The organism is Anaerobiospirillum thomasii (assembly GCF_900445255.1).
In the GTDB taxonomy this organism is placed as follows: domain Bacteria; phylum Pseudomonadota; class Gammaproteobacteria; order Enterobacterales; family Succinivibrionaceae; genus Anaerobiospirillum_A; species Anaerobiospirillum_A thomasii.
Genome location: NZ_UAPU01000007.1, coordinates 402,497 through 445,000, shown reverse-complemented (window position 1 = coordinate 445,000; position 42,504 = coordinate 402,497). Strand labels below are relative to the sequence as shown.

Sequence of the window (42,504 nt, the reverse complement as noted above, 5' to 3'; positions counted from 1 at the left end):
TGCTGACGCAAGTAACGATAAAACGGGTGAAAAACCCGTTCGCCGGAAGACCAAGGGTTCCTGTCCAACGTTAATCGGGGCAGGGTGAGTCGGTGCCTAAGGCGAGGCTGAGAAGCGTAGTCGAAGGGAAACAGGTTAATATTCCTGTACCGCATATAGCTGCGATGGGGTGACGGAGAAGGTTAGGTTGGCAGAAGAACGGTAGTTTCTGTGAAAGGCTGTAGGGAGCATATGGGTTAAAAGACATATGTGAAAAACTGAGAGCTGAGACGAAGTATCTACGGATATGAAGCAACTGATACCAGGCTTCCAGGAAAAGCCTCTAAGCTTCAGGTTATATGTGGCCGTACCCCAAACCGACACAGGTGGTCGGGTAGAGGATACCAAGGCGCTTGGGAGAACCCGGGTGAAGGAACTAGGCAAAAATGTACCGTAACTTCGGGAGAAGGTACGCTGTGAGCGGTGCAATCTGCACAGATGAAGCTGCACACAGCCGCAGATAAATGGTGGCTGGGACTGTTTAACAAAAACACAGCACTCTGCGAACCTGAAAGGGGAAGTATAGGGTGTGACACCTGCCCGGTGCCGGAAGGTTAAATGATGGGGTCAGACGCAAGTTGAAGCCCTTGAGTGAAGCCCCGGTAAACGGCGGCCGTAACTATAACGGTCCTAAGGTAGCGAAATTCCTTGTCGGGCAAGTTCCGACCTGCACGAATGGTGTAACCATGGCCACGCTGTCTCCACCCGGGACCCAGTGAAACCGAAATCGCTGTGAAGATGCAGTGTACCCGCGGCTAGACGGAAAGACCCCGTGAACCTTTACTGCAGCTTGACACTGAACCTTGAACCTGTTTGTGCAGGATAGGCGGGAGACATTGAAGTAGAAGCGCCAGCTTTTATGGAGTCAACCTTGAAATACCGCCCTGACATGTTTGAGGTTCTAACTAAGTACAACACATACGAGGACAGTGTCTGGTAGGCAGTTTGACTGGGGCGGTCTCCTCCCAAAGGGTAACGGAGGAGCACGAAGGTCAGCTGATCACGGTCGGACATCGTGAGGTCAGTGCAATGGCATAAGCTGGCTTGACTGCGAGAGGCACATCTCGAGCAGGTGCGAAAGCAGGTCATAGTGATCCGGTGGTTCCACATGGACGGGCCATCGCTCAACGGATAAAAGGTACTCTGGGGATAACAGGCTGATACCGCCCAAGAGTTCATATCGACGGCGGTGTTTGGCACCTCGATGTCGGCTCATCACATCCTGGGGCTGAAGTTGGTCCCAAGGGTATGGCTGTTCGCCATTTAAAGTGGTACGCGAGCTGGGTTCAAAACGTCGTGAGACAGTTTGGTCCCTATCTACCGCGGGCGTTGGATGATTGAGGGGGATTGCTCCTAGTACGAGAGGACCGGAGTGAACGTGCCTCTGGTTTACGGGTTGTCATGCCAATGGCACGGCCCGGCAGCCAAGCGCGGAACTGATAACCGCTGAAAGCATCTAAGCGGGAAGCAGGCCCCAAGATGAGTCATCCCTGAGCATTAAGCTCCTAAAGGTTCGTTGCAGACTACGACGTTGATAGGCTGGATGTGGAAGCGCAGTGATGTGTGAAGCTTGCCAGTACTAATTAACCGTGAGGCTTGGCCATACAACCCCGGAGGGCATGGACATTTAAAGACCTCTTTATACTCAAGAGTTAAATCAGTTTGTTATAAGTTTTTTACAGAATTTGTCTGGCGACCATAGTGCTGTAGAACCACCTGTTCCCTTTCCGAACACAGAAGTGAAATGCAGTTACGCCGATGGTAGTGCAACGTACGATTGTGCGAGAGTAGGTCATCGCCAGGCTTACCCTATAATGCGGAGCGGTAGTTCAGCCGGTTAGAATGCCTGCCTGTCACGCAGGAGGTCGCGGGTTCGATTCCCGTCCGTTCCGCCACTTTTCCTAATGCTGATATGGCTCAGTTGGTAGAGCGCACCCTTGGTAAGGGTGAGGTCCCGAGTTCGATTCTCGGTATCAGCACCACTTCTTCACAAAAATCACTTAAATATCAACATATTAACTTTTCTATAATGTCATATCTACTATTAGTAACGCATTTTGCTACGCAAAATGTACGCAAAAAACACAAAATTTGCAGCTGTGTACCTCTATTCTTATACCTCTTATACCTTTAAGATCTGATAGCTATCTGTATATCTCATTGGGCTGTAAAACTATGCACAGACCATTAAATTTCAAGCTATAAACCATCTTACTCCTAAATTAGTACTCATAACAGTAACAATAACGTTCTCTCCATTCTGCGGTGTTTTTGGAGGAACAGCATCATATAGGAGAAAACACAATACCATGATGGCTTGATAAATGTATAATTGGATTAGCCCATGATTTTTATAAAAGCTCTTGAGCAAAGACATGGCCTCTAAAGGCTAATACACCTCGGGCAGATCTTCAAAGCTGGTAGTATAGCTTTTTGACATATGCTCCTTTAAATTGAATTTCTTTTCACTAAGCCTTGCACCCTGTGAAGCAAGATAAATTACATTGCTGTATTTTTCATTTAAGTTGTCCACAGCATTTAAGAGTCTGTCAGAGCGCTTTACATCATCTGTAATACTATAGTCATCAAAGAGGGATAACTGATGCTCACGGCTATCCTGCAGACCGCTTAGAATGACTCCTGCCTTCATATACAGATAGCCTTGCTTATATATAAGTTTTAAAAGAGCATGGCAGGCCTGCATCATAACGCGTGGGTCGTTGCTTGGATAGGTTAGCTTTACCGATCGGTCCGCTGCATATTTTTCAACCTTGCCATAATATGAGGTGCGTATATACACAGTAATAACAGTGGCATATTTATTCATCTCACGAAGCTTTTTTGCAGCCATGGCTGCATAGTTGCAAAGGGCCGTGTAGAGATCATCAAATTCACTTATTCTTTCTTTAAAGGTGCGCGACCACATAATCTGATGCTGATTGTCGCCATTGATGCTGTTGTCTATGCAGTCAATATTGTTAAGCTCCTGCACAGTACGCATGAGCACAATATTAAAGGTCTTCTTAATATAGTCCTCCTTGCACAGGGCCAGATCATAGGCATTTATAATATTAAGCTCTTTGAGCGCACTGTTAAGAGCCTTGCCTATACCCCAGATCTCAGATATGGGATTGTCTATAAGCAGTCGTTCGCGTCGGCCGTTATCTAAAATACTGTAGATTGACTGTGTGGTCTGTACATGCTTTTTGGCATAGTGATTGGCAAGCTTGGCCAGGGTCTTGGTGCAGGCAATGCCTGCAGCCACAGGCACACCTATATTGGTAGCTATGGTATTTTTAACCTTGAAGGCAAAGCTTACAGCCTCATCTTCTGTTACATTCTCTAATATTAAAAAGCACTCATCCACACTGTAGACATAGGTTTTCTCACACATGCTCTCAAGCGTAGTCATAATGCGCGTGGAAATATCAAGATAGAGCGAGAAGTTTGAGGAAAAGAGGGTGACATTATGTCTGTCAATAATGTCGCGTACCTTAAAGACAGGTACACCCATGGCAATTTTCAAAGCCTTGGCTTCATTTGATCTGGCAATAACACAGCCATCGTTATTGGACAGGACCACCACTGGCTTGTATCTAAGATCGGGTCTGAATATTCTCTCGCATGATACAAAGAAGTTATTGCAGTCTACAAGTATATAGACACGCTCATATCTTCTCTCATCGCTCATAAAAAATCAGATCCTTAAAAAAATGCCATCATTCTAGCACAGCGTTTTTAAAAACATAATGGCTAAGATAATGATGGCCAAAAGCACCTTATTTTTCAATGAGGCTGTCTATATTGGCAAGCACATGCTCTAGTATGCCAAGACCTTCGCAGATAACGCTCTTTTTAATATTAAGCGGTGGAGCAATACGCAAGGTATGATGACCTGCAATTAAAATAAACAGACCTTCTTTGGCACACTGCTGCACAATAGCTGAGGCATAAGGCTGATACTTTTCTTTAAGATCAACCCCAAGCAGCAGACCTTTGCCACGTATGTCATCAATCACTCCTGTATTTTTGGCTATGGCCTTTAAATATTTGACAAAGAATTTGTGCTTTTTTTCAACCTTGTGTAAAAACACAGGATTTGAGATGGTGTCAATAATATACGATCCTACAGCACAGGAGAGCGGCGAGCCGCCAAAGGTAGAGCCATGTGAGCCCTTTGAAAAATGCACGCCAATCTCATCAGTGGTAAGTACAGCACCTAATGGCAGACCTGCAGCTATGCCCTTGGCAGTTGTTAAAATATCGGGCTTTACACTGCTGTGCATATAGGCAAAGAGTTTGCCTGTTCTGCCTATACCTGTCTGCACCTCATCAAAAATTAGCAGGGCATTGTGCTTTGAGCACAAAGCTCGTACCTGCTCTAAAAACTCATCTGTTGCAGGAATAATGCCGCCTTCACCCTGCAGAGGCTCTACAATAACAGCGCAGGTCTTATCAGAGATCTGAGCCTTAAATGCCTCAATATCATTAAATGGCAGATGGGTAATGGATGCAGGTTTTGGTCCAAAGCCATCTGAGTATTTATCCTGACCGCCTACACATACAGAAAAGAAGGTACGGCCATGAAAGCTGTGATCAAAGGAGATAATCTCATCTTTTTGTGGCCCATACACTTCAAAGGCATAGCGTCTTGCAAGCTTGAGGGCAGCCTCATTGGCCTCGGCTCCTGAGTTTACAAAAAAGATCTTGGAAAAATCAGTTTTCTGTGTCAGCTTTAAAGCCAAAGTTAAAGTTTTGTCATTGGCAAAAAGATTGCTGACATGAATAAGCTTTTTGGACTGCTTTTTAATGATAGAGCGCACCTGTTTGTGATTGTGACCTAAGCAGTTGACAGCAATGCCAGAGGTGAAATCTATATATCTGTTATTCTCACTGTCAAAAAGATAGGAGCCTTTGCCCTTGGTGATAAGCATGCTGTGAGGGGCATAGACTGGCATCATTACATCATCAAAGGTTTGTCTGCTTACTTGTAGATTATGCATTTTTATTATCCTGATAGCTAAAGTTGAACTCATAGGCCACTTCATCACATCTGTCCTTTTTAGGACATTTGTCGCAGTCTTTTAAAATCTTTTCAGGCAGGGCCTCAATTACAGTTTTATCAAAGCCTACCTTGGCAAAAAAGGTGGCATTGCGGGTTAACACAAAGACCTTTTTAATCTCCATCTTCTGGGCTCTTTTTAATAAAAACTGCACAATGGCCCGGCCCTGACCCTGTCTTTGAATCATTGGGGAGACGCCAAGCGATCTGATCTCGGCAAGACCAGAGTCATAGACATATAAACAGGCACAGCCTACAACAACATTGTCTTTGACACAGACGGCAAATGAAAGAATATTGCGTATAAGATCATCACGGCTGCGCGGCAGATTCTCACCCTGTGCCGCCCAGTACTTGACCATGGCCTCAAGAGAGTCAATATCAGACAGACGGGCCTGACGCACCAGATAGTGCTGCGGATTTTTACTGTCAAGAGTAGAGGCAATCTCATTTAAGGATGAGGTAATAGAGTTAAACTCACCCTGTGATAAAAGATTCTGCTCAAGCAGTCTTTGTGCATTTGAATACAGATCGTCAATACTCACATGTCTTATGGCATCAAGAGTGTGCTCTGTAGCTGCAGATGTGGCCTGACCATTGGTATTTATAGACATTTGTCCTGTCTCCATAGAATTTTTTTTATACTTTAATGCTTATTTTTTAAATGTAGGTGTGCACGGGCACAGCTAAAACTTAGGCGTAAATGGATGTGCCTAATCGTCGGAGTGACTTGAGAGATGCTTTTAGTTCAGGATCGCTGTAGGAGGCAATAAATATCTTGGCGCCGGTAAGAGTTGAGGCTTTAAGTGCGGCTTTGACTTTAACAGCCATACCGTCTGTAATGATGCCCTGGGCAATAAGCTCACAGGCTTTTTTAGTATCAATACTTTCAATAAGGTTACCTGCAAGATCAAGTACACCTGCAACATCTGAAAGATAGACTAATGGGGCATGCAGCAGTGCAGCTACAGACAGTGCCACATCATCGGCATTTATGTTCAAAAGTGTGCCCTTGTCATCAATACCAATTGATGAGATGACAGGTATGATGTTCATGGCAAAAAGACTGTGTAAAAACTCATCAGAGCCTGCACTTACAGTACCTACACAGCCATATTTTTCATCAAGTACGCAGGCTTTGGTCGTATTGCCGTCGGTAGCTAAAAGACCTAAGGCCCTGTGCCCCTTGGCAATAAGCATAGACTGCAGCTCCTTGTTGCACATGCCGCACAAAGCTGCGCTTATATAAGGCATCTGCTCTTTAGGGCTTACTCTTAAACCGTCTAGGCGTGTGGTTTTAAAATCAAGAGCCTCAAGCAGGGCGTCAACCTCGACGCCTCCGCCATGGACAATGACTATATTTTTATCTAAGCTGTCAAAGGCCTCAAAGAGCGTACTAAGCTTATCTTTGTCCTTTAGAGCCTTGCCGCTAAGTTTAATGACAAGCGGTGTAGTCATGTGTACTCCTTATTTGTTGTACTATTCTCAGACAAGACCTAAGGTCTCGTCAAATCCATAGTGCAGATTCAATGCCTGCACTGCCTGCGCCGCAGCTCCCTTTAGCAGATTGTCTATAACAGAGCAGATAACAATATAACCCTTGTCATCAAGGGCAAAACCTATATCGCAAAAAGCACTGTCCACAACATCTGCAAGCTTTGGCAGATTATCTTTGATTCTGACAAGTGGTGAGTGTCTGTAGGCATCTTTGTAGATGGCCACTATCTCATCACGAGACAGTTTTTTATTAAGTTTTGCAGTAACTGTTGCATGTATGCCACGTTTAAACGGTCCAAGATGGGCATTGAAAATAACATCAGTGCCAAGATGGGTGGCAATTTCAGGCTGATGACGGTGCACAAAAAGATTGTAGGCATTAAGTGACACTTCACAGAATGAATTATTAAGTGTGGCCTTTCTGCCCGCTCCCGTCACACCGCTTATAGCATTTAATGATGGTATGTAGCTCTTATCAATAACATTAGCCTCAAGCAGCGGTTTTAAAGAGAGCTGACAGGCAGTAGGGTAACAGCCTGGCATTGATATCATGCGACCGTTTTGCAGATCAAGAATGTCTGTATACTCGCAAAGAGCATATACAGCCTTGTTCAAAAGCTCCCCATGCTCGTGTTCAAAGCCATAGTATTTTGTGTAAAAGTCAGGATCTTTTACTCTAAAGGCACCTGACAGATCAAAAACTACACAGTTATTTTCATAAAATACAGGAGCAAGATCATGACTGACCTTGTGATCTGTTGCCAGAAAAACCACATCTGCCTTCTGCGCAGCCTCAAGCACATCATCAAGAGGCTCAAGCGGCAGCGAGCAGATACCCTGCAGCTGTCCGTACAGACTGTCAATGTTTTTCATAGCATCGGAACTGCCTTTTGACACATAAAGTGCCTCAAGAGAGATCTCGCAATGTCTTTTTAGAATTCTTACAAGCTCCATGCCGGTATAGCCGCTGGCTCCGACAACAATTGCTCTTACTGTCATACCTATGTCCTGATTTATGTTATCTAATATAGTACAGCTAATTTATTAAAAATAAATATACAAAGCGCTTATGCTCATATTTGGTGAATTTCGCGCTAAATATATATTATAAGGGCTCTTTGATAAAAAAACTTAGCTTTAATGCACAATAATAAAGCAAAAAATAATGTTTTAGCTGTGAAAAAAACTGATTGTAACAAAATTACAGATCCTTATTACATTAATCTGCACAGCCACGATAGTGTTTTTATACACTCATGTATAAATTACTGCACTGCGTTATATTTAGGTGCACTTTAAAAAAACTCATTCCACGCTCTTTGTCATATGTGATATAAGTAAAAGATACAGATAATAAAAGCTTTAGTAATACAGGAAAGATAAAAAAGCGGCCTGTTATGCATTTATGAGGATAAGAATATGAGTTTTATGCAGTATTTTGATGAATATAAAAAGTATTTATCCGATCTTGTGGCCTTTAATACAGCAAGCTCTGATAACAAGGCTAAAGATAATTTTAATGCTCAGCTCATAGATTATCTTGAGGATTTTTTTAAAGATAGAAACTTTTACTGCCACAAATTCAAGGTTGCCGAGGGTAAATACAATTTATATATAACCTCGGCTAAAACCGATGGCGGTCTTATGCTCTGCGGCCATACCGATACAGTAGTTGCAAAAGAGGAACTCTGGGAGAGCTCGCCCTTTACACTAGTGCACAAGGATGATTATTTAACAGGACTTGGTGCTACAGATATGAAAGGCTATGTGGCACTTATTATGCTTTTTGCCTCCCATGGCTTTTCACTCAAGGCTGATAAGCCATTTTCTGCTCTTTTTACCTGCGATGAGGAAAGCTCCATGGCAGGTGCCATTGATTATAAGCAAAAGTACAGCTACAAACCTGATCTGATTTTAATTGGCGAGGCTACATCAAATCAGGCCGTTATTGCCCACAAGGGCTATATGGCCTTTAAGATGCAGGTGACTGGACGTGGCTGTCATTCATCAAATCCATCTCTTGGTATCAATGCCATTGAATGCTCCATGGCCTTTTTAAATGAGATTGCACAGCTAAAGGATAGTTTAAAAGATATTACTGACAGCCGTTTTGAAGTGGCCTCGCCTACATTAAATCTTGGTGTCATCTCAGGTGGCAACGGCGTCAATACAGTATGTCCTACAGTTGAGATTGACTTTGATCTAAGACCTATGAGTATTTACAATACACAACAGGCCTATGAGAGCTTGTCTGCCATAACAGATAAACTTAATACACAATATGGCAATATTTTTAAGCTGCAGCGCCTTTATGATGATATTGAGCCATTTGACTGCACTGATAAGAAGACACTTGATATTTTAAAGCAGGCTACAGGATCTGATCTTATGTGCGTCAACTACTGCACTGAAGCTTCATTTTTAGGCACCATTGCCCCATGTGCCGTTTTAGGTCCTGGCACTATAAAACATGCCCACAGCGTCAATGAAAAAATAGCTATAGCCCAGCTTGATGAGGCCTATACACAGCTTTTAACTATATATAAACAGATCTGTATGTAAGACAAAGGCGGCAGGGTAAAAACTCTGCCGCCTTTAAATAATCTTAATTTTTAAAGTTAAAAAAGCCTAAAAGAGCTCTTTATTCTACTTACTTAGAGCAGAATCTATGCTCTTATCTGCTGTGATATCGAGCATCTTATCCTTGCTATTGTCTTTAATACTCTCTTTTACACTGCCATTGTTTAAAGAGCCCTGATTTTTACCGCCATCTTTTTTATCTGCATGTCTGTTAAGTGAGGTTATATCAAGGGAGAGATTATCTGTACCTATAATATACTGTCTTGCAAACATATCAGTTAGCAGCAAAAACATGGCAACAAGCAGCGGTCCGAAAATAATTCCCATAAAGCCAAAGATAGGCAGACCAGCTATAACACCAAAAATGGTGATAAGAGGGTGGGTGTCAGCCATCTTCTTTTGTAAAAACATACGCAGCACATTGTCACACTGTGAGATGACAATGATGCAGTAGGCAGCAAGGCCTAATGTCTGATAGATATCGCCCTCAAAGTACTGACCTATACACAAAGGTATCCACACAAGCATGGTGCCTACAAGTGGAATGATGGAGGCAAAGCCTGTAAGTACACCAAAGGTCAGAGCATTTGACACATCAAAAATATAATAGCCAATGGCAGCTACAACACCCTGAATCAGAGCTAAAAGCGGAATACCTATGGCATTGGATTTTACAATGGTATTGATTTTATTGATGATGATTTTTTTGTTCTGCTCTTTAAACGGCAAAATGCGTGATATATAACGCTCCATATACATGCCGCCTGAGAGCATGAAAAATAAAATAAGCAGGGCTGTAAAGATATTTACAGCAAAGTTGTTGATGCCGCCTAAAAGCATATTGGCCACAGCTGTAATCTTGGCTGTAATAAAGGTCATGGACTTTTCAGAGATTAGATCTATGCCTGTCTTTTGCTCAAGAGCATTGGCAGTTTTGACCAGACGTTCAATAATGACATTAAAATCTAAATTGAAGTTTTGAATAAGATCGACAACATACCATAAAGCAGCCGAGGTAGGGGCCATAATAAGCAACGCTGTGGCTAAGGTTATAATCCACGGGGCCTTTTTGCGTCCGTAGCGGCGCATAATATAAAAATTGGTGCGGCGCAGCATAATATACAAAGTGATTGCACCTAGTATGCCGTTGATAAATGGCAGAGACTGCATGACAAGGGCATAGCCCATGATGATAATTAATATTAATAATGTATATTCTAAATACTTTTCTTGAAATTTATGAGCCATATGTCCCCAAAAGATTTGTATTTCCTTTATGATGATAATATGAGTGAAAATTTCTCAATCATACTAAAATACAGCTGAACGTAAAGACATATAGCACATATTTGTTTTTAAAGAATGGCTATTTTTATCACAAAAGAACAATACATACAGGAAAAGCTTTTTATGAAAAGACATGACATGCTGATGCATCAGTATCTTGAACTGTTATCCAATGACTACCCAAGCCGTAATGCAGCTTTTAATGAAATCATCAATCTGCAGGCTATTTTAAATCTGCCAAAGGGAACAGAGCATTTTATGTCTGACATTCATGGCGAGTATGAGGCTTTCTGTCATATTCTCAACAACTGCTCTGGCGTTATACGTGACAAGGTGGACTATATTTTCACCTCTATGTCAGAACATGAAAAGAAGGAGCTGTGTACCCTGGTCTATTATCCTGTACAGAAAATGCAGCTTTTAAAAGAGCACAATCTTTTTGATGATCAGTGGTGCAACAACGCGCTGCAGAATCTTATTGTGCTGTGCAGCTTTATGTCAGGCAAGTATACAAGATCAAAGGTAAGACGCCTTATAGGCCCTGACTATACCTATATTATCGATGAGCTGCTGCATGCCAAATCTGAAGAGACCCACTCACGACAGAGATATCATGGCTGTATTGTCAACTCCATTATTGAAAACAACTGCACCGAGGATTTTATTATTGCTCTTTGCGAGCTGGCCAAACGTCTTGCCGTTGATCATCTGCATATTGTAGGTGATATCTATGACAGAGGACAGGATCCTGACATGATTCTTGATCTGCTTATGAATTATCACAGTCTTGATATTCAGTGGGGCAATCATGACATGCTGTGGATGGGGGCAGCCTCTGGCTCTGAGGTCTGTGTGCTTACAGCTGTAAGAAACTGCATCTGGTATAAATGCTTTAAACTGCTTGAGAAAACTTATGGTGTCTCGCTGCGCCCTTTAATTGAATTTGCCAAGCAGACCTATGAGGATAATGAGCATATGACAGCTACACGCCAGGCTGTGGCTGTGCTTTTATTCAAACTGCAGGGACAGACAGTGCTGCGCAATCCTTCATTTAATATGAGCAAAAGACTGCTGCTTGAAAAGGTGGATCTGCAGACAGGTGAGCTTGTGCTAGATGGCAGGCGCTATGAGCTTAAGATGAAACATTTTCCTACAGTAGATCCTTTAGACCCGTATCGTCTTACAGAGCGCGAGCAGGAGATAGTAGATGAGCTGGTGCAGGATTTTTTAAGCTCCAAGACTTTGCAGAGTCATGTTGATTTTCTCTTCTCTCATGGCTCCATGTACCGCTGCTATAATGACAATCTGCTCTTTCATGGCTGCGTGCCTATGAATGAAGATGGCTCATTTTGCGAAATTGACTGCAACGGTGTGATGAAAAAGGGCAAGGAGTATTTAGACTATGCCGACGAGACAGCCCGCCGCGGCCGTGATACAGGCGACAGATATGCCTTAGATTATATGTGGTATCTGTGGTGCGGCTACAAATCCCCGCTCTCAGGGCGTGTCATTAAAACCTTTGAGCGCACACTCGTTATAGATGAGTCAACCTATAAAGAGCCGCGCGATCCTTACTATGATCTATATTACAGTGAGGATATATGTACCAAGATCCTGCTTGAGTTTGGTCTTGATGCCAAAGGTCATATTATTAACGGCCATACACCAATACGTGTGGTTAAAGGTGAAAGCCCGGTACGTGCCAATGGTCGTCTTATTGTAATTGACGGCGGCTTCTGCAAGGCCTATCACAAAAAGACAGGTATAGCAGGCTATACCCTGATTTACAGCTCCAACGCGCTTTTATTAAAGTCACATCGTCCATTTACCTCTGTTGATGATGCACTTAATGAAAATGACGATATAAGCTCTGAGGTAACCATGCTTGAGGGCTTTGAGCGCCGCGCCATGGTTGAGCATACTGATGACGGCATCAGAATACTGCGCAAAATCAATATGCTGCGTGAGCTCATTAAAGCCTACAGAGGCGGTACCATAGCTGAAAGGACCTAGTATTTAAAAAGCCTGAGATCATATAAAAAGCTCAGGCTTGATTTTTACTGTTTAAGGCTGCTTTTATGTATAAGGCCATGGCGTTTTACCAATATAGAGCGTAAAGTGCTCCAATGTACATACAATATAAATAAAAATGTATGTTAAATGTGGCTAAACATATTAAAATCAGTTTAAAAAGTCGCTTTAATAAATATGGTTCAATAAAAAATTTGAAGTGCCATACAAATTTTAAACATAGCACTTTAAAAAGCCATTTTTATCTGATTTAGCTGAAAAAAGTCGGCACCTGACGCCTGTATAACTATATATAAACTTATGTATATTTTTACTTACAAGACAGGTTAGGCCATGATATTTAAAGAAAAATTTCAGATGATAAAGATTTTTAAAAAATCAAGATGTGAAATTTAATTTTTTCTATTTTCTTATATTTAGAATAAAATTTCAAAATAATGTAATTTTAATTGTATTTAAACAAAAAAATGCATAAGATGTGCATGCTTTAAACAGGAAATAAACCTGACAGTTTTAAAGCAATAGTGCAAATAATTTGCATCTGCAGTCTCAAAACTGAGGCTTGTGATTTTAAATTTATGTTTTAAAGGCTAGACCATAAACAGGAGTTTATATGAGACAAGAGTGGCGCGGTTTTAAGGGTAATCACTGGCTAGATGACGTCAATGTCCGTGACTTTATACAGCACAACTACACTATGTATAACGGCGATGAGTCATTCCTTGCAGGTCCTACCGATGCAACTGTCAAGCTCTGGGATAAACTGCAGGATCTGCAGAAGCAGGAGCGTTCCAAGGGAGGTGTCCTGGATATGGAAACTGAGGTGGTTTCATCAATTACCGCCTACAAGGCTGCCTATATAAGCGATGAGCTCAAAGATCTTGAGAGCGTTGTAGGTTTGCAGACTGACAAGCCTTTAAAGAGAGCATTTATGCCATATGGCGGTATCAAGATGGCTCAGGAAGCCTGCACCACCTATGGTTATACTCCAAATGAGAAGTTTGAGAAAATCTTCAACGAGTATCACAAGACCCACAATCAGGGTGTGTTTGATGCCTATACTCCAGAGATGAAGCTTGCAAGAAAGAACAAGATCATCACCGGACTTCCAGATACCTATGGCCGTGGCCGTATCGTAGGTGACTACCGTCGTGTAGCCCTTTATGGTATCGACTTCTTGGTTGAGAAGAAAAAAGAGGATTTAAATCTGTGCGGCTGTGGCGTCATGACCGATGACATCATCCGTCAGAGAGAGGAAATATCAGATCAGATCAAAGCTCTCAAGCAGATGAAGGAAATGGCTTTAGAGTATGGCTTTGATATTTCAGGTCCAGCCAAGAACGCCCGTGAGGCCGTACAGTGGCTCTACTTTGGCTACTTAGCTGCCATCAAGACACAAAACGGCGCTGCCATGTCAGTTGGCCGTATCTCAACCTTCCTTGATATCTATATCGAGCGTGACCTTAAAGAGGGTACCTTAACTGAAGCTGAGGCTCAGGAGCTTATTGATCATTTAGTTATGAAGTTCCGTATGGTCAAGTTTGCCCGTGTACCTTCATACAATCAGCTCTTCTCAGGTGATCCTGTATGGGCCACCTTAGAGATGGCAGGTATTGGCATGGATGGCAGATCTATGGTTACCAAGAATGACTTTAGATTCCTGCACACCCTTGAGAACATGGGTCCATCACCAGAGCCAAACCTGACTGTACTTTACACCAAGGCTCTGCCTGAGGGCTTCCGCAAGTACTCAGCCAAGATCTCAATTCTCACCTCATCAGTACAGTATGAGAACGACGATGTAATGCGTCCTGTCTGGGGTGATGACTACTCAATCTGCTGCTGTGTATCTGCAACTGAAACCGGTAAGGAAATGCAGTTCTTCGGTGCCCGCGCCAACCTCGCCAAGTGCATGCTGTATGCCATCAACGGCGGTGTGGATGAGAAGACTCTGGTTCAGGTAGGCCCTGAGATGCGTCCTATCACCTCTGATGTGCTTGACTATGATGAAGTTATGCACCGCTTTGATCAGATGATGGACTGGCTTGCAGGCTTATATGTAAACGTATTGAACCTCATTCAGTACATGCACGACAAGTACTACTATGAGGCAGCCGAGATGGCTCTTATAGATACTGATGTACGTCGTACCTTTGCCACAGGTATTGCCGGCTTCTCACATGTGGTTGACTCACTGTGTGCCATCAAGTACGCCAAGGTCAGCGTAATCCGCAACGAGCAGGGTATTGCCGTTGATTACAAGACTGAGGGTGACTTCCCACGCTATGGTAATGATGATGACAGAGCCGATGATCTGGCTGTATGGCTGCTCAAGACCTTCTTAAACAAGATCAAGAAGCATCACACCTATCGTGATTCAGAGCCTACAACCTCAATTTTAACCATTACCTCAAATGTGGTATATGGCAAGGCTACAGGTTCACTGCCTGATGGCAGAAAGGCCGGCGAGCCATTATCACCAGGTGCCAACCCATCATACGGTGCTGAGCAGAACGGTCTTTTAGCCTCATTAAACTCAGTTGCCAAGCTTCCATATGAGTATGCTCTTGATGGTATTTCAAATACACAGACCATATCTCCAGATGCTTTAGGCCACGACCTTGGTGAGAGAACTGTAAATCTTGTCAACGTAATGGACGGTTACTTTGAGCAGGGCGCACATCACTTAAATGTTAACGTCTTTGGTACCGAGAAGCTTATCGATGCCATGGAGCACCCAGAGAAGCCAGAGTATGCCAACTTCACCATTCGTGTTTCAGGTTATGCCGTTAAGTTCATCGACCTGACCCGTGAGCAGCAGCTTGACGTTATTGCAAGAACCTGCCACAAGAGCATGTAATGATTAAAACAGCATCTTTGTTGTAATTTAAAATTTCAGGTCTGTACCATATGGTACAGACCTTTTGCATTTTAAGGTGGCATATGCACATAGGAAATATACATTCATTTGAAACCTTTGGCTCAGTTGACGGTCCTGGTGTACGTTTTGTAGTCTTTATGCAGGGCTGTCGTATGCGCTGCAAATACTGCCATAATCCTGATTCCTGGAAAATGGACGCAGGACAGCAGCTTGATGCACAGCAGGTTTTAGACAAGGCTCTGCGCTATAAAAGCTACTGGGGAGACAAAGGCGGTATAACTGTATCAGGCGGTGAGCCTCTGGTGCAGATGGAATTTGTCACAGAGCTCTTCACTCTGGCTCAGGATATGGGCATTCATACCACACTTGATACCTCAGGTGCCCCTTTTAACCGTGATCCTGACTATCTTGTAAAATTCAATGCTCTTATGGATAAGACCTCTCTTGTCATGCTTGATATCAAACATATAGATCCAAAGATGCATCTTGAGCTTACCAAATGCCCTCTTGAGAATATTCTTGATATGGCAGCCTATCTTGATGAGCTTAAAAAGGATGTGTGGATAAGACATGTGCTTGTTGACGGCTATACCAATGATGAGACCTATCTTAGACAGACAGCTGATTTTTTAAAGACACTGTCCAATGTGCGCCGTGTTGAGATCCTGCCTTATCACAGCTTTGGCATGTACAAGTGGGAAAAGCTTGGTCTGCCATATGAACTTACTGATGTTGCCACACCAACAGATGAGCAGATAGCAAGGGCCGGCGAGATTCTCAATGTGCAAAGTTATGCAGATTATAAAAAGGACTGATAGAAAAAAGAAGATGCTCTAGGGCATCTTCTTTTTTGAAGGTTATTTGTTTTCAAATGGGTAGGTCACACCATAGATTCTGCGCAGATTGTCCATAATCTGCATGACCTCAAGCGTCTGCTTGTGGGTCATGGAAGGACATTCTATAAGATCACGGTCAAGACAGTCCTTGCACTCTATAAGCTGATACTCATAGCCTGTAACCTGCTTTGGTATCTTTATCTCAGATACTCTTTCATGATCCTTGTTGAAAACCTCAATCTTTTCAGGATTGTTGATATTGGTAACTGCAATATAGCCCTCACTGCCATAGATATAGCCCATACGATCCGAGGCCACACAGGCATTGGCATAGAGTGAGGCTGTTTTGCCGTCGCTAAATTCAATGGCAATATTGTCTATAAAATCAACACCTGTAGTGTGCTTGACACAAAAGCCTTCAAGATGTTTTATCTCATGCCCAAAGAACATAAGCGCAAAGTTTAAAGGATAGATGCCAATATCTAAAAGGGCACCGCCTGCAAGCTCTGGCTTTATAACTCTCTCCTTTTTATCAATAGGGTAGCACAGATTGGCATTTATGGCCTTAACCTTGCCAATAAGGCCATCTTCAAGAGCCTTGGCTATAAGAGCGCGTGATGGCATATAGCGTGTCCATATGGCCTCGGTTATAAGCACATTGGCTTTGCGCGCTCTGTGAATAAGATCCAAAGCCTGCTCATGATTGGCAGTAAAAGCCTTTTCCACCAGAGCTGCCTTTTTATGATCTATACATAAAATGGTATTGGCATAATGCTCTGAGTGTGGGGTGGCAATATAGACCAGATCCACATTTTCATCGCATACAAGCTGTGTATAGGAGCCATAGCTTTTTGGCACATTAAACTCAAAGGCAAAGACATCGGCTCTGTCTTTGGAGCGTGAGGCTATAGCATAAAGCTCGATATCAGGACGGTTCAAGGCCAGAATGGTTCTTGCCATGACACGGGCAATGGCACCTGCACCCATTATTCCTATTTTCATCTCTAAATCCTACTTTGCAGCTACAGGTGTAACTATCAAGGTCAGCTCATCAAGTGGGCCTTTGGTAAATGAGGTTTTATAAATCATAGTTGAGGTTTTAACCTCAAGGTTTTCAAAAACCTTGTCATCCTCATTTTTATCAAATTCAGGTACGAAATTAAGAGCATTTAAAATTTTGTCAGCCTCTACAAAGTCACTGTGTCCTTCACAGGCTGCCACAAAGGTTCTAAAGGCTGTCACAGACTCAGGTGGCATGGCACCTTCATAACGGGTCTGTATCTGCACAGAGCCAAGCTCAATACCACCGTCTTTGGAAAAGCCACGTAGCTCAACAGCAGGGGAGAGAACAGCCACAAAGCCCTCTTTGGTATCATTGGCATTGGCCTTTGGCAGCGAGGTATCAAGGCCTGCAAGTACGCTGTTGAAGTTCTCTCTGAAGGCTCTTGGATCGGATATGGCTGACTGTGTGGTTATAACAGTACCCTCAAGCTGCTTTTCCTGATAGTATGAAAAGCCTGCTGAGCCAAAGTAGTACAGAGCCACGCATACTGCTAAAATTCTAAAGGCGCGGCGGGTCTTCATCTGCTTTTCTTCGGCAAGCTGTTCGGCACTTTTTACCTCACATGCTCCTTTGACCTCAGTGGTCTTATCCTTTGTATCGTTATTTGCTGTGTTGTTGTCCTGCATATTTTTATTCCAAGATGTTTGTAAAAGTATGTCAATCTTAAATTAAAAGAGCCTAAATTGTTCAATGCTCTTTGTGTTATGTGATACTGCGCTTAGATCATATATCAGCTGTCACTTGAGATAAGCATGATAATTGATCTGCTCTGCACCTTGATAATATCTCCAGGATAGATACGCGGCATGGCCGAGAAGGTGGCAGAGATATCATGATTGATATTTTTGGATGTGTCCACAAATAAAAACCAGTAGCGATGTGAGTTTTTAGGGCATGGCGGAATTTCAATCTCCAGATCCTCCCAGTAGGCATTGACAAATACATAGGAGTAGATGGAGTAGGTGCCCCAGTAGACCATAACGCCTACAGAGTGTGACATATCAGACCAGTCAGGCTGGAATGGCAGCACACCGTGCCACTGCAGTTTGGTGCTGCGCAGCGCATTGTCAAGCATCTTTAATGAGCGGGAATTGGCATGGGCCTCACGACTTGATCTGTAGGTACGATGCCTTATTAGCTTACGGGTAAACTCAAGCATTTCCTTTTGTCTGTCGTTTAAATTCCAGTTCATATAGGACAGTTCATTGTCCTGACAGTAGGCATTGTTGTTGCCTTTTTGTGTGCGCAGTATTTCATCACCCATGGTGATCATAGGTGTACCCATGGACAGTACGGTTAGGGCCATGAAATTCTTGCACTGACGCAGACGCAGAGAGTTGAGCTTTTCATCATCACTTTCACCTTCAACGCCGTAGTTGGCACTGTAGTTGTTATTGCAGCCGTCACGCTCAAACTCACCATTGTCCATATTGTGCTTGCGCTCGTAGGAGACCAGATCCCAGAGCGTAAAGCCGTCATGGCATGTGATAAAGTTGATACTCTTTTGCGGATCAACCTCTTTTTCATTATAGATATCAGGTGAGCCTAAGATTTTGTTGACAAAAGGTTTGATGGTACCGCCATCACCGCGCATAAAGGAGCGGACACAGTCTCTAAACTGCCCATTCCACTCACGCCACTTACGACCTGCAATATTGCCAAGCTGATACAGACCGCCTGCATCCCAGGGTTCGGCTATAATCTTGGTATCGGCAAGACGCACATTGCCGTCAATATCAAGCAAAGTTGGGGCATTTGGTATTGGCGCACCGTTGCTGTCACGGGCCAGAATAGAGGCCAGATCGAAACGAAAACCGTCAACATGCATCTTCTCTTTCCAGAAGATAAGAGAATCTAAAATAAGATTGCGCACTACAGAGCGGTTGGCATTTAAAGTATTGCCGCAGCCTGCGTAATTGCCGTAATTGCCGTTTTCATCGATGATATAGTAGCTGTACTTGTCAAGGCCTTTAAAGCAGTAGGTAGGACCGTTGTGATCACCCTCTGATGTGTGGTTGAAGACCACATCTAAAATAACCTCAATGCCGTTTTTGTGCAGAGCCTTGACCAGATCGCGAAATTCATTGATAGGGCCCATGATGGATGTATCTGAGGCATAATCCTCATGCGGGCAGAAAAAGCCCATAGGTGAGTAGCCCCAGTAATTTAATTTGCCAGGCAGGGCATCAAATTTGTCAAACTGGAAAATAGGCAGAAATTCAACAGCTGTGACACCAAGTTTTACAAGATATGGAATTTTATCAATAAGACCTTTGTAGGTGCCGCGCAGGTTTTTGGCAACGCCTGATGATTCATGAGCGGTAAAGCCTTTGACATGCATCTCATAAATTACTGTCTTTGACAGAAGATGGCGCGGAGCTGTATCTGTACCCCAGTCATAATCATCAATATCAATGACACAGGATTTGGCACAGGTTCTGTAGTTTTCGGTCATATCGCTTCCCTGAAAACGTCTGTACTCCTTTGGAAAAAGAATGCGCCTGCCATAAGGGTCGAGCAGCACCTTGTCAAGCTCGACAAAGTCTTTTGACTTGTTGATGCTGCGTATGGAATCTTTGACGCGCCAGGCATAAATCTGTCCTGCCTTTAAACCTTTGACAAAGACATGCCAGTAGTAGATTGATCTGTAAACCTGAGATGAAATAGTAATTACATCAGGAGATGTATCATCAACACTTTTGAATAATAAAAGCTCCATAGCTTCTGCAGCTGGGCAGTAGATGGCAAAGTTGACACCGTCCTCCTCAATGGTGGCGCCAAGGGCGCGGCAGTGTCCTGAGCTTATAATATATTCATGCATAAATTATTTTTACCTGAAATTCTTAAGTTAGAACCAAGTATTTTATCATGTTTTGACCTTTTATTTGTAAAGCACAATTGAGACAGAAAAATTATTGCAGTACAAAATAAAGCAATTAAGGTATTTTTGGTGCATTTGAAAAAAAACAATCACGCACTCTGGATTTTTTGCATATTTATGCCCTGGCAGCTGCGGCAGAGACATTGCATCTGTATTACAAGGCAGGTCTTTGTCTTTAAACCTCCTGCAAAAAAGTTTATTATCTTAGGCATAGTGTCAAAAGGAGAGATAACATGCCTTATAGAAAAATTGAAAATTACTGTTCATTAGTTGCCATCAATACTCTTGCAGGAGATTTAAAGCGCAACAGCACAAATATTCTAAAGGCTGTAGATTACTGTTATGCACATAATCAAAAAATGGTGTTTTTTGCCCATATGGCCTTTAGCGGACACAATCTTAAAGCGCTGCAGCAGGTAAAGAGCTTTATTAAAAAGATACATGAGGCCTTTATTGAATTTAAAAGCTGCCTTAAAGGTGATATGTATGTAGGCCTGGGTCTGCCTCTTTTGGGCACTGATGATAATGTCTATGAGTGCTATGTGATTTTAAAGGGACAGGATATTGTCCATCTTGAGATTGTAGATGATGTAAAAGCCTCTGCCACCTTTAGTCTTGATAACATCTATACAAGCTCTCATGGACCGCTGCAGCTTGAGTTTAATGTCAATGGCCGCTCTGAGCATGCAAGTGTCATGCTTTTAAATAAAAATACCATGGCACAGGATACAAAACTAAAGGCTGATTTTTTAATCTGTCCTTATGCTCTGCCTTATGGCACCGACAATTTTGCACAATATCAAAAGATGACAGCACCTGTAGCTGATTGCTTTAGCTACGCTCTTTTTATCAATCTTCTTGGCAATGACAGCGGCTATGAGATCTGCGACGGTCAGTGTTTTGTGACAGACAATAAAGGTACCATTTTGCAAAAAGGCAGCGCCTTTAGCTTTGATGATTACAGTGTGCTTTTTGTAAAAGAAAAGACTGCTAATATCAAACAAAATGATGAGAGTGATCTGTATCAGCTAAGCTTTAGAGCCTGCGCGCTTGGTCTTTTTGACTATATGCTAAAGAGCAGATCAAAAGGCTATGTGGTCTCATTATCAGGCGGTGCTGACTCAGCAGTATGCGCAAGTGCAGCAGTTGCAGCTCATGCTTTGGCCCTTGCTGAGCTTAAGGACAGATATTTTGAAAAAATGCACAGCCTTGGTTTTAACCTTGATGCCTCTTTATTTACAGGCAATGTGGAGCAGTATGTAAAACAGTATATTGCCCCCATAGTTTTAACCACAGTCTATCAGGGCTCTGTCAATTCATCAGATACAACATTTGGCGTGGCTAAGAATCTTGCTGAAAATTTAAATGCCACCTTTTACAACTGGCGCATTGATACGGCCGTTGATGCTTACGTATCAATGGTGCAGTCTGTAAATCCTGCCTTTGAGCTTACCTTTGAGAAAAACGATCTGGCCATGCAGAGTATTCAGGCCCGTGCCCGTCTGCCAGGCCTGTGGCTTTTGACCAATGTGGAGAATAAACTTTTAATTGCCACCTCAAACCGCTCTGAAGGAGCTGTGGGCTACTGCACCATGGATGGTGATACAGCAGGCTCCATAAGCCCTATAGGAGCCATCAACAAGAGCATACTTTTAAAGCTTATTGCCTGTATAGCCAAAGATGGTGTGAAATTATCCGATGGCAGCGTCTTTAGAATAGATGCTCTCTCTCCTCTTGCCATTATGTCGCCAACAGCCGAGCTTAGACCTGGCGGCTGTCAGAAGGATGAGGATGATCTTATGCCTTATGCACTTTTAGATGCCATGATTGAGCTCTTTTTTGACAGACACAAAAGCCCAGGAGAGATTTACACAGAGCTTAAGGGCAGGGTTTGTACAGGTGAGTATCACAGCAGCTTACTTAAAGCTGATATCAGACGCTTTTTTAGCATGTGCTTTAGAGCGCAGTGGAAAAGAGAGCGCCTGGCTCCTGCCTTTAGCTGTATGCTAAGCACTGATTTTGCGCTGCCTGTATTATCAGGGGCACTAGAGTCACTGCTTGCAGAGCTTGATACTTTAGATTAGCTATTGATAAAAGGGGAGCACTGCTCCTCTTTTTGTATCTGTGCACTGACAGGGTGCATACTCATGCTCTTATGGGGCCTTACAGAGTGTGAGCGGGCCGTCATGCTTTTTTGTGGCGCTTAAATTTGCTATTATATCTAGACTTTTTTTCTTATCTGGCAATATGTTCTTATGTACACAACAACTACGACATTCATAGTATACATTCTGGGTATGCTCATAATAGGTATTGTAGCAGCCCGCATGACCAATTCTTTAAATGATTATGTTCTAGGTGGCAGATCGCTTGGCCGTATAGTTACAGGTCTGTCAGCCGGTGCCTCTGATATGTCAGGCTGGCTGTTAATGGGACTGCCCGGTGCTCTGTTTTTATATGGTATATCCGAGTCATGGATTGCAGTAGGTCTGGTTATAGGTCAGTGGTGCAACTGGAAATTTGTCGCAGCCCGTTTAAGATCCTTTACTGCCAATGCCTCAGATGCTCTGACCATACCTGATTATCTGGCCGCCAGATTCAATGACAAGTTCAGATTCACTGCTATTGCATCAGCTTTTATTATTTTAATTTTCTTTGTGATCTACTGCGCCTCAGGCATGGTGTCAGCTGCAAGACTCTTTGAGCAGACCTTTGCCATGGATTATTCCAATGCTCTTTTAATCGGCGCTGTCTCAACCATTTTCTATGTATTTATAGGCGGCTTTTTAGCTGTAAGCTGGACTGATACTGTACAGGCAACCTTAATGATCTTTGCTCTGCTTATCACTCCTGTCATTCTGATTTTAAACTGTGGCGGTCTTGATGTGGCCAATGAAATGATAACCCAGAGAGGACCTGAGCTGTCAAACTTCCTAAAGGGCATGACGGCAGTAGGTCTTATCTCGCTTTTAGGCTGGGGTCTTGGCTATGCAGGTCAGCCTCATATTCTGGTGCGCTTTATGGCTGCAGGCTCTGTAAGAGGTCTTGGTGATGCCCGCCGTATTTCCATTACCTGGATGATACTGTGTCTTGTCGGTGCTGTACTGATTGGCTATTATGGCAATGCCTTTGCAGCAAGATATCCTGAGGTTGCCATCAACAATCACGAGCAGATCTTTATTATTGTAGCTCAGACCCTCTTTACTCCATGGGTGGCAGGTATTCTGCTCTCAGCTATTTTAGCTGCCATTATGAGTACCTTATCCTGTCAGCTGCTTGTGGCCTCAACCACACTGACAGCCGACTTCTACCGTCGTCTGATGCGCCCACATGCCTCACAGACAGAGCTTGTATGGTGCGGCCGCTTCATGCTTTTATTTGTGGCCATCATTGCCTACTTTATAGCCCTTGATCCAGAGGCCGGTATTTTACATCTTGTATCCTATGCCTGGGCAGGTTTTGGTGCCTCCTTCGGTCCGTGCATCATTTTATCTCTGTACTGGAAGAAGATGAATCTGCAGGGTGCCATCACCGGTATGGTAGTAGGTGCTCTTACTGTAATACTGTGGGAGAACGGCGGCTATTTTGGACTGTACTCACTAGTTCCTGGCTTTATACTCTCAGCTGTCTCAATTGTAGTGGCTACTCTTGTAACCTACAAAGGTGGCAGCGACGAGGAGAAACTATTCTGCGAGCTTGAGGATAAGTTCTGGGTTGAGGTAAAGGATAGATAGGATCTTATGCGCCTTAACGACGAACTGCCGGATAATTCCTATTATCAGTCTTATCTGTACAAGGCTGGGATACGCTTTGATGTAAATGTTATTGACAGCATCTGCAAAAAAGGTATTTCCTGGTCTTTTATTGCAGTTTTTCTGGTGCTTATAGCCATAAGTTTCTGTGCAGGCAATCTTGGTTTTTCACAAAGCTTCAAGCTTCCTGTAACCATAATCTGCCTTGCCTATATAGCCTTTTATCTATTGCGCCTGATGCTGTGTCTTAATATAAGAGCCAGGTTAAGGCGCGATAACAATCCTATAGTGGTCGAGGCCTATGCCACTGTCATTCTTGATATGCAAAAACCTCTGCTGATAAGTATTGGTAAAGGCCGAAAAGCTGCTGTCTTGTATAAAGAGTGTGGTACACTAAAGCCACGCTTTTTTACATCTGCAGTAAAACCATGCTGCGGTCTTGGATTTTATCCAGAGCAGATGGCAAGAGTCTTTATCAACAGGAAAAGACCTTCTATATATACAATAGATGATGCTACAGCCCTGTCTACAGTATCTAAAAAGAGCAGATCTTTTGTCAGAGGCAAGGTTGTTAATATTCAGAATAAAAGTGCTGATTAGAAAAATAATTATGTCGTAAATGCTATAAAGGCAGCCCATCTGGGCTGCCTTTATATTAAACAGCATAGAAGCACGCTAGAGCCAACTTACATGGCGTGTTCTTTCATAAAAAGGATGCTCTTTGAATCTCTCGTCAGCATCAACAGCATATTTGTGCTCAACCATCTCAAACATCTGAATGTCATTGAGGCTGTCGCCATAGCCATAGGAATCATCAAGAGAGATATTGTGCTGCTCTATGAATTTTAACAGACGCTTTCTTTTGCCTTCCTGATATGGGACAGTATCTGTAAGTCTGCCGGTAAGACCATGCTCATCAAAGCCAATAGGTGAGGCAATAACATCGCTGATACCAACAGTCTGAGCCAGTGGGCGGGCCAGGTAATCAACTGTTGCAGAGACGAGTACCAGATAGTCTTTGCGATGTCTGTGAAATTCTATGGCCTCCAATGCTCCCTTTTTGAGTTTTGGCACAATACGCTCTTTGATGCATGGCATTACAATATCCTCAATCTCCTGCGGGCTTTTACCGATAAGAGGCTTTACAGAATGATTTACAAAGTCCTCAATCTTAAGTTCGCCTTTAAAGTACAGATAATGAAAGTATTTTAGCGGCTTTACAAAGTCTTCATCGACAAGACCTATATCCTGCATGTAGTGGAAGAAGATATTATTGGTATCTCCATCGATTAGAGTGCCGTCCATATCAAAAAGAGCCAGTGCCATACACGTATCACCTATTGTAAATCAAAGTCATAAAGACCATCATCATAGACCTGCGGATTAAAAGGTCTTAGTAAAAGTTCTTCAGAGGCCTGAGATCTGAATACCTTTAAAATGCGTTTCATTTCATGATTGGTAATATCAAATCGATAGCGGTAATTGATAAAGTTATCACCCTCTGATCTTGTTACCTTGTTGATAACCACAAAGCCAAGCTGCAAAAGCAGTGAGCCGAGCTCTTTGCCGCTTGGGTTTACAGTTAGCGAATCTAAAAACAGCGCATCCTGACCATCACGTCCAAACAGCCAGTCAAGATTGAGGTTTTTAGCCTCAAGACAGTGTTTTAAAAAAGTGTAGTCATGATTGCTCATATAAGGCAGCAGTACACCGCCGTTGTCAATGGCAGAGCCTACAGAATAAGGGCAGAGCATTTTTTTCTGCCTGTCAGAGAAGGTATATCCGCCATAGATGGCCTCAAGAGCCTGTACATACTCACTTACAGTGACACCAAGGCGCGGAGAGACTCTTTTGAGCTCCTCTTTAAAGGTCTTTTTAACCTCATCGACACTAAAGCCAAAGAGGGTGTCACACAGAGGGGAGAAAGAATAGTCCTTGACAATAGGCAGACCTTCTGAGTACTCAGAGGCCAGATCGAATTTTACATGTCCTGAAAGCAGACTCCAGCGCACGCTTTCACCTGCCTGCTTGATGGCATTGAGCGTATCAAGATAGATGGCAAGGGCCTCCTGCTGATACTGTCTGTCCATAGCCTGCGTCATAAAAAAAGGTATGTCGTAATTATCAATAAGTACCACAACACTTTCATTATACTTGCGCGAAAGCTCACGCAGCAGGGATAAAAAGCAGATTTTAGGACGATGGGAGCTTGCCATGCGTGCTGAAAGATGATGCTCCCACATCTGCAGCTGCAGCATCTCAATTAATGCCTCTTTAAATTCAAGAGGGGTATTGGCTTTGATTTTATTTAAAGACAGTCTGACAACAGGGGCCTTGGGAATGACTTCATCAAAGCCTGCGGTTTTTATCTTGGAATGAACAATATCGCTTCTTGAGATAAAAGCTTCTATTGTCTCAGAGACTAATGACAGACCAAAACCTCGCGGTCTTATCATTAGATAGATATTTGGGGATCGCAGCCTGGGCTTTTTTTCAAGATGGGTGATAAAGTTTACAAGCTCAGCAGTTTTATCCACATAAAGGTGATCGTTTAAAAAGACTTCATGTAAGGTGGAATTGTTAGAACTGAGAAGATTCATAACTGCTCTTGATGTGGGCGGGGCCACTTAACTGACACCCGGTACCTTATAACCTGAACCTGGCTGCTACCTTCCGATCCTGACCTGTTAATCCAGGCACAAGTACGGGAGCGCTAAGTGGACCCCATATAGAGAATACATGATAATAAAAAAAAGAAATTTTGTAAAGGAGATGTAGTGCTAAATTTGATAATTGTTGAAATTAGTGAACAATATCAATATTTAGCACAAGTTCGCTTCTTCTCTTAAATTGTTTCCTCAATAGTTGCTAAAGAAAAATAAGTTTATTTATGAAATGATTGACGGTGATATTTAAAAAAACACTCCCTAAAGTATACGCTTTTGAAATGCCTAGCTAATGTATACTTGTAGGTTTTTAATTCAAATATCTTTATATCAGTTAGATATCTATTCTCGATATTCTTAAAAAAGAGAGCATCTAAAATTACGGCATTATCAAAAGTCTTGTGTAATAAAGCAATTTTTCCAAATCGGAATTGTTTATATCCATCAGAAAGCTTAATCTAAAAGCTCCTGTATTAATTTCTGAAGTATGACTGGTATGGGGATATATAATAAAATCAAGAGGACCATTTTCATAGTTGATGTCAATGAGCGAAAGTCTTTGTTATAAAATTACATATCATTGAATAAAAAAATGATATTTTAATAATTATTCATTAAAAATATAATCCTACAGGTAAATTATTATCTTGGGCATATGTTAAAAGATGTAGAAATTTCGTGCAAAAATTATAAAAACATTCATCTTCTGGAGCTGTGTTGTTTATAGCATTATGTAGTATTGAAATTACTTTAGGTATAAGTATTGGTTCGATTACTTCATCTTCATACATATTTATGTGAAGATGGTATTTAATGTTAAGAATGTGAAATAATTTTAATTCTAACTCATAGTAGAAATCTTCATAAAATGTAATAGATAAAAATGAGTATGTGTCAAGACCAGAGTTGTTGTATATATCATATCTATAAAGTCTTTCAATGAACTGATTTGAGAGTGGGACTAGGATATAATAGTGATGGTCTGGATCTAATAATGTGTTCATTTATTCTCCTAAGATAAGAAAATGAAATTGGTTATTTTGAGGTTTATATAATAAAAAAAATTTCTATATTAGATCATCTCTATGTATAGTTTATATAATATTTTTATTAAAATATAAGGGAGCTTTATTGGTGCTGTTTGCACTCATCTTTGCTCCCTTTTTATATTATTAATTATGAATAATAATATCAGCTAAAAATCTTCTGCCGATATTTATCGCTGCATTAATATCTGCATGTTTTTCAACCTGATGATTTTTACAGTTCTTAAACACACAGAAATATCTGCTTTGAGTACTATCTTTAGACATGCGACTTGCCGGAGCACGCCTTAAATTAAAGCGAATTATTTTTTTAAGCTGCTCAATATCTATAATACCCTCAGGGTATGGGGTAACCATAGGGGCTCTTTGATTGATGGCGTTATAGGTTTTTTTACTTTTAAGTCCAGGTACTAAAGTTTTGTGACTGTCTGATTTTTGATAGAGTTTAATTACTTCACCTCTTATATTGATCTCGCCCTGTGCGTTAACCTGATATTTTTTATGTTTATCCTCAAGCTCATCATTTTTTATTAATTCAAAAATATTTCTGCCACAGCATGAGCAGATTCTGCTGGTCATATATGCACTGACACTCACTCCGGGGTAGATTTTTAATTCTTTATCCTAAAATCCAATGATTTGTGTTACAACTTATAGCACTTCTACTTCTAACACCCTCGCATCTGTTCATATCCCATTGTAATTAAAGCTTATTTTTATCAATTTAACCTTGATTTTTTAAGGCTATTGTTCTATTATTCTTATATAAATTGTGTGCTTACTGTGTTACAACTGGGCGGTGTAAAAATGATTTATTTAGACAAAACGGTTGATATTCCAGTATCTAATGTATACTTTCGCCAAAGAGGCCCTGATTTATACATTTGTGAATTTATAGAGCCTTGGAAAGATGATGATGGCTCAAGAAAGAGCAATCGCAAGCGTCGCATCATCGGGGTACCTGTAAATGGCGAGCGTACTGACACACAAATGCACCCAAATGAAAACTATTACAAACTAAGAAATCTTGCACTACCTGAGGCTAATTACGCTAAAGTTGGTCTGCCAGGGAAGCACACATCTTTTGAATACGCACCAGGTGCTGTAATATATCCAGCGTTTCCGGCCATTGCCTATATAGCACTCCTTCAGTCAGGGTTATACGATAAACTCATAGAAGCCTTTAAAGATTCAAGACTTGTTGACTCTATGTGCTTTATAGCAACAGTATACGCATCTGGCAGAACATCGCTTGAAGCACTTGAAGAGCTGTCTACTACCTTTAACGCTTTCAATGATGCACAAGGAGTAACATCGCAGGCTGCATCTTACCTAATGCGCAATCTTGATACCAAAAAACTGCGTGATTTCTTCAAGTTATGGATCCCTTATGCATCAGGAAGCGACTGTCTGGCTTATGATGTAACTGCCTTTACTTCAAAAGCAAAACTTATGAGAGAGGCAGAGTATGGCTACACACATGGAACTGTAGAAAATCTGCCACTTGTAAACTATGCCTTATTTAGCAATGAGCGTACTGGCATACCTGTCTTTTTTGATCATTATTCAGGAAGTCTTACCGACAAAGCCAATCTCAAGAATATTATTGATACAGCGCTAGATCGCAACCTCCCAGAGAATATTACTCTCGTTATGGACAGAGGTATGACAACGCTTGATAATCTCAGACACCTTAAAGAGCTTAAATTAAAATTTATTGTAGGTGTTCCTGGAACTATAAAGGCTGTTGACGAATATCTGAGCTCTATTGCTACTAAAGAGCAATCTATAACCAATACCATAACTTTAAAGACGCGCAGTGGTGAGTGCGAGACCTTATATTGCTACACTGAGGACTTTATCTGGAACGATGTAAAACTCAAACTGCATTTATACCAAAGCGTTCAAAGGCGTGCCAATAAGATGGCAGATTTCTTTTCATCCCTTGAGGAGTGTAAGAGAGCTATTGCCGATACCAAAGAGCTTCCATCAGGAGCCTGTATAATGGCAGATGTAAAAAACTGCTTTGTGTATCAAGGAAAAGGCCGAGGTAGAAAATTAGTTCTTGATGAAGCTATAGCTCAAAAATATGTTAATCGTCTTGGTACTTTTGCCTTATTTTCAGAGCCTGAAGCTAACTATACAGCACAGGATGCTTTGGAATATTATAGAAGGCGTGAAATTGATGAGGCTAACTTTGATATTTTAAAAAATGACCTTAACGGCCTGCCGTTGGGCATTCACAACCAGAGCTCCTTAGACGGCAAATTCTTTATTCTCTTCATAGCTTTGGTTATAAAAAGAACCATTATGCAACGCATTAGAGGCTTTCTGCGCTCTAATAATAAATCTTATAAATATGCCGTTGAGACTTTGAACAATATTAAAGTTGAGTTTAGAGAAAGCGAGATCGCAATACTTGAATCAGGTCAGGTTGAGAAAAATCTTGATTACTTACATCAGGTTAATGCTCCAACCAAGTTTGCAAAATCTTTGCTGGCAGCAATAGTAGATCCGGATGGGCTTATAGTAAAAAAATCATACTTAAATCTAAAGGTCAAAAGAAAAAAAACAAAAGTTAGAGTGAAAAAATAACAAATTTAGTTGTAACACAAATCATGGGACTTTAGGCTTTATAGCTCTGACCTTTGGGTTTTACAGATTTTGAGGTTTTATTCTCACCCCTTACAAGCCTTAAAATATTAGTTTGCCAGTGATCTGCATCTCTCCACCATGATTTACGATTTGTATTTTGCATTTCTACATCAGAGTATAGAAACATTGAGTTTACAGCTTTATATACTAATGATAATTGCTTCGAACCGCTCTCAAGGTTAGAAACTTCTCGTTCCAGTACTGGAAAAGCATTATATTTTTGCATAAGACCTACAATGACACTGCAGATATCGCCTGTGACATTTTCTCTGATGTTAAACATTGTAGAATCAAAGCGTTGATTAAATTTCTGCGTTGTACTCTTTTTCTTTCTAAAAGAAGAAACGGATTTTATAAGGCGCCTGATTGAAGGTATTCTTATTGAACCAGTTGCAATAGGCTCTGCTTTGGCATTGCCGGCATCGCTTAAATTAAACACTGCATATGAAGGTCCTATCTCTCCTTGATCAATTGCAATTATGTGTTTAAAGCTGTAATTGGTGCTCTGAGATCTTGCATCATTAATAGGGATTGCAAGTGTAAATTCAGGATCATACTTTTTAAGCTCAAGACTCTCATCGGGCTTTAGCTGCTGACTGACTCTCTGCTCAACAAGCAGCGTCATATCAGAAATAGTGACATCGCCGTTATATATAAGTACTGAGTCAAGTTTTGACTTAAATGATGATGGACCTATAAGTCTGCCAGATATGCGCGTATTTAATCTGCTCTGCTTAGGGAATCCTTTTTTTTTACATATTGCTATGGCCTGTACATAATTGTCTTCCTTGGCACATTTATAGGGCAATTGATAAAACCAGTCATGAGGTAATTGAACAAGAAGCTCAGCATAGTCAGCAGGCGCTGAGCATATATTATTAAATGTCTGAGTTATATCTACCTTATATTTATCATTTTCAAAAACTAAAACCTCCTCTTCTATATACTGTTTCCAGCGTGTATTTTTTAGGTATCTCTCAGGCATAATCCATGAGGCATCTGCCTTTGGAACATAGAACAGGGTGAAGTTTTTAATCCAGGAAAATTTCGTTCTTAAGAAGAAAGTTTCACGATTTAATACTGTATAGCAACCACTGATTAATGATTTATAAATATTAAAAATGGAGCTTAGGGTAGATGGATCTACTTCATTGCTTTTTAATCTTATTTTGTGTGTTGCAGATAGAGATTGCTCTATCATATCATCTGGCAGTAGTGGTTTGACAATAGAAACTGGAACTGCTTTATTTATGCTAGATATAAAGAAGTTATAGTAAAAATACTTTAATTTTAAAAGTGAATTTAACTCTGATTTTTCAGCAATGGAATTACCTTCATACCTCTTATTAATCTCTTGTAATTTGTCAGTGAAAAGCAAGACAATTTTTTCACCAAAGTTTAAAACTTCTTTATTTATTTTATATCCCGCATTTTTCTGAGTGCTGTAAGGGGATATGTATATAGAGCCAAGCTTATTATGAAAGTATTTATTAAAATCAGTCTTATTATCAAAAACTTTATTATCTAAAAACCATTGCTGCAGCTCTTTACATAGAATGTTGTTATCTTCGCGGGCTATACGTCCTATTTTATGCAGGAACATTCTCACGGCAAGATCGCAGGCAGTTGTATTTTCCTTTGGTCTGTTATCTAATTTTGCCTGCTGAGTCTGCACTATATGATTAAAGGGAGAAAAGTTTGTAATATTGCTATGCACCCACTGCATAATCTTTGCAAAATGATTGTTCTGTGCCTCTGTTACAAGTTTAAGCTGCATTAGTTTTGCGTTTAATTCATTCTCAGCCTGCGGAACTCCGCCACTTAAATCATTTAGTTTTGGCAGTTTTTCTAATTTCTCCCAGGTCTGCAATTCTTCTTTTGTTTGGCGTTTTATGTCATGCCACAATGAGTTTTTGTCTTCAGCGACCTGATCTATTGTATTAAATATCTGCTCTTTATAAGCACAAAGTCTGTTGATTAGCTCTGAGTAATCTCTTATTGCCTTTATATCGGCAGATGATGCACCATGTTTGTGTCCAAGCAATCTGCTAAGAGCATCTTTGACATTAGTAGTGGTTGAACTGCTTTTTATATTAGAAATTAATTCTTCAATATCGCCGCGGTTAAGATTGCAATGTGTTAAAAAGTCATTGGAAGAGGAGATAAAAGCTTTAGGTATTTTGATTTCATAGCTGATGTTTAGTATGATTTTTTCAAGCTCTAAAAGCCTTTTTATATAGTTAGTTGCCCAGCTGCCAATATGTCCTCCAAAGCATGATCTGAAATAAGAAAGACGCATGTCATTTGAAAATAGGGAACTGTTAAACTCTAACTTGTCAGCTGCATTTTTAATGGCCTTGGCACAGTCAAACTTATCATCTGGTATGCCATAACACAAAGCTATTTCTTGCGCTGTAGATTCTTTAAAAAACTTATGACCATTACCCAAAAGCCAGGATAGAGCATTGTTGTTATTTGTTGTAAAGTTGTCTTTTACAAAGCGGTTAATTTTCTTGTCCGGATCGGTGTATCTTTCAAGAATTCTGGCAATTGCCAAATATGGCTCATATCCAGGCTCTGAGATAGCAAGATCTGCTGTAAGATCAAAAGCAACAGCGCTGGATTTTAAAAGTTCATGTGAGGATAAATGCTCTAAACATGGGTTATTTTGTGATTTTATAAATTCAAATGCTGATGTTGCATTGGAAAAAAGTCTAAATCCAGCCAGGACAAAGGTGCATAAATAATGTGTCAATGTGCCAGGCTCTACACCTTCAATTTTATTATATAATTTTATGTAGTCTGAAAACTTAGGTATTCTGTCTTGTATTTCAGACATATTCTCATTTAAATCAAGTCTGAATTTATATGTCAAAAGCGATTTTTCCTTTTTCTTGTCTGATACGCTGGCAGATGACATAGCCAAATGCTTTCTGAACTTTTGAGCTTTTTGTCCACTTATAAGTGAATGCTTGATATCTTTCATTGATTTTTTCCTTTTTTTTATATAATATGAAAGAACAATCCCTCTTGAGCATTGGATGCAGATTCTTCTGTCTCCGTACCTCGCTCATAAGGGCGCTGTTGGGATAGCAGTGCCTATCAAAACTATCCCACTATAATGCTTGTTTCTTTACCTCTCCTGGTAGTTTAAATCCTATATTGACAGGTCTTCCTCCTTTCTTTACACCTTCTGTAGGTATAATAAAACGAAGGCTGTCCCCGGAAAGATATGCTCTTAATGCAAGAACAACTCCGTGCAGAAGATTTTTTCTTCTTGTATACTGCCTGGTTGCCGGAACATAAATAATTTCTTCAAGATAATCTTTTATGTTATTAAGTGTATAAGATGTAAGATCTTTTGTATTTAAAGATCCATCCAACTCATTGTAGGCTTTCACTACTGATTCCTCAATTATGTAGCGATAAGGCTCAATGAGATCGTAAACCAGACTTGGATAATCTGTTGTAACATGCAGATAACCGTGACATGGAGACAGTTTATGAAATAATATCCATCTTAGCAATATTCCATATATAAACTTTGAACCTGCATCAAGAGTAATATTAATTGGACTTTCAGATCTTCTTGATGTTTCAAGTTGCAATCCTTTATACCAGTATTTCCAGAATCGTGCTGTAGCTTTAGCTTCTACAGCTCTAATTGCGTCTATATTTCGAGTCTTGCCTAATTCATCGTAGTATGTGACGTACATAGTACAGCATCTGTTCATTGAATTTAACTTTTGATGAATTATTGTTCTTGCAATATAACACCTTTTTATTTCATTGCTTCTGTACAATATCTGATTACTTAAAATATCATTAGTATCGCTGAGATTAGATGGTATAAAAATATATGGTTTTATTATATTACGTCTATGAATTATAAAAATAATACTATATTTTGAAAGCTCATCTAAAAACTCTAGAGGTAGCGAACCAGTTGCTCCATAAAACAATAAAAAATCAACCTTGGCAAGATCGGCTTCTATTTCTCCTCCATTGTATTTAATAATCCATCTGGAGGTCTTTTTAACTCTGGAGACTTCAGAAAAGTATGGAAGCCAAAGACTGACTTTAGAGCTTTTGCTGTTGTTTTTCCAAGTCCATATAAAATCATCATGTTGTTGCTCGTTGATTTTTAAAGGTTTTATGTCCATAATCATGCTCAACTTTATTTTTTATATGATAATTACTGTAATTATTATATTAGTTTTAATCATTTATTTTTTGATATGTGTTTGATTTTTTGATTAATTTATATGCTATGCTCATTATTGATAGGATTGATGAGGCTGATAACTTGGTAAGCTCTCATTATTGATAGGATTGATGAGGATGTCAAAACGAATGAACTCATTATTGATAGGATTGATGAGGTACGGCAAAAACAGCCCTCTCATTATTGATAGGATTGATGAGGCAAAAAACTTTCACTTTTCTCATTATTGATAGGATTGATGAGGACCGTGAAATTTATTGAACTCATTATTGATAGGATTGATGAGGATAGCAATGCATCATCAGCTCATTATTGATAGGATTGATGAGGTGTCTGTTATGGGTGTTACTCATTATTGATAGGATTGATGAGGCCAAAACGCTTAAACCAACTCATTATTGATAGGATTGATGAGGTACCTATTTAAATACATTCTCATTATTGATAGGATTGATGAGGAATAGTTGCTCGTGGCTACTCATTATTGATAGGATTGATGAGGTAAAAGCCTTCAATACAACTCATTATTGATAGGATTGATGAGGTAGAGCTGTCTAAGCTAACTCATTATTGATAGGATTGATGAGGTAAGATTGCACTAACCTAAACTCATTATTGATCGGATTGATGAGGTATGTTTTCACGACAAAATGACATGTTAAATATAATAATGCTCTTATCGCTGTCTAGAGATAAAATTTTTATAAGCTCTAAAGTTTTTAAAGCAAACTAGAGTTGATGATACAATTATGTCAGATCCTGACATAATTTTAATGTTTCTTTGAATTATATTGTTTTTAAAATGCGAGTTAAAAAGAAAAGACGCGATATAAGTGGTATCTTACTTCTTGATAAAAAAGAGGATATGTCATCTTCACAGGCACTGGTTATTACAAGAGCCATAATGGCAGCACAAAAGGCTGGTCATACAGGATCGCTTGATCCGGCCGCCTGCGGTCTTTTGCCTATCTGCTTTGGAGAGGCAGCCAAGTTTTCATGCTTTTTTTTAGATGGCAATAAAAAATATATTGCCACTGGCACCCTTGGCATAACCACAACCTCTGGTGACAGAGAAGGTGATGTTGTCATAAAGCGCGATGTGGGCAATGCCATGGATCGCCTTTATGAAGTTATAGAGCAGTTTAAAGGCACTATAACACAGGTACCGCCAATCTACAGTGCCATCAAGATCAACGGCAAGGCTTTATATAAATATGCAAGAGCCGGAGTTGAGGTTGAAATACCTAAAAGACAGGTCACTATCTTTGATATAAAGGTTTTGGATATAAAGGCTGATACCTTTACTGTTGAGGTGACATGCTCCAAGGGTACCTATATAAGAACACTGATTCAGGATATAGGTGAGGCTTTAGGCTGTGGTGCCTATGTCAGCTATCTGCGCCGCTCTGGTGTGGAGGGTCTGCCAGAGGGGCCTTTATACAGCATTGATGATCTGCAGGCTATTAAAGACAGCAGATCCGATATTGATGATTTTTCAAAGCTTGATGAGTTGCTGTTGCCTCTTGAGCTGTGTGTGGCATCGCTGCCAGTGGTAAATCTGCCATATGCTATGGCCGAACCTTTAACCCACGGTGTAAGACAGGGCAGGGATTTTGATGGCTGTGATTTTGACAAGGCTCTTATAGCAAAAGAGGAGGAGAATGTGCAGATACGCTGCAACGGCCGCTTCCTGGGTGTTGGCTATTTTAAAAAGGGTATGTTAATTCCACGCCGTATGATGTCAAATCTGGATTTTTAAAACCTTACATCTGCTCTGTGTACTTTTGCAGCAGATGTAAAATCAAATCTGCGTGATCATTGCTGTCATTTAAGGCAGCAATATACTCAAGCCTATCCCCGCCATGTTCAATAAAGCGTTTTTGATTTTCAATCTTTATCTCATATAAAGTCTCAAGACAGTCAATGCTGAAGGTGGGAGCAATTACAGTTACATGTTTAATGCCATCTTTGGCAAGTTCAATTAGTCTCTCATCTAAAAAAGGGCCAAGCCAGGCCTGCCTTAAACCTGCTGGTGACTGATAGGTATGACTTATCTTATCAGGATTGAGCATAAGAGCTTTGCACACTGACTGTGTAGTACCTGCGTTTAGCACTTTGTTTTTAGAGAAAGCCCATACGCATCAGTGTTTGAGTGAATTTTATTTTTTTTCTTCACTCAAACAACACACCCCAATTTTTTCTATGCTAGTGCCAGCTGAAGCGAAGCAAGTCTGTCTTGAGAAATGAGATTTTCGGAAGGATGGAGTTTTAGAGCCTTTTTTATATAAAACTCAGAATTAACTAATTTAAGAGGCTCAAGACCTGAAATTTCCGGGTTTCAATCTCGGTTGATCTTATTAATAACCAACACCAAATCCTATATATATCAATCAATGAATCTGATCTTTAATCTTTAAATCTTGGTTTTAACTATAGATCCGGGACGTTTTATATCATTCCTAAATTTGCTCTTGAATTCCTAATCTTCTCGCCTGATCTTGTAATCGCAGTTCTGCCTTTTGCACATATCTTATGTTATGCAAACCTTTATTCTTAAGCATATACATCAGATCTTATTGCATTATTTTAATGCACTCGTCTACAACGCAGCTCTTTTTATGGCTACTTTATGTAAACTATTGAACATTGTTAGAATCAACTAAAAAGTTGTTTTGCTAGGATATTAGAAGGAGAGGTGAGCTCACTTCCGCCAAGAATAAAGAGCTCACACTACTTGAATGTTTATTTTAACACAAAATTTATTTTCTAATATTGATGAGCTCAATGAAGCCATCAATAATGGCCTTTCAAAGCCTATAAGATTGCTTTTACATAAAGATGCTTTTCAATATTTAATCTGTCCACTCTGTAATAAGAAACTCAAATTTAAAGCTTATATTAGCAAGGCCAAACGCCTGATCTATGGAGTGAAAATTACAGTGCTTATTCCTCAGATGTTTTGCGAAAACAAAGATTGTAATTGTGGTGCTTGCAAGAAGCATAAGGTGTCACGTTACCATCTTGTACAGCCAGATATTTTTGAGCCTGGCCAAAGTCATTTAAAACAAGTTATTGAAGACTATATAGCAGCAGAATCAGAAAATGTACAAAATAAAGATTTAGAAGCTCGCTGCGGTGATCTCAGTCTATTTAAACAAGAATGTAAGAAAGTATTAAAGCTGATACAAAGATGGAAATATCATATAAAACAGTTTAACTCTCTCAAGCATAGAGTATTTAAATTTTTTGATATTACGGTTTCATGCCTGACGGCCCCTAGGTTCTGCCTGTTGCTCCATAATAGTGAAAATATACAAAATGCCATACTTATGCGCTTTCGTACAGCAAATAACGACTAATTTTTAAAAGTCCTTAAAATACCCTTTGTTGAAGACAAACATGGGGTTTGTCATATTTTTTTAAGGAACTTTTAATGACAAAAAGACAGCATTTGAGCGCAGACAAGCTCAAAGACATAGCCAAGCTTATTCTTGGAGGGCTGAATAATACCCAGATTGGAGCTAGAGTTGGTGTCTCCCGTTTTACTGTATCGCACATAAAAGAGAGGCTGTTTAAAGCAGACATCTGCTCCCGATACTCTCTTGAGCTTCTTAGTAATCAGCAACTTGTAGATATATGCTATCTGGCATCAGGTACAGATAATGGTACTCAGGAGGAGCATGTCTCCCGCTCAGAGTTTATGCCAGATTTTTTGGAGATGGCTGTAGACCGCCTGGAAAGGCATATGAGCAAGCAATTTTATTATTTTAATTACATGGAAAACTGTATTGCCAATAAATGGCACTACTTATCTCGCAGTCAGTTTTATCATTATTTAAAAAAGGCAGAAGATGAGCTTTTTGCAAAAACGGCTGATCCAGTATTTATCATGGACAAGACATATGGACTAAGCTGCGAAATTGATTTTGCCGGAAAAAAGTGTGCTCTGACACTTCCTGGAGGCGTTAAGACAGATTTTAATGTATTTGTAATTGTGTGGTCTGCCAGTTGTTACGTTTTTGCAAGATTCGTAGAAAGACAGACCACAGAGGCTACATGCATAGCTATAAGCGCTGCATTTAAGCACTTTAACTGTCTACCCCAGGAAATAATACCTGACAATGCCAAAGCATGGGTAGAAGATCACTCTATTATATCAGAGCCTATCATAAATAAATCATTTGAAGACTTTATGTCGCGTTTTGATGTATTTGTACATCCAACATCACCACGTGCGCCAACTCATAAATCCAGGGTTGAATACGCTGTAAGGTTAATAACTGAACGTGTTATCAACAATTATGACAGTGACACACCAAGATCACTGGAGGAACATAACCACCTATTACAGGATCTGATTGAAAAGCGTATTAATCAGGCCCAGCTGCGTGGAGATTTAGAGCAAAACAGAGCCTATCTGTTTGAGCATTGTGAAAAACCTAAAGCCCGCGCCATGATCTCTACCATACCTCAATTTGCCCATATCTATATCCTCAAAGTGCCTCGTAACTACCATATAACATTTGGTACAAATAAATATTCTGTCCCATATACCTATATAGGTCAGGTGGTAACAGTCAGAGTGTATGAAAATATATTAACAATATCATGCGATGATCGCCTTATTGCCACGCATCCTATTAATTTTGCACAAAATAACAGCGTCAATACGATTAGAGCACATATGCCTGAGAACCACAAGGCCGTTCAAGATGAAAGGAAGTATTTAAAGATTGAACAGGCGCTGGATGAAGCTTTTAATCTCAGTAAAAATCTGCACTCATACTGTTCATGGAAAAATAAGCAAAAAAACGGACATGCCCTCAAAGCATGTGTTGCGGCCATTAATTTCTATAAAGGATCTGCCAACACAGAGCTTGCTGATAAGACATTCATGAAAATAATGCAGATGGAACCAGCTGTTAGAAACATAACAAATTTAGTCCAAATTTATAAGCAGATGGTATCAGAGTCTTTAAAACCGCGTGAGGATGATATTGCCGATATAGCCTGTACTGCAGAAGATCCCGTCATCAATGAGCCCAGATCTGACAAAGCCAGTGAGCAAGGTAATTTAACATTTAGTGTTGATGACGATGGTGTTCTGCGCAACTCTAGAGATGTGGCTATGGCCAGAAAATTGGGTAAAGCACAGGAGAATAAATAATGTCAAATGAACAAACTTACACTCTAACTGAAGATGAAAGCCGTATAATAAAAGCTTTTAAAGACATTCGTTTAAAAGGCCTTGCTCTGGCCTTTCATCGCCAGTTTACAACGCCAGACATATTTAGCGGTTTGACATTTAATGAAAGACTGCTGATGGCGCTTCAAGAGCATATTGATTATGCTAATGAGGTTAAAGGTCAGACGCTGTTAAAGCGCAGTAAACTCAGAGGAAATCAAGATTTAGATTTTATTTTAAGGAGTGAAAAGAGAGGGCTTAGTAATACAACTATGGCAGAGCTTGCCTCGCTGAGTTTTGTAGTTAAAAAACAAAATGTCATAGTACGAGGAGCATCTGGAACAGGTAAGACAGAGCTCATATGCAATATCGGTAGAAGAGCTTGCCTCAGAGGCATGAGTGTACAATATACAATAGCCAATGATCTCCTAGAGCAATTCTCTATATTTAACGTAGAGCAAAGACTTAAATTCAGAGAAAAGCTTAAAAAGGTGCACCTGCTGATAATAGATGATTTATTTTTGACCGACTTTTATGAAGCCAGGTATGCTAAATATCTTAATGATATTTTAAATGATCGTATTAATACTGCGTCTACACTGATAGCAACACAGCTTACATCTGTAGGTATGGCTAAAAGGTTTGTAAATATTGATGCAGCCATAACAGATGCTGTAACTAGGCGCATTAATCAGTGTGTACAGGATATTACACTTCTGCCATATGACTTTGTCTAGGAGCTTGTCGTGTATAAGTTAAAAATATTAGGCCGTCTTGCATTTAATAATGACAGTAACTGTCTTTATATTGATGACTATGAAATAAATATAGGAGATACCATCTATCTGAAAAAAAAGGATAGACATGGCAAATCAAAATGGATCTCCCATATGGTCGATTTTAATTTAAACAGCCATGAATGGTTTCTAGGAGGTAAACCAATGAGGCCGCAACTTCATCTTGGCAGAGTTGTTAAAATCGATATCATTTTATAACACAAAAACCCTGGCCTAGTGTCAGGGTTTTATCTCTAATAAGCCTATATAAAAGCTATATTTATGGCGTCAGTTTACAGAGTAACTGCCTAAAGATCTGACGTGCTATACAAGATCAATAGATGATGTAACGGAAGTACTGTTTTGGTGCAATAGGAACTTCTGATAACCCTCAGGATCTGACGATGCCTTTAAAGATGGCATGATTACCAGAAGGATTTAATAGACAAAAGATCATGTGTAAGAAGAGCGGAAATACTGATTTAGGTCAGGATCAGATGTATAAAAACAGTATTGAACAAAAGTAGGCAGGAACTACTGCTAGAGTTTAGGACAAATTTTAGCTCAAGATCAGATGAGATTTAATAGGAATTGGTGTCGTCCGTTTTCAAGATCTAATACTGAGGCACTACCGGATCAGATGAGATTTTAGACCGGATTTTCCAGTGTCAACAATAAAATAGCAGAAAAGCCATTAAATAAGGACATAATTATGAGCAATTTTAATGACAAACTAGCAGAGCATTGACAATATGAAAAAAGGTGCAAAGTTCGTTGTCTCTTTATTGGCAGCATCAGTTCTTTCTCTTGGCAGTGTAAGCACAGCAACAGCAGCTGACGCTGAGTATGCAGTTGTACTGAAAGTTCTCTCATCTGAGTTCTGGCAGACAATGAAAGACGGTGTAGAGAAAGAAGCTGAGAAGCAGGGTATTAAGGTTGACGTATATGCCGCAAATACCGAAGATGACGTTGAAGGTCAGACTACTCTGATGGAGAATGCTGTAAACAAGGGCTATAAGGGTATTGCTTTTGCTCCTATTTCTCCAGACAACTTAAACCCAGCAATTGCAGAGGCCACCAGCAGAAATATTCCTGTTGTTAACATTGATGAAATCGTAAATCTTGATGGCCTGAACGCTCTTGGCGGCAAGGTTTATGCTTTAGTAGCTACCGACAATCAGGATGTAGGCAGAATGGGTGCTCAGTACATCATTGATCAGATTGGCGGTAAAGGTAAAGTAGCCATTATTGAAGGCAAGGCCGGCACTAAGTCAGGAGAGGATCGTAGACAGGGCGCTACAGATGCATTTAAAGCTGCAGCTCCAGGAATTGAGTTGGTTGAAAGCCAGCCAGCTGATTGGGATAGAACTCGTGCCTACGACATTGCTACTAACTACTTAAACAAATATCCAGATCTCAAGGGTATTTATGCATGTAATGACACTATGGCCATGGGTGCTCTGGCAGCTGTAAATGCTTCAGGCAAGAAGGTTATAGTTGTTGGTACCGATGGTAACTCAGATGCTGTAGAGTCAGTTAAGAATGGTGAGCTTGGCGCAACTGTACGTCAAAGACCAGATGAGATTGGCGCACGTGGTGTTCAGCTCTTAATAGAGGCTGTAAACGCCAAAGCTATGCCAGAGACTCCAAAGCAGGAGATGATTAAGGCTGAGTTAGTTGTAAAAGACTAGTTTGGTTTGGGCCATGCACTAAAAGTGCATGGCTTTTAAGAATATTTGCCAAGTATATATGTAAGGAAAAGCTATGGTATCTCCTCTTGTTGAAATGCAACACATCCACAAGAGTTTTAATGGAGTTCCTGCTCTTAAGGACATCTCTTTTGATATTAGACCAGGAGAGGTACATGTTCTTTTAGGTGAGAATGGTGCCGGAAAATCAACACTTATGAAGATTTTAAGTGGCGCTTATACTCCAGACTCAGGAAAGATTATTATTCAGGGCATGCCTTTTAGCAGACTGACTCCTGAGTTAGCTCAGGCATCAGGAATAAGTATTATCTATCAAGAGCTTAGTGTTATTAA

Annotated in this window: 31 protein-coding genes, 2 tRNA genes, 2 rRNA genes, 1 other RNA gene and 1 CRISPR repeat array (2 of these 37 only partly in view); of the genes, 19 read left to right on the top strand and 17 right to left on the bottom strand. The window is 40.5% G+C overall.

Features of this window, described 5'->3' with window-relative positions:
* From DRZ93_RS09235 to DRZ93_RS09220, 4 genes are all read left to right on the top strand, one after another.
* Positions 1 to 1,643, top strand: a 23S ribosomal RNA gene (locus tag DRZ93_RS09235); it begins 1,238 nt to the left of the window's first position.
* A gap of 84 nt (positions 1,644 to 1,727) precedes the next feature.
* Positions 1,728 to 1,843 (top strand): 5S ribosomal RNA (gene rrf / locus DRZ93_RS09230).
* Positions 1,844 to 1,857: 14 nt separating this feature from the next.
* A tRNA-Asp gene (locus DRZ93_RS09225) sits at positions 1,858 to 1,934 on the top strand.
* An 11-nt stretch (positions 1,935 to 1,945) separates the two neighbouring features.
* Positions 1,946 to 2,021: transfer RNA gene (locus DRZ93_RS09220), tRNA-Thr, on the top strand.
* A gap of 407 nt (positions 2,022 to 2,428) precedes the next feature.
* Here DRZ93_RS09220 and DRZ93_RS09210 read toward each other — a convergent pair.
* The 5 genes from DRZ93_RS09210 to argC all read right to left on the bottom strand — a co-directional run bounded on the left by DRZ93_RS09210 (position 2,429) and on the right by argC (position 7,597).
* Positions 2,429 to 3,730, bottom strand: a complete 1,302-nt coding sequence (locus DRZ93_RS09210) for a Y-family DNA polymerase (RefSeq protein ID WP_113746422.1) — start codon at positions 3,728 to 3,730, stop codon at positions 2,429 to 2,431.
* An 88-nt stretch (positions 3,731 to 3,818) separates the two neighbouring features.
* The gene (locus tag DRZ93_RS09205) at positions 3,819 to 5,042 is read right to left on the bottom strand and encodes an acetylornithine/succinyldiaminopimelate transaminase (RefSeq protein ID WP_113746421.1); all 1,224 of its coding nucleotides are present in this window, start codon (positions 5,040 to 5,042) and stop codon (positions 3,819 to 3,821) included.
* Positions 5,035 to 5,715 (bottom strand): GNAT family N-acetyltransferase, encoded by a 681-nt coding sequence (locus DRZ93_RS09200; protein ID WP_218564284.1) that lies wholly within the window; start codon positions 5,713 to 5,715, stop codon positions 5,035 to 5,037. Before DRZ93_RS09200 ends, DRZ93_RS09205 begins: the two co-directional genes overlap by 8 nt.
* A gap of 79 nt (positions 5,716 to 5,794) precedes the next feature.
* A complete protein-coding gene (gene argB / locus DRZ93_RS09195; protein ID WP_113746419.1) occupies positions 5,795 to 6,559 on the bottom strand; it encodes an acetylglutamate kinase in 765 nt (254 codons plus the stop codon).
* A gap of 27 nt (positions 6,560 to 6,586) precedes the next feature.
* On the bottom strand, positions 6,587 to 7,597 hold the full coding sequence (gene argC / locus DRZ93_RS09190; RefSeq protein ID WP_113743917.1) for an N-acetyl-gamma-glutamyl-phosphate reductase: 1,011 nt from the start codon (positions 7,595 to 7,597) through the stop codon (positions 6,587 to 6,589).
* Between the two features lie 420 nt (positions 7,598 to 8,017).
* Between argC and DRZ93_RS09185 the strand changes: the two genes are divergently transcribed.
* Positions 8,018 to 9,160, top strand: a complete 1,143-nt coding sequence (locus DRZ93_RS09185) for a M20/M25/M40 family metallo-hydrolase (RefSeq protein WP_113746418.1) — start codon at positions 8,018 to 8,020, stop codon at positions 9,158 to 9,160.
* A gap of 84 nt (positions 9,161 to 9,244) precedes the next feature.
* On the opposite strand, the gene DRZ93_RS09180 is transcribed toward DRZ93_RS09185, so the two are convergent.
* A complete protein-coding gene (locus DRZ93_RS09180; protein WP_113746417.1) occupies positions 9,245 to 10,426 on the bottom strand; it encodes an AI-2E family transporter in 1,182 nt (393 codons plus the stop codon).
* Between the two features lie 162 nt (positions 10,427 to 10,588).
* Between DRZ93_RS09180 and DRZ93_RS09175 the strand changes: the two genes are divergently transcribed.
* From DRZ93_RS09175 to pflA, 3 genes are all read left to right on the top strand, one after another.
* Complete coding sequence (locus tag DRZ93_RS09175) at positions 10,589 to 12,478, top strand: fructose-1,6-bisphosphatase (protein ID WP_113746416.1); 1,890 nt, start codon at positions 10,589 to 10,591, stop codon at positions 12,476 to 12,478.
* A 631-nt stretch (positions 12,479 to 13,109) separates the two neighbouring features.
* Positions 13,110 to 15,356, top strand: a complete 2,247-nt coding sequence (gene pflB, locus DRZ93_RS09170) for a formate C-acetyltransferase (RefSeq protein ID WP_113743921.1) — start codon at positions 13,110 to 13,112, stop codon at positions 15,354 to 15,356.
* An 83-nt stretch (positions 15,357 to 15,439) separates the two neighbouring features.
* Positions 15,440 to 16,192: a pyruvate formate-lyase-activating protein gene (gene pflA, locus DRZ93_RS09165; RefSeq protein ID WP_113746415.1), complete on the top strand. Its 753-nt coding sequence runs from the start codon at positions 15,440 to 15,442 to the stop codon at positions 16,190 to 16,192.
* A gap of 42 nt (positions 16,193 to 16,234) precedes the next feature.
* On the opposite strand, the gene DRZ93_RS09160 is transcribed toward pflA, so the two are convergent.
* The 3 genes from DRZ93_RS09160 to DRZ93_RS09150 all read right to left on the bottom strand — a co-directional run bounded on the left by DRZ93_RS09160 (position 16,235) and on the right by DRZ93_RS09150 (position 20,097).
* The gene (locus tag DRZ93_RS09160; protein WP_113743923.1) at positions 16,235 to 17,215 is read right to left on the bottom strand and encodes a Gfo/Idh/MocA family protein; all 981 of its coding nucleotides are present in this window, start codon (positions 17,213 to 17,215) and stop codon (positions 16,235 to 16,237) included.
* Positions 17,216 to 17,224: 9 nt separating this feature from the next.
* A complete protein-coding gene (locus tag DRZ93_RS09155) occupies positions 17,225 to 17,902 on the bottom strand; it encodes a hypothetical protein (protein WP_113746414.1) in 678 nt (225 codons plus the stop codon).
* Between the two features lie 104 nt (positions 17,903 to 18,006).
* A complete protein-coding gene (locus DRZ93_RS09150) occupies positions 18,007 to 20,097 on the bottom strand; it encodes a glycogen debranching protein (RefSeq protein WP_113743925.1) in 2,091 nt (696 codons plus the stop codon).
* Positions 20,098 to 20,390: 293 nt separating this feature from the next.
* On the opposite strand from DRZ93_RS09150, the gene nadE reads away from it, so the two are divergent.
* The 3 genes from nadE to DRZ93_RS09135 all read left to right on the top strand — a co-directional run bounded on the left by nadE (position 20,391) and on the right by DRZ93_RS09135 (position 24,509).
* A complete protein-coding gene (nadE, locus tag DRZ93_RS09145; protein ID WP_113746413.1) occupies positions 20,391 to 22,241 on the top strand; it encodes an NAD(+) synthase in 1,851 nt (616 codons plus the stop codon).
* A 171-nt stretch (positions 22,242 to 22,412) separates the two neighbouring features.
* A complete protein-coding gene (putP, locus tag DRZ93_RS09140; protein ID WP_113743927.1) occupies positions 22,413 to 23,891 on the top strand; it encodes a sodium/proline symporter PutP in 1,479 nt (492 codons plus the stop codon).
* Positions 23,892 to 23,897: 6 nt separating this feature from the next.
* Complete coding sequence (locus DRZ93_RS09135; RefSeq protein ID WP_113746412.1) at positions 23,898 to 24,509, top strand: hypothetical protein; 612 nt, start codon at positions 23,898 to 23,900, stop codon at positions 24,507 to 24,509.
* 75 nt (positions 24,510 to 24,584) lie between these two features.
* On the opposite strand, the gene DRZ93_RS09130 is transcribed toward DRZ93_RS09135, so the two are convergent.
* The 5 genes from DRZ93_RS09130 to DRZ93_RS09110 all read right to left on the bottom strand — a co-directional run bounded on the left by DRZ93_RS09130 (position 24,585) and on the right by DRZ93_RS09110 (position 28,200).
* On the bottom strand, positions 24,585 to 25,235 hold the full coding sequence (locus DRZ93_RS09130) for an HAD family hydrolase (protein WP_113746411.1): 651 nt from the start codon (positions 25,233 to 25,235) through the stop codon (positions 24,585 to 24,587).
* A gap of 11 nt (positions 25,236 to 25,246) precedes the next feature.
* A complete protein-coding gene (locus tag DRZ93_RS09125; protein ID WP_113746410.1) occupies positions 25,247 to 26,509 on the bottom strand; it encodes an AAA family ATPase in 1,263 nt (420 codons plus the stop codon).
* A 22-nt stretch (positions 26,510 to 26,531) separates the two neighbouring features.
* An RNA gene (gene ffs, locus DRZ93_RS09120) (signal recognition particle sRNA small type) lies at positions 26,532 to 26,628 on the bottom strand.
* Positions 26,629 to 27,189: 561 nt separating this feature from the next.
* Positions 27,190 to 27,579: a hypothetical protein gene (locus tag DRZ93_RS09115; RefSeq protein WP_113746409.1), complete on the bottom strand. Its 390-nt coding sequence runs from the start codon at positions 27,577 to 27,579 to the stop codon at positions 27,190 to 27,192.
* A 168-nt stretch (positions 27,580 to 27,747) separates the two neighbouring features.
* Positions 27,748 to 28,200: a hypothetical protein gene (locus DRZ93_RS09110; RefSeq protein ID WP_113746408.1), complete on the bottom strand. Its 453-nt coding sequence runs from the start codon at positions 28,198 to 28,200 to the stop codon at positions 27,748 to 27,750.
* A gap of 228 nt (positions 28,201 to 28,428) precedes the next feature.
* Between DRZ93_RS09110 and DRZ93_RS09105 the strand changes: the two genes are divergently transcribed.
* Positions 28,429 to 30,216: an IS1634 family transposase gene (locus DRZ93_RS09105; protein ID WP_113744158.1), complete on the top strand. Its 1,788-nt coding sequence runs from the start codon at positions 28,429 to 28,431 to the stop codon at positions 30,214 to 30,216.
* A gap of 31 nt (positions 30,217 to 30,247) precedes the next feature.
* Here DRZ93_RS09105 and cas12c read toward each other — a convergent pair whose 3' ends face one another.
* Together cas12c and DRZ93_RS09095 are read right to left on the bottom strand one after the other, a co-directional pair.
* Positions 30,248 to 33,262, bottom strand: coding sequence for a type V CRISPR-associated protein Cas12c (gene cas12c, locus DRZ93_RS09100; RefSeq protein WP_113746407.1), 3,015 nt, complete (start codon positions 33,260 to 33,262; stop codon positions 30,248 to 30,250).
* Between the two features lie 130 nt (positions 33,263 to 33,392).
* Complete coding sequence (locus DRZ93_RS09095) at positions 33,393 to 34,439, bottom strand: CRISPR-associated endonuclease Cas1 (RefSeq protein ID WP_172458164.1); 1,047 nt, start codon at positions 34,437 to 34,439, stop codon at positions 33,393 to 33,395.
* 110 nt (positions 34,440 to 34,549) lie between these two features.
* A CRISPR array of direct repeats spans positions 34,550 to 35,134; the repeat unit is 25 nt; unit sequence CTCATTATTGATAGGATTGATGAGG.
* A gap of 169 nt (positions 35,135 to 35,303) precedes the next feature.
* Between DRZ93_RS09095 and truB the strand changes: the two genes are divergently transcribed.
* Positions 35,304 to 36,260, top strand: a complete 957-nt coding sequence (truB, locus tag DRZ93_RS09090; protein WP_146741112.1) for a tRNA pseudouridine(55) synthase TruB — start codon at positions 35,304 to 35,306, stop codon at positions 36,258 to 36,260.
* A gap of 4 nt (positions 36,261 to 36,264) precedes the next feature.
* On the opposite strand, the gene DRZ93_RS09085 is transcribed toward truB, so the two are convergent.
* Positions 36,265 to 36,615: a ferrochelatase gene (locus DRZ93_RS09085; RefSeq protein ID WP_146741111.1), complete on the bottom strand. Its 351-nt coding sequence runs from the start codon at positions 36,613 to 36,615 to the stop codon at positions 36,265 to 36,267.
* 624 nt (positions 36,616 to 37,239) lie between these two features.
* On the opposite strand from DRZ93_RS09085, the gene DRZ93_RS09080 reads away from it, so the two are divergent.
* The 6 genes from DRZ93_RS09080 to DRZ93_RS09055 form a co-directional block, all read left to right on the top strand.
* Entirely contained in the window at positions 37,240 to 37,860 is a 621-nt protein-coding gene (locus DRZ93_RS09080) for a hypothetical protein (protein WP_113745870.1), read from the top strand.
* A 74-nt stretch (positions 37,861 to 37,934) separates the two neighbouring features.
* Positions 37,935 to 39,668: a Mu transposase domain-containing protein gene (locus DRZ93_RS09075; protein ID WP_113746020.1), complete on the top strand. Its 1,734-nt coding sequence runs from the start codon at positions 37,935 to 37,937 to the stop codon at positions 39,666 to 39,668.
* Positions 39,668 to 40,423 carry an ATP-binding protein gene (locus tag DRZ93_RS09070; RefSeq protein WP_113745864.1) on the top strand — a complete coding sequence of 252 codons (756 nt, stop codon included), beginning with the start codon at positions 39,668 to 39,670 and terminating at the stop codon, positions 40,421 to 40,423. Before DRZ93_RS09075 ends, DRZ93_RS09070 begins: the two co-directional genes overlap by 1 nt.
* A gap of 9 nt (positions 40,424 to 40,432) precedes the next feature.
* Complete coding sequence (locus DRZ93_RS09065) at positions 40,433 to 40,681, top strand: hypothetical protein (RefSeq protein WP_113745863.1); 249 nt, start codon at positions 40,433 to 40,435, stop codon at positions 40,679 to 40,681.
* Between the two features lie 533 nt (positions 40,682 to 41,214).
* On the top strand, positions 41,215 to 42,153 hold the full coding sequence (gene alsB / locus DRZ93_RS09060) for a D-allose transporter substrate-binding protein (protein ID WP_113746403.1): 939 nt from the start codon (positions 41,215 to 41,217) through the stop codon (positions 42,151 to 42,153).
* A gap of 73 nt (positions 42,154 to 42,226) precedes the next feature.
* On the top strand, positions 42,227 to 42,504 hold the 5' portion of the coding sequence (locus DRZ93_RS09055) for a sugar ABC transporter ATP-binding protein (RefSeq protein WP_113746402.1). Its footprint extends 1,243 nt past the window's final position; only the first 278 of its 1,521 coding nucleotides appear in the window; its start codon is at positions 42,227 to 42,229; the stop codon falls past the right edge of the window.

Excerpts from the sequence above, each read along its gene's own strand:
- putP (WP_113743927.1), top strand. The coding sequence starts at position 22,413 with ATGTACACAACAACTACGACATTCATAGTATACATTCTGGGTATGCTC.
- DRZ93_RS09080 (WP_113745870.1), top strand. The coding sequence starts at position 37,240 with ATGTTTATTTTAACACAAAATTTATTTTCTAATATTGATGAGCTCAAT.
- pflA (WP_113746415.1), top strand. The coding sequence starts at position 15,440 with ATGCACATAGGAAATATACATTCATTTGAAACCTTTGGCTCAGTTGAC.
- DRZ93_RS09210 (WP_113746422.1), bottom strand. The coding sequence starts at position 3,730 with ATGAGCGATGAGAGAAGATATGAGCGTGTCTATATACTTGTAGACTGC.
- nadE (WP_113746413.1), top strand. The coding sequence starts at position 20,391 with ATGCCTTATAGAAAAATTGAAAATTACTGTTCATTAGTTGCCATCAAT.
- DRZ93_RS09150 (WP_113743925.1), bottom strand. The coding sequence starts at position 20,097 with ATGCATGAATATATTATAAGCTCAGGACACTGCCGCGCCCTTGGCGCC.
- DRZ93_RS09160 (WP_113743923.1), bottom strand. The coding sequence starts at position 17,215 with ATGAAAATAGGAATAATGGGTGCAGGTGCCATTGCCCGTGTCATGGCA.
- DRZ93_RS09135 (WP_113746412.1), top strand. The coding sequence starts at position 23,898 with ATGCGCCTTAACGACGAACTGCCGGATAATTCCTATTATCAGTCTTAT.
- DRZ93_RS09125 (WP_113746410.1), bottom strand. The coding sequence starts at position 26,509 with ATGAATCTTCTCAGTTCTAACAATTCCACCTTACATGAAGTCTTTTTA.
- DRZ93_RS09110 (WP_113746408.1), bottom strand. The coding sequence starts at position 28,200 with ATGACCAGCAGAATCTGCTCATGCTGTGGCAGAAATATTTTTGAATTA.
- DRZ93_RS09105 (WP_113744158.1), top strand. The coding sequence starts at position 28,429 with ATGATTTATTTAGACAAAACGGTTGATATTCCAGTATCTAATGTATAC.
- argC (WP_113743917.1), bottom strand. The coding sequence starts at position 7,597 with ATGACAGTAAGAGCAATTGTTGTCGGAGCCAGCGGCTATACCGGCATG.
- cas12c (WP_113746407.1), bottom strand. The coding sequence starts at position 33,262 with ATGAAAGATATCAAGCATTCACTTATAAGTGGACAAAAAGCTCAAAAG.
- DRZ93_RS09185 (WP_113746418.1), top strand. The coding sequence starts at position 8,018 with ATGAGTTTTATGCAGTATTTTGATGAATATAAAAAGTATTTATCCGAT.
- DRZ93_RS09115 (WP_113746409.1), bottom strand. The coding sequence starts at position 27,579 with ATGAACACATTATTAGATCCAGACCATCACTATTATATCCTAGTCCCA.
- DRZ93_RS09175 (WP_113746416.1), top strand. The coding sequence starts at position 10,589 with ATGAAAAGACATGACATGCTGATGCATCAGTATCTTGAACTGTTATCC.
- alsB (WP_113746403.1), top strand. The coding sequence starts at position 41,215 with ATGAAAAAAGGTGCAAAGTTCGTTGTCTCTTTATTGGCAGCATCAGTT.
- DRZ93_RS09095 (WP_172458164.1), bottom strand. The coding sequence starts at position 34,439 with ATGGACATAAAACCTTTAAAAATCAACGAGCAACAACATGATGATTTT.
- DRZ93_RS09180 (WP_113746417.1), bottom strand. The coding sequence starts at position 10,426 with ATGGCTCATAAATTTCAAGAAAAGTATTTAGAATATACATTATTAATA.
- pflB (WP_113743921.1), top strand. The coding sequence starts at position 13,110 with ATGAGACAAGAGTGGCGCGGTTTTAAGGGTAATCACTGGCTAGATGAC.
- DRZ93_RS09155 (WP_113746414.1), bottom strand. The coding sequence starts at position 17,902 with ATGCAGGACAACAACACAGCAAATAACGATACAAAGGATAAGACCACT.
- DRZ93_RS09130 (WP_113746411.1), bottom strand. The coding sequence starts at position 25,235 with ATGGCACTGGCTCTTTTTGATATGGACGGCACTCTAATCGATGGAGAT.
- DRZ93_RS09200 (WP_218564284.1), bottom strand. The coding sequence starts at position 5,715 with ATGTCTATAAATACCAATGGTCAGGCCACATCTGCAGCTACAGAGCAC.
- DRZ93_RS09075 (WP_113746020.1), top strand. The coding sequence starts at position 37,935 with ATGACAAAAAGACAGCATTTGAGCGCAGACAAGCTCAAAGACATAGCC.
- truB (WP_146741112.1), top strand. The coding sequence starts at position 35,304 with ATGCGAGTTAAAAAGAAAAGACGCGATATAAGTGGTATCTTACTTCTT.
- DRZ93_RS09070 (WP_113745864.1), top strand. The coding sequence starts at position 39,668 with ATGTCAAATGAACAAACTTACACTCTAACTGAAGATGAAAGCCGTATA.
- DRZ93_RS09205 (WP_113746421.1), bottom strand. The coding sequence starts at position 5,042 with ATGCATAATCTACAAGTAAGCAGACAAACCTTTGATGATGTAATGATG.
- argB (WP_113746419.1), bottom strand. The coding sequence starts at position 6,559 with ATGACTACACCGCTTGTCATTAAACTTAGCGGCAAGGCTCTAAAGGAC.